Origin of the sequence: Myxococcus sp. MxC21-1 (assembly GCF_032612255.1) — a bacterium.
Classification (GTDB): domain Bacteria; phylum Myxococcota; class Myxococcia; order Myxococcales; family Myxococcaceae; genus Myxococcus; species Myxococcus virescens.
The window spans coordinates 4,869,973-4,927,643 of sequence record NZ_CP123278.1 but is presented as its reverse complement, the minus strand read 5'-3'; the positions used below and the strand labels follow the sequence as shown (position 1 = coordinate 4,927,643).

Here is a 57,671-nt window from a genome sequence, read left to right as displayed (position 1 = left end):
GGTCCCCGCGGTGCCCTTCGCCAATCCCAACCACTTCTTCCACCAGGCCCGCGCGCTGGCGGAAGCGCAGGGCGGCTTCTGGGCGAACCAGTTCGAGAACCCGGCCAACGGCGACTACCATTACGAGACGACGGGGCCCGAAATCTGGGAGCAGTGCGAGGGCCGCGTGGACGTGCTGGTGGCGTCCGTGGGCAGCGGCGGGACGATGGGCGGCGTCAGCCGCTACCTGAAGGAGAAGAACCCCGCTGTGCGCGTGGTGTTGGTGGACCCGCCGGGCTCGGGCCTCTTCACCTACGTGCGCGAACGGCGCATGGAAGGGCCCGGTTCTTCCATCACCGAGGGCATTGGCATCATGCGCCTCACGGAGAACTTCCGCCGGGCCCGCGTGGATGAGGCCATGCGCCTGGGGGACCAGGAGATGGTGGAGATGCTCTATCACCTGGCGCGCGAGGACGCGCTGGTGGTGGGCACATCGGCGGCCCTCAACGTGCGTGCCGCGTGGGAGCTGGCGCGACGTCACCGGGGCGAGGGGCTGCGCATCGTCACCTTCCTGTGCGACCACGGCAGCCGCTACGCGTCGAAGGTGTTCAACCCGGAGTTCCTCGCGTCCAAGCAGCTGGAGGTCCGGCCGCTTCCAGTGGATTGACAGTGCGGGGGGCTCGGGTGGTCGTGCTGCAATTCAACACCCTGGGACTGCAATGACTCTCCCTCGAGTCTGTGACGTCTGCTGTTACAGGGCGAGTCACGCTGTGGCGTGATTTGTCATTGCCACCAGCGGCGGCGCACGCGCCGCGCTTGAAGGCGTTGAAAGGGGACTCTGGCCTGCGGGGTGCACAAGGCCGCGTTTGCAGTCTACCCGCGAGGAGTCCCCCATGAAGCAGTCCTCCAAGAAGTTTCCAGGCGTGTTGCGCGCCTGGTCTGGCGTCGTCGCCGCATCCCTGCTCGCAGGGTGTGGTGGCTCTGAATCCCTCCCTTCGGAGGAGCCGGCGTCCGCGGCGCAGGAGCAGGCCCAGACGGGCGTCGCGCCCATCCTCGATTCGATGGATGCCATCGCGCTCGACGGCGAGCTGACGTCGAAGACGCGCAGCCTCATCCGCGCGAAGCTCGCGCAGGGGCAGGTGCATCAGCAGGTTCCCGTGGTGTCGGACTCGGGGCAGGCGCTCGTGCTGAACGACCAGGGCCTCAATGGTGACGAGCAGGCCGGTGACGGCGTGTTCTCCGCCATTGGCGACGTGGACTTCGTCACCCATCGCGCCACGCAGGACCGCATTCGCGAGTTCCAGGCGCGCAATCCCCAGACGCCGCTGACGGTCGCGACCTTCGACAACCGCGTCCGCGTCTCCGAGCGCGTCCTCACGCCGCTGTCGCCCGACGTCTTCCGGCCGGGTGTCCCCATTCCCATCTTCCCCGCGGGTATCTCCCACGCGGTGAAGCCGGAGAACTCGCTCATCATCACCCACCCCAACGTGGTCAATGACCCGACGCGCACGTATGACCCGTGTACGAATGCCGGCAACCCGAATGGTGTGTGGACGTTCAACCACCTGATGCGGGAGATGGCGAGCTCGTACGTGTCGCCAGCAAACCTGACGGAGCACTGGCTGCGTCAGTGGACCGTGAACCAGAACATCAACGGCTGGACGGTGCCGGCGCGCCCGGCGATGACCGCGCGCATCCTCACGCCATGGCCGCGCTCGAGCGGCGCGCTGGAGCTGGCACGGTCGCCGTTCAAGCTGGTGGCCATCGTCAACCGCCTGGACCTGGGCGCCAGCGCGGGGCCGTCCGCCTACGCTTCTGGTAACGCGGGCGAGCTGCGCTTCGTCTTCGCCGCGGTGGATCGTTCGAGCGGGACCTGTGGCGTGCGGCCCTTCCTGGTCATCTTCGAGTACGGCGTCCCGCACGCCAGCTGTGACGCGGTCCGCACCTGGGCGCAGGGGTGGCTGAACCTGTCGGCGCCATCCATGATTCTGGGCAGCGCGGCGTACAATGCGGCGCTGACGAGCCTCACGCAGCAGGTGGTGGTGCGCAACGCCGCGCCCCGCAAGCCGAACGGCAGCGCCATCAACCAGATCCGCACCAACGAGGAGTGGCTGCGCTACCCGTGGGAGCTGCGTGAGTTTCACCTGATGGGCTCGGGTCCCTCGGTGAACCGCTTGCAGGGCCAGCCGACGGTGCTGACGCCGGGCGATTCGCACAACAACACGACGGTGCTGCGTGACTTCATCAACGCGAACACGCCCGCCATCCTGGCCAACAGCTACACCGTGCCGCCGGCGTACCCCACGTCGAGCACGCCGTTCCTCGGCGCGTTCCCGTGGATTTCGTCGCCGACGGACTCGTACTGGCGTGCGTCGGGCATCTCCGTCAACGACGCCCGTCACGTCTTCTCGCGCAACACCTGCAACGGCTGCCACGGCCGCGAAACGCGCACCGAGTTCACGCACATCGACGAGTACGGCGCGCTTTCGCCGTTCCTCGCCACGGGCATGGCCAGTCCTTCCACGGCGTTCTGGGTGCAGGACCCCGTCGTGACGTCGCTGAGCCGCCCGTTCTACGAAATCCAGATGCGCAACACGAACCTGGACAGCGTGGCGAACCAGGCCTGCCTGGCGCGCGCGTTCGACCGGCCTCTGCTCTCCGCGCACTGACGCGGGGAGGCCCGACCGGGGCGCATCGATTCAACGGTGCGCCCCAGGGAGGGGCCGAGGCCGCTACATGAGCGGCGTCGGGAGGATGGACAGCGGCGGCGCGTCCAGGGGCGCCTCTTCGGGACGGCGCGAGTAGGCGAGCATGCTGCCGCCGTCCTCGGACTCAGCGAAGAACTGCTCGATGGGGCCGAAGAGGAAGTCCAGCTCGTCGTCCGTGCACGTGGGCAGGTAGACGCGCAGCACGCGCGGGTCGTAGTAGCGGAACACCAGCGGCTTGCCGTTGGCGTCCTTGACCTTGAGGAAGCGCCGAAGGTGCCGCCGAAGCGCGTCCGGGTGGGCCGGGCTCTGCACGAAGATGCCCCAGCTCTTGCCCCAGCCCGCGGCGAGCAGTTGCTCCGTGGCGGGCGCTCCGGGCCGCAGTTGCACCAGGTAGGGCGCCACCTCCACCAACTCCGGCGGCAGCTTCCCCGCATAGAGGCAGCTCTGCGTCAGGCCGCAGGTGAGCACCAGCCGGTGGATGTTGGGGGCCCGCGCCCCGTCCAGGATGGCGTAGAGCGCCGACGTGGGCGCTTCCTCCGTGGCCTGCCGTATCCACTGCAACAGGCCCGGGAGCTGGGGGACCGGTGCGCTCACGCCGCGGCCCGTTGCTTCTGCTTTTCACACTCCTCGCAGAACGGCACACCCGCCGCCGCGGCCTGGCGCAGGGCCTCGGCCTGCCGTGCCGGGTCGGGGAAGAGGGTGAAGACCTCCACGGGCGGGCGCGCCAGGGGAGGACCTCGGGCTCGGGCCGGGGGGCGGCAGGGCCGGTTCCGGCCACGCCCAGGCGGCGGCGCGGCGCTGCACGCGCAGGGCCACCAGCTCACGGCGCTCCAGCGCCTGCACCAGCCGGTCTCGCACGCGGGCGTCCTGCCGGGCGCGGTCCAGCGAGCTGGCGTTCCACGGAAGGATGCCGCCCAAGGCCTCGTACATCTCCAGCAAGGGCCTGCGGGCGGAGGTCAGCCAATGGTCGAGCTGCCAGGTGATGTGCTCGGCCGGGACGCACTCCCGCTCGTCGAGGGCCGTCACGGCTCGCATGACGCGCAGTTCGTATTCTTCGGCTCCAGAGCGGAGCCGCCAGGGGCCAGGGAAGCCGATTCCAGGGACGGACATGACGACCTTGTCGGGGCTTCAGGGAAGGGGCCGCGTCCAGGACGCGGAATGGACGCAGAGTGTATCCGGGGCTGGGTGAAGCTGCATCCCGGCCTGCACGAAATCTGCACGAACATTCCTTGGCAGCCGCACAAGGGGGCCATCACCGTTGCACGGGGGGCGCAGATCCTGCGCCCATGAACGCACCTCCTCCGCTGCCTCCCCGTCCGCCGCGAGCGCCCGAAGGCGCCCTTCGCCGGGCCCTGCGCTGGCTCGTGGCCCACCACGTCTTTGGCAGTCTGGCCATCGTCGTCTTCGCCACGGCCGTCATCGCCGGGCAGGTGGCGGACCGGACGGACTTCGCCAACTCGGAGCTGGCCGCCGGGGTGGAGGACCGCTGGGGCGCGCCCGTCACCCAGCCCGCGCCGTCCCTGCGCTACGTGCATAGCGGCACCATCTTCACCGAGCTGAAGCCGCTGCCCTTCGACCGCCAGCACGTCGAGGTGCAGGCGAAGATGAACTACCGCAAGCGCGGGCTGCGCTACTTCTCCGGCTTCGACTTCACCCTCAACGCCGACTACGCGGTGGTCAACCGCGAGAGCACCGACATCGACGTGGCGTTCATCTTCCCCATGGAGATGGACAAGTCGCAGGTGCTGCTGTCGGAGCTCCAGTTCCTGGTCGACGGCACGGAGTCCAGCCTGGACCTGGGCGAGTCCGGCAACCGGCTGGTGTGGACGGGCCGCATCGCCAAAGGCGCCACGTCCCGCTTCACCATCCGCTACCGCGCCCGGGGGCTGAACTCATTCGTGTACCGCCTGGATCCAGCGCTGCCCGCGCGGGACGTGCGCGTCCACGTCGCCGTCGAAGGAGGGGAGAACTACGACTACCCGTCGGGTGTGCTGGCCGCGTCGTCGGTGAACACCACGGCCGACGCGGTGACGCTGGATTGGGCCTTCCAGTCGCTGGAGTCGGGAGTGAACCTGGGCGTCATCCTCCCGTCGGAGAAGACGTTCGACGCGCTGGTGGGCACGATGGCGACCCGGGCCTGGGTGCCCTTCCTGGGGCTGCTCGCGCTGCTCGCGGCCCTGGGGTTGCGCCACCGCCGTTCGCTCGCGCTCCACGAGACGTACCTCCTGGCGTCCGTGTACGGCTTCTTCTTCGTGCTGCTGGCGTACCTGGCGGCCTTCATGAACTTCTACGCCGCCTACGCCCTCTGCGCGGTGGGCCTGGGCGCGGCGGTGGTGGTGTACGTCCGCTGGCTCTTCCCGAAGGAGCGGACGTCCGTGCTCGCCGGGCTGTGGGGCGCCACGCTGGTGGTCCCCACCGGCGCCGTCATCCTCCAGGGCTACACCGGCCTCATCTACACGCTGGAGATCCTTGCCGCGCTGCTGGGGCTGATGGTGCTCTCCACCCGCGCTGGTGTGCGGGCCTTCCTCTCCGATTTGTCACTGCCCGGTGAGCCTCCGCGCGCCGCCGTGGCTCCCGCTGCCTCCACTCCTGTCACCCCGGAAGCGAGCTGATTCCGCCATGTGGACCGTACCGCTCATCGTTGGACTCCTGCTGACCACGGCCGATGGCTCGGCCGCCAAGACTCCCTCCGGCACCGCCACCGTGCCGCTTCAGGAGCTGATTCCCCTCTACGCGCAGCGCCAGGCGGCTCCCGCTGAAGCACCTCCGATGGAGGCCCTGGTGAAGAGCCAGCTCAAGGGCCGGCTCACGGCGGATGCCCTCTTCGTGGACGGACACTTCGACGTGGAGGTGCTCGCGGACGGACGGTGGACGCAGGTGCGCCTGCTCCAACTCGACGCGGACACGTACCCGGCCACGTTGCCCTCGCTGGAGGAAGGCACCGTGGGCGTCGTCGACGGCTACCTCTGCCTGCTCACGCGGAAGGCCGGGCGCTACGTCTTCGACGTGGGCGTCTCCATCCGCTCGCCCGGAGCGGGGCCGGAGCGCCGGGCCCAGCTGCGCTTCGGGCCCCACGCGTCCCCGGTGCCGCTGGCGCTGGAGGCGGACACGTCCGTCTTCACGCTCACCGAGCCGTTGGCATCGATGGGAGGCGAGTCCCACGCCGTCTATCCCGTGCAAGGCATGCTGCGCGTGGGCTGGCGCGCGGCGGTGGCTCGGGTGGCACAAAGCCAGAAGCAGCAGGTGCGCCCGCCGCTCGAGCCGCGCATCACCGAGGCCACCGCGTCCTGGGTGTCCACGCTGGAAGGCCGAGCCACGCTGCGCGTCAGCTACGCGCTGAGCCTGGATCGCGAGCAGCCGTTGGAGCTGGTGCTCCCGGAAGGACACCGGCTGGAGCGCGTCACCCTGAATGCCATTCCCGTCCCCGTGGAGTCGGAGAACGGCACCCTGGCGTTGAAGGCCGCTCCGGCGCGGCTGGGAGAGACGAGCGGGACGCTGGAGGTGGTGCTGTCGCGAGAGCTGGGTGTGTTCCACCTCTCCGGCCGGTTGAAGCTGGCGTTGCCGCGAGTCTCCTGGCCGGTGGCGGAGCTCCGCGCACGCGCGCACTTCCCCGCGGTGTTCAACTACCGGCGCGAGGGCGGCAGCCTGGAGCAGTACGAGTCGACGGAAGCCGTGGCCGCGGAGGCGTCGGGCCTGCCCGGAAAGGCGCTGCACTTCCGCCAGTTCCTGGTGGCCGCGTCCTCGCCCACGCTGGAGCTGGGCTACTCCGTGGACATCTCCGACAGCTACTTCCGTTGAAGCCGGGGCACGGGCGCCGCCACCGCGAAGGTGGTGCCCGTGTCGGAAGGAAGCAGCTCCAACCTCGCGTGGAAGGCGCGCAGCATGGACTGGGCAATCGTCAGCCCCAGGCCCGTGCCGCCTCGCTCGCGGGCGGTGGTGAAGAAGGCGTCGAAGATGCGCGCACGGTTGGACTCGGAGATGCCCTTGCCTCGGTCCTTCACCACCACGCGCACCAGGTCCGCCTCTGGGGCCTGCTCCACCGACAGGTCCACGCGGACGGTGTCGCCACCATGCTGGCGGGCATTGGTGACGAGCTGCCACAGCACGTCGTCGATCACCTCCTGCGGGAGGCTCACCTTCAGGCCCGGGGGTGGTGCCGTCACGTGGATGTCCGTGGCACCGTCAGCGCGGGCGCGGAGGGCGAGCCCTCCAACAGCGGGCCCAGCTCCACCTGCGCGGGCGTGGCCGTCATGGAGTCCGCCCGGGCCAGCTCCAGCAGGCGCTGCACCAGTCGGGTGAGCCTGCGGGCATCCGCGTCCACGTTGGCGAGGAACCGCGCGCGCTGCTCGGGGGCCATCGCGTCGGCGCTGTCGCGCAGCAGCTCCACAGCGCCTTGGATGGAGGCCAGCGGCGTCTTGAACTCGTGCGACACGTTGGCCGCGAAGGAGCGGATGTACTGGTTCCTGTCTCGCAACGCGGTGGCCATGCCGGCCAGGGACTCGGAGAGCTCGGCCAGCTCGGCCACCACGGGGCGCGCCATGGGCTCGAAGCCCGAAGGGTCGCTCATGGCGATGGCGCGCGTCTGCTTCACCAGCGCGCGCACCGGCCGGCCCACCAGCGCGGCGGCGGCCAGGGACATCAACGCCACCGCGCCGAGCAATACGAAGCCAGTGGCGGTGAGGTTCCACCGGTCCGCATACGTCGCCTTGGCGAACGTCATGGGCGTGCGCGTCAGCACCACCGCGCCCCAGACGCGATCGCCTTCCAGCACGGGCAGCGCCACCGTGACGCGGATGCCGGTGTCACGGCTGAGCGACGCCAGTGGAGTGTCCTCGGGATCGGCGACGCGGCGGCGCAGCACGCTGACGGGTTCGCCGCGCAGGGCCCGCTGGACCTCCGTGCGGTCCGCCAGCGTCGTCCACAGCAGGGCGGGGCTGCTGCTGGCCACCACCACGCCCTCGGTGTCCACCACGCGGATGCCGGCCAGGGTCGCCGCACGCACCTGTTCGAGCAGCGGCGTCAGCTGCAGTCCGGCCGCCTGTGACAGCGGCTCCGCGGGAACGCGCGAAGGCCGAGGCGTGTCGCCCGGCGGCAGGGATGCATCCGAGGCCCTGAGTGACGGAAGGATGGGGCGCAGGCGCGTGTCGTCGGGAATGGGGAAGGGCCAGGGAGCGGTGCGCTCGCGGCCGTATGCGCCCTCTGGCACGGTGGCGCGCAGCCGCTCGCGGAAGACCTCCGCGACCACCGCGCCCTGGGCAATCAGCTCCGACTCCGTCTGGCGGATGAGCTGGTTGTCGTAGACGCGCACGAAGGCGAGCCCCGCCAGCGTGAGGGCGAACCCCGCGATGCCCACGGCGGCGAACACCAGCCACAAGCGCGGGCGCGCGCGGCGCTCAGGGAGGGCGAGCCGATAGCCAAGGCCATGCACCGTCTCGATGACGTCTCCGCCCGCGCTCGCGAACTTCTGCCGGACCCGGCGCACGTGGCTGTCGATGGTCCGGTCGCTGACCACCACGTCGTCGTAGACGCGGTTCATCAGCTCATCCCGGGTGAAGACCTTGCCAGGGACTCGGAGCAGCGTGGCCAGGAGCTGGAACTCCGTCACCGTGAGCACCACTTCCGTGTCCTGCCACCACGCGCGCCAGCGCTCCGCGTCCATGCGCAGCGGCCCTCGGGACTGCATCCGCGCGGCGGGCGCTTCGACCTCCGGGACCGGCGCGGGCCGTGCGCGCCGGAGCACCGCCTTCACGCGCGCCACGAGCTCGCGCGGGCTGAAGGGCTTGGTGAGGTAGTCATCGCCGCCCAGCTCCAGGCCCAGGATGCGGTCGACCTCGTCATCCCGCGAGGAGAGGAAGACGATGGGCAGCTCGTGCTTGCGCCGGACCTCACGGCACACGGCCAGCCCGTCCAGCTCCGGCATCATGATGTCCAGGACGATGAGCGCTGGGAGGGCGCGGTCGACCTGCGTCAGGGCGGCGCGGCCATCGGCGGCCTCATCCACCCGGAAGCCTCCCTGCTCCAGCGCGAAGCGGACGATTTCCCTCAGGTGAGGATCATCGTCGACGACCAGGACTGTGGGACGTTCGGCCACGGCTGCTCGGGAGGGGAGGGTTGCGACGACTGCCGCACTCTACACCCGCCCGGGCCAGGGAGACGGCCGGGGCGCACCCCCGGCCGTGACTACGACTACCGGCGTGAGCGCCGGCGGGGCCGCGGAATCGCAACCGCCGCGGCGAGTAGGAGAATCACTGGAATGAACACGAGCATCGTCTGCGCCGTCACCTTCGCCCCCATCAAGGAAGTGCGGCTACTATGGCGGGCCGGTCTGACGTATCGCCGAGGCAATCCTGAAAACAGGTTTTGACGGGACGGTGACAGCGCCCGGCGTCAGATCAGCTCGCGGGTGATGACCTCGGAGCGTTCCTGGTCATTCCAGGTGACCTTCCGGGTCTCCCGGCCGTTGAAGTAGATGGCCTCCCGGTCGTTGATGAGCTTCCGGATGGTGATGCGGGCGACGGACTGCCGTTCGTCCACGCCGTGGGTCAGCTCGTATCGGGCGACGTCATGGGGGAGCTCGCCCAGGCGGAGGCGGACCTCGCCCAGCATGTCCACGTAGTCCGCCAGCGCCTGCATCTGCCCCAGCGCGCGCCGCATCACCGTGCCCGTGCGCTTGCTGAGCACCCGGTCCCAGAAGAGGTAGCCCGCGCCCAGCGTGGCCGTGCTGGTGAAGAACATGAAGAAGGTGAGCGCCGGATCCAGGTACCGGTTCTGGGTGAGGCCCTGGTGCTTCGAGGCTTCCACCAGGATGTCCTTCATGGCCTCCACGGCAGTGCGGTGGGCCAGTTGCGTCCACTCCCGCGCATCCCGCTCCGCGCCCAGCAGCAGCCAGCAGAGGCCCAGGTGCAGGGCGATGAACGACAGCCGCGCCTTGTCGCGCTCGGTGCCCATGGCTTCCGTGAAGCAGCTCCGCGCGGACTTCAGCCGCTCCAGCTGTTCGTCGCGGGTGGCCTGAGGGGCACGCACGGCCTCCAGGTGGAGCCGCCCGGCCAGGAAGGGACCTTCCTGCAGCGGCCGGATGTCGCGATGCAACCCGCGAAGGAGGGTGAGCTGTGCTTCGTGAAGGCCGAGGAGTGTCTCCAGCAGCGTGACCGCGGCGGGAGCCTGAGACCTGCCGCCCGCGTGCGGTGGAATCGCCAGGACGAGATCATCCCACTTGGCCATGTGCGGACTCCGTGTGGCTGGGCGATGCAAGACGTGCGGCAAGCCCCCTCACAGCTCAGTCTGCCACAACCTCCACGCCATCGAAGAATGTGGGCCGCAGTTCATGCGAGAGCGGCATTCTTCAATGCGACGGAGCGGCTGGCTTTCAAGCTCGGTAGAAAAAGCCAGTCACTCGCTCGAAATGGCGTGAGTCTGTTTTTACTCCCCCGTGCCGAGCACCGTGTGTGGCTCAGCCCTGGCCTGGTGGAGGCGCCATGTACATGCGGAAGCGCGTCACCGGCCGGTAGCCCATGCGGGTATAGACAGGCTCGCCTTCGCTCGTGGCGTGGAGGACGGTGCGCTCGGTGCCCCAGTCCTGATGGGCCTTCGCCAGCGCATGTCGCATCACGGCCTCTGCGGCACCTTGCCGGCGGTATTGCGGCTGGGTCGCCACCAGGGCGACGTAGGCGGCGGCATCCACACGCAGCACCACCGTGCTGGCCGCGGCCTCTTCGTCGCGGCACGCCACGAAGCCCTGGCAGTCCGGGGTGTAGAGCGTGTCCTCGTCGAAGGCTTCACGGCCGAAGTGGCGGGGGACGTCGTAGACGTTGGCGTTGATGTCGGCCACGGCCTGCCGGCCCCACGTATCCGTGACGGGACGCATGGTGAACGGAGGCCGTGGGTGAATGGAGGGCGCCAGCCGGTCCGCCACCATGCCGGTGACGTCCATCTCGGCCTTGAGCCCGTACCAGGCGAGGATGGATGGCGCGTTGTCCCGCACGGAGGGGGCCAGCCAGTCGTCGCAGACGACGAAGCTCCAGCCATGTCTACCGGCGGAGAAGTAGCGCGCCGCCGAGGCCGCCGCGGCCGCCAGCGCTTGTTCCGTTTCGACGGGCGCGCGCAGGAAGGCGGAGTTCATCATCGACCAGGCGACGTGGCAGGCGGTGATGTAGACCTCGGGTCGCTCCACCACTTCACCCGACTTGCTGCCCAGGGCGAAGAGCCTCCAGGCTCCACGGTACTGCGCGTTGGACTCATCTATCTCGACGCGTGAGGGGGCGGGCATCGCGGCTCCTGGGGTGAGGGGAATCGGCGAGCATACCCGACCTCGGGAGCGTTCATCGCGCCACTGCCCGGCAGTCGCGGGTGGCGGTGGACGCGGGGCGCGTCTACGTTGAGCGCATGACGCATGCGGTTTCCGAGACGTGGACACTGCCCTGGCGGGGCCTGGGGTTGAGCAGCAACCTGAGCGTGGCGGACGTGCCGCAGCCCTACCGCTTGCTGGACGAGTCACCGGGCCTCTTCGACTACGTGGAGTACAGCGCGCCGCTCTCCTTGGAAGAGTCGAAGGCGCACGCCTCGCTGTTCCCGGAGATGTGGCGCCGTCGCCAGGACGTCCCGGTGCTCTTCCATCCCGTCCACCTCAACCTCTGGGGGCCCGCGCTGGAGCCCGTCCAGGCCTTGAAGGATTTGGACGCCCACGCGCGCGCCGTGGAGAGCCCCTGGGTGGGCAACGACGTGGGCTGGTGGCACGTGGATGGGCAGCCCTTCCCGGGCTACCTCTACTTCACGCCGCCCTTCAACGAAGCGGGCCTGGAGGCGTGCGTGTCCCACGCGCTCCATGTCCAGCAACACCTGTCCGTGCCGCTCGCGCTGGAGAACCCCGCGGTGCTCGCGCGGCGCGGGCAGTGGCATGTGCTCGACTTCATGGCCAAGTTGCACGCGCGCACCGGGGCGCCGCTGCTGCTCGACCTGGGGCACCTGCTCAGCCATCAGCTCTCCGCCGGCCTGCCGCTGCAGACGGGGCTGGACGGCTTTCCGCTCGACCAGGTCATCGAGCTGCACATCGCCGGAGGCGTGGTGACGCGCCGGGGGCCGCGCAGCTTCTACGTGGATGACCACACGCAGCCGGTGCGCGAGGAGCTGTTCGACCTGCTGGCCTCGTTGATTCCGCGCTGCCCATCGCTGCGCGCCGTCACCTTCGAGGGGGATGGCCACCCGCCCGAGGTCGCCCGGATGTCCTTGCGCCGCCTGCGCCAACTGGTGCCCGCGGGAGCGCGTCCGCCGCTGACGTGGCGCGTACCGGCGGCTGTCGCGGCCGTGCCTCCACTCACGGAGGACAGCCAGCCCTGGGCCTTGTTCGACGCGGGTTACGCCGCCGCGCCCGCGGCCTCCGTGGAGGACGAAGCGGGCACGCTGGCGGACCAGGACTTCCGCCTGGCCGTGGTCGCGGAGGTCCTGGACCGCGATTGGCCGCTCACCCGGTTGTTGCTCGCGGGCACGCGGGAGGGGCTGGCGGCCTTCACCGGCTCGAAGGAGTACCGGAAGCTCTTCGACTCCGTGGCGCGGACGCCCGGTCAGTCCTTCGCGTCCTGGGCCATGCGCCGCCTGCGCGAGTCACCGGATGAGGGGGCGTCGGCGGCGCTGACGCTGGAGATGCTGCTGCCATCGCTGTTCACGCGGCGGGTGCCCGCCCCCGCCGGGGCAGGTGGGGTTGATGGAGGACGTGCGGGTCGGGTCGCTTCCCGTGGACCTGTCCGAGCTGGTCCATTCCGCCCGAGCCGTGCGCCGGCACCTCACGGCCCGTGCGTGGGCGTGTGGCACGTTGGAGCTGTCCGGCCTGGATTCGCTGAACCAGGTGGCGCGCAGGCCCGGCCCGGGGCCCTGGTCCTTCGTCGCGCGGCGCAGGGCGGGAGGACCGGAGGTGATGTCGGTGCCCCCGGCCTTGGGTGAATTCCTGGGAATGCTCGCTGTGCGGCCCATGGCCGAGGCGGAGGTAGCCCCTGGGTTGCTGGAGGCGGCGAGGGCGCGAGGGCTGATCCGCCAGGGATAGCGGGAAGAATTGTCCGGGATTGGACCGAACCCTTGCGCTGGTCGTCCTGGTAAGATACGTCGCGCCCACATGGCGTCCCCCCTCGTCGTCGGAATCGCGGGCGGCACCGCGTCCGGCAAGACCACCGTTGCCCGCAAGGTACGCGAGGCATTGGCCGATTGCCGCGTGGCCTTCATCGATCAGGATTCATACTACCGGGACTTGAAGGACCTTCCGCTGGCGGACAGGCGTGAGGTGAACTTCGACCACCCGGATGCCTTCGACAGGGAGCTGCTGGTTCAGCACCTGCAAGCGCTGAAGTCCGGGCAGCCCATCCAGAAGCCCGTCTACGACTTCGTCACTTCGTCGCGCACGCCGCAGACGAAGAACGTGGACCCCGGCGACATCATCCTCATCGAGGGCATCCTGGTGCTCCACATGAAGGAGGTCCGGGATGAGATGGACGTGAAGATCTACGTCGACGCGGACGACGACCTTCGCATCCTCCGGCGCCTCACCCGCGACATCAAGGACCGCGGCCGCGACTTCGACCACGTGGTGAGCCAGTACCTGCGCCACGTGCGGCCCATGCACATGGGCTTCGTGGAGCCGTCCAAGCACTTCGCGGACATCATCATCCCGCACGGCGGCAACAACGAGATTGCCATTGGCATGCTGGTGGGCGCGCTTCGCGGCAAGCTCTCTGGCGCCGTGAATCGGGACTAGTCAGCACCGCCGCAGGAAGTCGCTCAGCGGGCCATGGAGCCGCTCCGCGTCCTGGAGCAGTGCCGCGTGGTCCCCGGGCCCCGGCAGCTCAAGGAAACGGGCGCTCACGCCCGCCGCGCTCAGCAGGTGGTAGGTGTCACGCACCCGGTTCATCGGGGCCATGGCATCCGACGTCCCCGTCACCAGGAGCACCCGCGCACGGATTCGCGAGAAGCCGTCCGACACGTCGCTGCCCGCGTACGCCGAGCACAGCGACGCCCAGGACACCGCGTCGAAGGCGTCCGCGAAGGCGTCCGCTTCCGCCTCCAGCGCGGCGCGGGCCGCTTCGGGGGCCGGGTACGCGGAGGCCAGGAACTCACGCCCGCAGAGCAGCTTCAGGAAGTCCAGACGCAGCTTGCGCATCGTCTTTCGCGGCGGCGCGTCCAGCGCGTAGAGGCCATCCCGGTAGTCCGGGTCCGCGCGCAGCACCTGCCAGGACAGGCCCAGCTTCTCGCGCACGCCTTCGGGCAGCGCGCGCGCCGCGCCGATGGCCACCACGCCCTCGGCCAGGTCGGGGAACAGCGACGCCAGTCGCAGCGCCACATGGGCGCCCAGGCCCACGCCCACCAGTGCGCGCACCTTCGTCAGCCCCTGTGCGCGCAGCGTGGCCGATACGGCGCGCGCCATGTCCTGCACCGTGAGCGGTGGCAGCTCGAGCCCCCAGCGTTCCCCCGACGCGGGATTCACCGTCGCGGGCGACGTGCTGCCGAAAGGGCTGCCGAGCAACCCGGGAGAGAAGACGGGGGTGATGGCGGGGTCCAACGCGAGGTTCGTCCCCACCAGGGCGCGTCCCCAGCCGGAGGGCTGGTATGCCGAGTCCTCCGGCGGGCCCAACGCGAGGTGCGAATGCGCGAGGTCGTGCAGCAACACCACCGCTTTGCCGTCTGATGGTTCTCCGTAGGCCGCCCAGGCCACCTGGGGATTGCCCAGCAGCTCTCCTTCCTCCAATGGAAGGGGCGTGGTGAACAGGTGGGTCCCGGTGGCCTGGATCACGTTGGGGATTTTTCATATCACTGCCGGGACAAAGGCACAGGAGACTGCCGCGTGAAGCGCTACTTCGGAGTCATCGTCATCGTCGCGGGTGTGCTGCTGGCCGCCGTCATGAGCTATCGCAGCGCGAGCGGTCGCGCGCTGGAGGCTCAGCGGGATGCGGATCAGCAACGGATTCACGCGGAGTACCTCGAACGCGTGGGCTGGATGCGCGCCAACCCGGACGAGGCCAGCTACCGTGATGAGTTGAAGCCCTTCTTCAAGAACTACTTCGAGCAGGTGGACGCGCACCTGACGCGTTTCAAGGGGAACACGAAGTTCGACGACTACCTCCTGGAGCTGGAGAAGCGCGAGGAGAGTGGCGCGAAGGATGACCGCGCGAAGGACCGCAAGGCCTTCTACGAGTACACGCGCAAGACGTTCGACAGCATGCGTGAGGGCCGTTACCGCCCGGTGTGGACGGCCACGGACAAGGGCATGCGCCTGGACATCATCTCCTCCGACGTGGTGATGGTGTTGGGCAAGCCGCAGATCCGCCTGCAGTTGGCGGTGTGGGGCGCGCAGCGCGTGCTCAAGGATGACGGCAAGGCGCTGAAGATGATGACCAGCGCTACGTTCGACACGGTGTGGAAGCTCACGGACGCGAAGGGGAAGCTGTTGGGCGAGATGCGCGGCGCCGACCCGTCCATGAAGATTGACCACCCGGAGCGCTTTGTCCGGGCGTTCCCCCCGCAGATGGTGCTGGGCCATTACGACCTGGACCTGATCCCGAACGAGGTGGCGAAGGTGGAGATGACCATCAACCTCTCCTCCAGCGCGGCATCGGGCGGCACCGCGACGTCCACCTATGTGTGGAAGCTGGACGTGCCCTCGGAATGGAAGCTCGGCGCTGGCGAGTCCTGGGAGGGCGCCACCCAGGAAGAGCGGCCCGAGGAGGAGATCGACCCGTCGAAGGCCGCGGCCAACTAGGCCTTCGCGGGGGTTACTCCACCACCGTGAAGTGAGAGCCGAGCCGGTACGCGGACAGCGTGCCGGCGTCGTCCAGGAAGTAGAGGTTGAGGCGCACGTCGGCCTGGAGCGCGACGAGCCCCACGCCGGCCTGGACCTCCGCGAGCACCTGCCCGCCGCGGGGGTCCACGGCACGGACGCGCTCCCCCGGCACCAGCGTGATGTCGCGCGCGGTATGGGCGGGGAGCGCGCTGATGAGCGGCTCGCCCGCGGCGCCCACGCGCCAGTCCACCGTGCCGGATGTGGCCACCCGGGTGGCGGCGCCCGAGGCGCTCGTCACCACGACCGCGCGGGGGAGGGACGCCAACGCAAAGGGGCCAGGGCCCAGGTTGAGCGGGCGCTCCCAGAGGCGCCGGCCCTTCGCGTCCAGGCAGAGCAGCATGCCTTCGCGCTCGCGCTCTCCGGCGATGAACACCCGCGAGCCCACGGGCAACGGCGCGGACAGGTGGGACAGGTCCGGCTCATACGTCCACACGGATTCGCCGGTGTGCGCGTCCGCGAGCAGCACGGCCCAGTGCGAGCCGCGGCCCAGCATGGCCAGGAAGCGCCGGCCCCAGGCCACCGGGGGCCCGTGGAAGGGCATGGGCGCGCGCATGCGGTAGCGGACCTGCCCGTCCTCCAGGTCGAGCCCATAGAGGTAGCCCGAGTCCGTGCCCACCAGCGCGCGGTGTCCCTGGGTGGCCAGCCAGCTGCGCTGGGTGCGCGGCGGCGCCGTGCGCCAGACCTCGCGGCCCGTGGCCTCCGCGAAGGCCACGACGGTGCGGTCCTCGGACAAGGTGAGCAGCAGGCCGTCCTTGCGCAGCAGCAGCGGGCCCAGCGGGATTCCGTCGTGGTCATGCAGCCAGCGCGCGCCACCGCCCCGGCCCGTGAAGCCGTAGACGCGCGCGATGTCCGCCGCCACCGCGTGGCCATCCGCCGACGCGGCCACGCCCAACGCCGCGGCGCGCTTCCACAGCAGTTCTCCGTCCTTTCGGGAGAACGCGGAGGCCAGTGCGGCGCGCAGTACACCGGTCCGTGCCGGCCCAGCAGCAGCCGCGATTCCTCCGCGTCCGGCAGGCCGCGCTTCTCCCACAGCTTCGCGAAGCGCAGCCGGCGCAAGCGGCCGGGGACCTTCAACGGCCGTGACGTGCCCTGGCCCGTGGCCCGGGCCTTCTTCTCGCGGGCCGCGCCCTTGGCCTCGGGGGGCTGTACGGGGCCTCGCAGGTGCGAAAGGCCCTCGCGGCAGCGCTCCGCCAGCTCCATCCGGTACGGGTTGGCCACCAGCGCGTGGTCCGCTTCCGCGAAGGCCGCGGCCAGGGACTCGCCCAGGTGGAAGAGGGCGGCGGCGAGCACCGTGCCCGTGAGCGGGAAGGGCGTCCCGGTGCGTCCCGCCTTCGCCTGGCCCGACTTCAGGTCGACCAGGAGCGAAGGCTTCGCGCCCGCGGGGGCCAGCTCGAAGCGGCTTTCGCCCAGCTCCACCGTGCGCGCCAGCTCCACCGCCAGTCGCGACAGCTCCAGCGCCGTCAGGAACGGCGGGCCGGGGACGCGCCGGCCTCGGGCTTGCCGGGCAGCGACAGCCAGACCTCGCCCGCGGCCAGCAGGGGCGCAAGCAGTCCGGCCGTTCCCCGCGCGGCGCCACGGCTCATGGGAGCCCCGGCGTCCCGGAGTTCGAAGCCGAAGCCTGGGACTTCCGTGGGCTCCACGCGCCGGGTGGCGGGCCGGGCCGGCGCCTCGTCAGGAGGACGGGCGGGCCGGTTCAGGCCTTTCAGCGGCTCCTTGAGGGCCTGCCCCACGGTGGTGGCGAGCGCCTTGGGCCCAGCCCGGGTGACGTCGGCGAGGAATCGCTCGCCGGCCTCCCGGACCGCCTCCACCAGTTCCTCCAGCTCCACCCGGACGGGAGGGCGCATCAGCCGGGCAGGGCGGGAGAGGTTGGCCACCAGCAGCTCCACGTCCGGCCCCATGCGGCGGAGCACCAGCTCCAGGTGGGCCTCGGGCAGGGAGACCTGGGCCAGTTTCTGACGTCCACCCGCGAGCGCCGCAACAGAGCGCACCAGGGAGGGGACGACTTCTGCTAGAGACTCCTCCACGGCCCCGGACAGAAGGTCCACCCCGTCCAATTCCAGTGCGATGGAATCGAGCGGGGAAGCCGCGGGTTCGCGTTTCCAGCGCTGTCCGATGCGTATGCGGGTCATCTTGCGTTCGTTGACAAGCCAGTTTAGCGATGGCTAGCATCCGCCGCCTATACGGACCTACATTTTTGTAACCGTTCGGAATTCCTGGGGAATACTCGATGACATTCTACGAGGCCGCGCTCCGCATCCTGGAGAGCGAAGGTCGTCCCCTCCACTTCCTTGAAATTACCGAGAAGTCCATCCAGCAGAGCCTGCTCTCCCACGTGGGCAAGACGCCTGAGGTGACGATGCTGTCGCGCCTCGCAGCCATGGCGCGCCGCACGCGGGATCGCAAGGTACTTGTGACGGCGAAGGATACCTTCGCGCTGGTTGACTGGTCGATTCCCGAGGACGTCGAGGCACTGGCTCAAACCGGCGTGGTGGAGCCGCATCCCGAAGAAGAACTGCCGCCGCTGCGTCCGCCGGAGCGCCACCCGGAGCCGCGCACGGACAACGTGCGGGTCGCGGGCCGTGGCAGCGACCGCAAGCGCCGCCGCGACGAGGACGAGGAGCGTGGCGGTCGCCGCAAGCGCTTCCCGCCGCTGCCCGAGGTGGTGTTCGAGATTCTCAGCGAGTCGGACATCGGGCTGCGCACCGAGCAGATCATCGAGCGCGCCCGGGTCAAGGAGCTGTGCGCCGAGGACACCACGGTGGAGGCGGTGCTCACCGCGCTGCTGGAGGACAACCAGCGTCGCATCGACGCGGGCCGCCGGCCGCAGTACGCCTTCAGCAAGGACTCTGGAGAGGTGTCGCTGGAGCGCGCTGGCGCCCCGAGCGAGGCCCCGCCGCTGGAGCTCCAGGCCGCGTTCGCGCAGGCGCTGGGCATTCCGCTGGAGGCTGGCCGTCCTGTGCTGGGCAAGCCGGCTGCCGCGGGCGAGGCCCTGCGGATGCCGCGCTGGTGTCCACGCTGCGCGCCGCGCTCAAGGACGCGCGCCGCTCCGTGGCGCGTGGGCTGCGCAAGCGCCTGGGCGAGCTGGACGTCGGTACGTTCGAGAAGTCCGTCGTGAAGATGATGCACGGCCTGGGCTTCCGCGAGCTGAAGGTGGCCAAGCGGTCCAAGGAAGGGCCCTTGCTCACGGCGCGCAAGCGCGAGGGCAGCGTGGAGCTGCGCTACGCGGTGCGCATGCTGAAGGGCACCCCCGGCATCGACCGCAAGTCGGTGCAGGAGCTGCGGCGTGACCTGGGCCACTATTCGGCGCAGGTGGGCCTGTTGGTGAGCGCGGGTGACGTGCGCGGTGATGCGCGCACCGAGGCGCAGGCCAATGGTTCGCTGGTGATGCTCTGGTGCGGCGACGCGCTGGGCGAGAAGTTCCTGGAAGCGGAGACGGCCGTCTCCGTCACGCAGGTCGCGCTGTACGAGGTCGACGAGAAGTTCTTCGAGGCCGCGAAGCTGGATGCCGAGGAGGCCCAGAAGCGCCGCGAGGAGCGTCAGCGCGAGAAGCAGGCCCGGGAGGGTGAGGAGCCCACCGAGGCCGCGGCGCCGGCGGAGCGCGAGCGTCCGCGTGAGAAGCGCCGCCGTGAGCGTGAGTCGCGCGAGGCCCGTGAGGCTCGTGAAGCCGAGGCCACCGCGGGGGCTTCCACGGAGGAGGCTTCGGCTGCTCCCGCTGGGGATGCGCGTGAAGCCGCTCCAATTCCGGCCGCGCCGGTCCTGCAGGGCCGCGAGGATGAAGAGGAGGGCGACGACGAGGACGGGGAGGATGACGACCTCGAGGCCGCCAGCGCTTTCGTGGGTGGCGCGCGTCCCGATGGAACTCCCGCGGAGGCCGGTGCCGAAGGGGCACAGGGTGACCGCAAGCGCCGCCGCCGTCGTCGCCGGGGCCGTCGCGGCCGTGGCAGCCGCGCGGGTGAGGCCGGTGCCACCGGAGCTCCTGGTGAGGCGGGGGCTGCAGGAGAGGCCGCCGCCGCGGGTGAGGCGGGCGCTTCGGTCGCGGGTGAGGCAGGCGCCTCGGTCGCGGGTGAGGCGGGTGCCTCCGTTGCCGGGGCTGTTGGTGCCGCCGCTGACGAGGCCGGAGCCCCGGCTGCGGGCGCTGGCGGAGAGACGGCTGCCGGGGGCGTCGCTGACGAGACGACTCCTGTCGATGCCACCGGTGTGTCGACTGCCGGAACCGGTGTGACGGTGGGCGAGTCTCCTGCTGCCAACGGTGCTGGCGAGGCACCTCCCGTCTCCGAGCCGGTCGATGCAAGCGCTGACCGTGGCGAGGGCTCGGCTGCTGCCCCAGGTGCCGCGTCGGGCGAAGCGATTGCCTCGGCGGGTGGTGGTGCCGTTTCCGAGGCAGCCTCCGGCGAAGCAGTATCCGCGTCCGTGGGCGTCGCCACGCAGGCAGACGTGCCCGGGACGGTTCCTTCCGATGGGACGTCATCGGCTGCTCCGACTTCGGGGCAGACGCAGGCGGGCGTGCCGGACGGCTCGGCGGGCGAAGTGGCCCCTGGCGCCGCGACGACGACGTCTTCTGGAGTCGTGGAGGGCGCGCAGGTCAGCGAGCCTGCTTCCTCTCCCACCGACGATGAGCCGTCCGCTGACTCGTCCGTGCCCCCCAAGGGGCCGTCCGGGGAGCGCGATAGCTGACGCGGCACTCCAGGAGGTGAGGGATTGGTCGGCGCCGTCGCTCTCCAGGTGTTACCCTGGGGAGCGATGAAGCCGGTCCTGTTGCTCGCCTCCTGCGTCGTCCTGCTGCTCGGTGCCTGCCGGTGGCAGTCGCCGCGCTACCCGGTGGCGCCGGTGGAACTCTCCGGAGCCACCCTGCGGGACAACGCCCTGCTGGGCCTGGCTCCCGAGGGCGTGGCCACGCTCTTCACCGCCGCCCTGAAAGACTCCGGCCGTTTCGAGCAGAAAGGCGCGGATGCGCCGCGTGAGGAGCGGCCCTGGCGCATGACGCTGGACGTGCCCTTCACCCGCGAAGTGCTGAAGGACGGTGACCCGCGCAGCTTCGCCGAAGTGGGTGCCAACCTGGTTCTGGAGCGCTTCGGTGGGAGTCTGCCCCAGCGCTACGAACTGGTCGGGCTCGGAGAGGCGCCCGTCGAGGAGGACTCGCCCGCGGGACGGCAGATGGCCATGCGCACGGCGCTGGCCAACGTCCTGCGCCAGGTGACTGAGTCCGCCGTCATGCAGCTGACGGCGCTGGACCGCTCCGATGAAGCGCTGGTGCTGGACCTCAAGGCCACGGACTCTCGGGTGCGGGAGTTCAGCCTGCGCACGCTGGCGGAACGGCAGCACCCGGCGGCCGCGCCGCTGCTCATCGACCGGCTCAAGGAAGCGACCGACGCGGAGACGGTGCGCAGGACGATGGGCTCGCTCGTGGAGATGAAGGCGCGAGTCGCCGTGCCCGTGCTCATCGATTTGGCGCGTGGCCGTGACCTGGGCTTCGTGCAGGAGATTGTCTTCGCGGTGGGCGAAATCGGTGGCCCAGAGGCGGAGGCCTATCTCTACACGATGGCGCAGGGGCACGATGCGCCCGCCGTCCAGGCCGCCGCGCAACAGGCGCTGGACACGCTCTACGCATCACGTAAGCACTCACCTGCGGAGGCGCGTGGCCCCGGCCGCGCGGACTGACATCGACATGAAGCGTTCATTCGGCATGGGCGGGGCCGCGGTGCTGGCGGCCCTGGTGCTGGGCACGGGCTGTTCCAAGAACGTCGACGCGGCGGCGGGCGCGAGCGCCAGCACCGATGACGTGTCCGCGTACTACCCGCTCGCGGTGGGCAACAGCTGGACCTACCGGCTCAACGGCCGCGACGACAAGCAAGTCACCGTGGAGATTCTCAAGGAAGAGGCTGGCGTCTTCCATGACAGCCAGGGCGGTCAGCTCTCGCTGGACGGCTACGGCTTGAGAGATCCCAAGCGCTACCTGCTGCGCGGTCCGGTGAGGACCGGGCACTCGTGGACGAACGTGGTGTCCGTGTCCTCCACGGAGCGCTACCACATCGTCCAGGCGGGGGACTCCTGTGAGACGCCCGCGGGCACCTTCCCGCGCTGTGTCCAGGTGGAGGGCCGCAACCGGGCAGACGCCAAGACCACGTTGGTGAACACGATGACGTTCGCGCCTGGCGTCGGCATGGTGCGCATCGAAATGGCCGTGGAGACCAACGGCCAGCTGGTGCCGCAGACCTCCCTGGAGCTGACGGCCTGGCAGCTCCGGGACGGCGTGGCGCCGCCTTCGGGCTGATGCTGATACGGTGGAGACTCTCCACGAGGTGCCGCTGTGGCCGCCAATGCGAACGAGCAGACCCAGGAAGAGCTCATCCTGAGCTTCCTGTCGGAAAGCGGGGGCGATTACACCTCCGGTGAGGCGCTCTCCAGCAAGCTGGGCCTGTCACGCACGGCGGTGTGGAAGCACGTGGAGGCCCTGCGCGCGAAGGGGTACCGCATCGAGGCGGTGTCCGCGCGAGGCTACCGGCTGGTGGAGGTGCCGGACCGGCTCACCTCGCTCGAGGTGGGCCCGCTGCTGGACACCCGCGACCTGGGCCGCACCATCCACCACCACGAATCGCTGCCTTCCACCAACGAGAAGGCCTTCCGCCTGGCCCAGGATGGCGCCGGCATGGTGAGGTCGTGGTGGCCGAGCAGCAGACCGCGGGAAAGGGGCGCCGGGGCCGCACCTGGGTGTCCCCGCCGGGCCTCAACCTCTACTTCTCCGCCATCCTCCGTCCGGGCCTGCCGCCCCAGCGCGCGCCGGAGCTGACGTTGGTGGCGGCCGTGGCGCTGGCGGAGTCGCTGCGCGACGCGGGCGTGGAGGCCGCCATCAAGTGGCCCAACGACGTCCACATCGACGGCCTCAAGGTCGCGGGAATCCTCACCGAGTTGTCCGCCGAACCCGAGCGCGTGCACTTCGTCATCGTGGGCGTGGGGGTCAATCTCAACTCCCAGGCCGAACACTTCCCGGAGGAGCTGCGGGCCACCGCCACGTCGTTGTCGCTGGCCCTGGGGCAGCCGGTACACCGGGCCCGCTTCGCTGCGTCGCTCTGGACGCGGCTGGAGGAGTGGCTGGACCTCTACCTGGACACGGGCTTCGACGCGGTGCGTGCCCGCTGGAAGGCGCTGTCCTCCACGCTGGGGCAGGACGTGCTGGTGCGCACCGACCGGCAGGAGCTGCGGGGACGGGCCGAGGACATCGACCCATCCGGGGCGCTGCTGGTCCGGACGGCGGAGGGCTCGCTCGAACGCGTGTTGGCGGGCGACGTGGAGCAGCTGCGCCCACGGCGGTAGAGTGCGCGGTGTGATGCTCCTGGCCATCGACGTCGGCAATACCAACACCGTGCTCGGAGTGTTCGAGGGCCGGCGCCTGCTCGACCACTGGCGCGTGGAGACCAGCACGCGCCGCACCTCGGATGAGTACGGCATCCTGGTCCGGCAGCTCTTCACCCATCGCGGCATCGACCCGATGAAGGTGACAGCGGTCGTCGTCTCCAGCGTGGTGCCGCCGCTCCAGTCCAACCTGGAGAAGATGAGCGAGCGGTACTTCCGCATCCGTCCCATGTTCATCGGGCCCGGCGTGAAGACGGGCATGCCCATCCTCTACGACAACCCCCGGGAGGTGGGCGCGGACCGCATCGTCAACGCGGTGTCCGCCTACGAGAGGCATCACGCCGGCGTGGTGGTCGTGGACTTCGGCACCGCGACGACGTTCGACGCGGTGTCGCCGAAGGGAGAGTACCTGGGGGGCTGCATCTGCCCCGGCATCAACATCTCCATGGAGGCGCTGTTCCAGAATGCCTCCAAGTTGCCGCGCGTGGAGTTCGCGCGGCCGCCACATGTCATCGGGCGCAACACCGTGCACTCCATGCAGGCCGGGCTCGTCTACGGCTACGTGGGCATGGTCGACGGCATCTGCGCCCGCATGCAGGCCGAACTGGGCTTTCCGGTGAAGGTCGTCGCCACCGGAGGGCTCGCGTCGCTGGTGGCCAGCGAGTCCAAGGCCATCCACCAGGTGGATGAGTTCCTCACGCTCGAGGGCCTGCGCATCATCTACGGAAGGAATCACGCGTCATGACCACTGCCGCTCCCAACGCCGTCCCGGCGCCGCCGCCGGGCTGTCCCTTCGATGCGGAGTTCCTGCCGCCCAACCTGCGCAAGCACGTGGACCCCGCGGCGCCGGTGCCGCTGCGGATGATGGCGGCGAAGTCGCTCATTCCGCTCAGCCCCTCCGACATGGTGGGCGCGCTCTACATGCTCACGTTCGACCCGGACGCGAACGTGCGCGAGACGGCCGCGAAGACGGCCGCGGGGCTGCCGGACAGGATCCTGGGCTCCGCGCTGCGTGACGAAGAGGTGCAGCCGCCGGTGCTCGGCTACCTCCTGGGGCTCGTGAAGGGCAACGAGGCCTACGCGGAGATGCTGGTCCTCAACGCCAGCACGCCGGACGACGCGGTGGCGGACGTGGCGAAGGACTGCAGCCCGAAGCTGGCGGAGATCATCGGGCAGAACCAGCTCCGTCTGCTGCGCCACGAGGACATCCTCCGGAACCTCTGCGCCAACGCGAGCGCGCCGGTGTCGCTCATCGACAACGTCTGCGACTTCGCGGTGCGCAGCGGCCTGACGCTGGTGGACGTGCCGCAGATGAAGGCCGCGCGCGTGCGCGTCTTCGGCCCCGAGGCCGCGGAGGCGCCGCCGCCGCAGGGCCCCACCGCGGAGGAGGTGCTCCAGGAGTTCCAGGAGGCCGCGGACGAGTCCGCCGCGCCCATGGAAGAGGGCAAGCGCCTGACGCTGGCCCAGCGCGTGATGCGCATGTCCATTGCGGAGAAGATCAAGCTGGCCACGCTGGGCAACAAGGAAGCCCGCACCGCGCTCATCCGCGAGACGAACAAGCTGGTGGCGGTGGCCGTCATCCGCAGCCCGCGCATCACCGACGGTGAGGTGCTTTCGTGCGCCGCCAACCGCGCGATGATGGATGACGTGCTGCGCGTCATCTACAACAACCGCGAGTGGACGAAGAACCACAAGGTGAAGATGGCGCTGGTGAAGAACCCCAAGGTTCCGCTCACCGTCACCATGAAGTTCCTCAACTCGTTCCGCGACGCCGAGCTGAAGGACCTCAGCCGCGACAAGAACGTGCCCGCGGCCGTGCAGGGCTTCGCGAAGAAGCTGCACGAGAAGAAGACGACCCCGAAGAAGCAGGGGTAGGGGGCTGGCGGTGCCCCGGGCACGGGTGGCCCGGGGAGCGCGGCCCGTGCGACTAGGCCGCGGCTTCGCTGGCGTCGTCCGCCACCGAGGACGCGGGCTCGTCCAGGAGCTGCTGCGCGATGACGAGCGCCTTCTTCGTCTTCTCGCGCAGCTTCTCCTCGTTCTTGATGCGCGCGTAGAGGCGCGTTACGCGCTCCTCGTTGCGGGCCGTGGCGGCCTCCAGCTCGGCGATGCGGCCGCGCAGTTCGTCGGCCTCCGCGCTGGCGCGGCTGCTCTGCTCGGACAGCTCCACCTGGGCCTGGCCCAACTGGACGCGCAGGTCCTCGGCCTCATGCTGCGCGGCCTGGACGTCCGCCTCCAGCTGCCCCGCGCGAGCGCGCAGATCCTCCAGCTCCGCGGCGTAGGCATGCGCCTGGGCCTGGTGCTGATCCAGCTCCGTCTGCAGCGCGGTGAGCTGCGCGGACGCGCCCCGGGCCTCTTCCTTGGCCGCGGCCAACTGCTGGTCCACGCGCTTGCGGTCCGCGGCGAGCGACTCCGCCCGGGCGGTCAGCGTCTTGAGCTGGGCGTCGCGCTGGGCGAGCTCGGACTCGGCGGTGCTGGCCTTCTGCTCCAGCTCCAGGCTCTGGTCCTTGAGCTCGATGATCTCCTGGTCCTTCTGATTCAGCTCCGTCTTGAGGCGGAGGATCTCCTTGTCCTTTTTGTTGGCCGCGTCGCGGAGGGCGAAGGTGTCCTTGTCGTTCTTCCCCGAGGACGCCCGGGCCGCCTCCAGCTCCGTGGCCTGGCTCTCCAGCTGCGCCTCCAGGTCGCGCACGCGCTCCTCGGCGTGGGACGCCGCGCCACGCGAGTCATCGAGCTCGGCCTGCAGTTCGGCCACCTTCGCGCGCAGGCTGCGCAGCTCCGCGGCGTCGGCCGCGGGCGCCACCGCGACGGGCGGCGGGGCAGGGCGGACCGGCGCGGTGGGACGGGGCACCGGGGGCGGCGCGACGGCGCGGGGCGGCTCGGGCGGAGGCGCGGCCACGGGGGCCGGAGCGATGAAGCCGATCACCGTCTTCTCGTCGGAGGCGTCATCCAGCCCCTCGAGCGGATCCTCCGAGTCGGTGCCCAGCGAGTCGAGCGTGGAGAAGTCCTCCTCCACGCCTTCCACCACCGCCTCGGGCGGCGCGACGACGACTTCTTCCTCGAAGGACGGCGTCTCCTCGGGCGCGGACAGGTCGCCGAAGGCGGCGTCCAGGTCCAGCTCCTCGCCCGTGACGGAAGGCTCCTCCGCGGTCTCCACAGAGATCTCCTCGCCGAAGTCCGCCGTCATCGGCTCGTCGCCGAGCGCGTCCAGCGTGAGGCTCTCGTCGACGACGTCCTCGGTGGCGGGCAGCTCGGGGAAGCCGATCAGCGCACCCGCGCGCTCCACCAGCTGATCCGCGTCCACCGGCTTGGCGACGTACTCGTCGGCGTGGGCCTTCAGCTTGCGGTGCTGCGCGAAGCCGTCCGGGTTGCCGATGATGACGATGGGGACGTTCTTGAGGTCATCGTCCTTCTTCAGCTTGCCGCAGATGAGGTAGCCGTTCTGTCCCGCGGACAGGTCCACCGCGAGCACCACGAGGTCCGGTCGGTCCCTGCGGATCTGCTCCACACTGCCCTTGCCGTCGGTCGTCTCGTCGACCGTGAAGCCCCGGCCCTCCAGGGCCGAGCGCAGGGTGGCGGAGAGCGCGGTGTCGCTTTCGACGATCAGGATTTTCTTCGACATGGAGGGACGGCCCGTCCTGGTGTGCGGCGCGCACAAACGCCCTACCGGCCGCGACGCGCAAGGTGATGATGTGCGTCGAGGCTATCGGCCATGCGCGGGAGCGTCAATGTTCGGACCGGGCGGAATTCCGGCTGCCCGAGGAGCGGGCGAGCGCCGTCACACAGCCGACGTTTCCGTCACTGAGGGTACGTCACCGGCTCGACGGAGATGGGAGGCCAGGAGTGCGGCGTGCGCGGCGCGGGCGGGAGCGAATACAGCGGCTCGTCGGCCTCCGGCGCGGACTTGCGCGCGAGCTTCTCACCGCTGTCGCGCTCGGCGAGCATCCGGCGGATGTCGCTTTCGTCCATGTCCGTCACCATCTCGTAGACGATTTCATCGTCGCGCCAGGTGACGACGTTGAAGCCCTGCGCGGAGTCCACTTCCACGGCTTGCAGGGCCTGGAACTTCGGGATGACGACTTCGTTGTCGCCAGGGAGCACGAAGACGCCCAAGCGGCGGCTCGGCTCACCTTCGTTGTCTGGAAGGGTCTCGTAGCTGATGTACGCGACTTCGCGGCCGTTGAGGATGGAGATGCGCCCGCCCAGCGGCTTCGCCTTGGGGATCTGCGGGACGGTGATTCGCGGATCCACCTTGTCCTTGAACCACTCCTCGACCTGCTCCGGCGTGTTGGAGGCAATCTCGAAGGGGAGCGCCTTGCTCTTGCTGTGGCGCTGCACCGCTTCCGTCCTGGCCGCGCTCAGCCGCTGTTCGGCGTGGAACGCGGCCCAGCCGCCGCCCACCGTCACCACCACCAACGCCATGGCCCCGGCGCGCAGCCAGACGCCGAATTGGACGCGGCGCTGCTCCTGCTGGAGGCCCACCTGGATGCCGGCCCGGAGCGACGCGGGAGCCCGCATGCCCGAAACGGAGTGGCGCGCGGCTCGCCGCAGCGCCTGCTGCATCTGCTTCTCTTCCTCCGCGCGGCGCCGGCAATCAGCGCACCCGGAGAGGTGGGTTTCGAGGTCCACTCGTTCCTCGGGCTGGAATTCGCCGTCGAGGTACGGATAGAGCAGCCGATCGAGGTCCTGGCAGTTCATGGCGCGCGCTAGGAACGGGTTTCTACCCTGTCTTCTTCCTGTGGCGATACTCTTCCAGGTCCGCGGGGGCGTTCACCGGCTCCCCGTCGTGCCGGAATACGCCCTGGCCCTCGGCGTACTCACGCAGGTTCTTCTGCAGGAGCTTGCGTCCGCGGAACAGGCGGCTCATGACCGTGCCCACGGGGCACTCGAGAATCTCCGCGATCTCCTTGTAGGAGAACTCCTGGAGGTCCGCGAGGATGACCACCAGCCGGAAGTCGATGGGCAGCGCGTCAATGGCCCGCAGCACGTCGTCCGACAGGAGCCGGTCGAAGAAGTACTGCTCGGGGTTGGCCGCGAAGTCCGTCGCGTCCCGGCTCACGAAGCGCTCGTGGACGGCCTCGCGCTCCACGCCTTCGACCACCGTGCGCTCCTTCACCTTCCGCCGGTAGCGGTTGATGAAGGTGTTGGTGAGAATCTTGAAGAGCCAGGCCTTGATGTTCGTCCCGCGCTCGAACTTGTCGAAGAAGCGGTACGCCCGCATGCAGGTGTCCTGCACCAGGTCCTCGGCGTCGCGCTCGTTCTTCGTCAGGCGCAGCGCCGCCGAATAGAGCGGGTCCAGATGGGCGAGCGCCAGCTCTTCGAATTCCTGCTTCGTCCGGTTGGGTTGCCTGAAATCCAACATGTCCCGCCTTCCAAGGGCCCGAAACAAAAGGGGAATGAGTTGTCGCTTACCCGCCAAATGTATGCACGGGAACAACCAGGGCAACAACGGCATCCCACGACACCCGCCCGGACGCCCGCTTCGGGAATACACGACGCCGGCCAGGGAAACATATTCCCTAGCAGAGATAACGAGCGGGGAGGCCGGATGTCGCCATCCGAACCTCCCCGCCAGGGACTGCGTCGTTTACCTGCTTACCGGGCCTACTTGCCGGCGAGCGCGTCCGCGATGGGCATGTAGGGGTAGCCCATGTCCTTCGCGACGGCCTCGTAGGTGACGTGGCCGTTGTAGGTGTTCATCGCACGCGCGAGGGCGCGGTCCTCCTTCACGGCCGCCGCCAGGCCCAGGTTGGCGATCCGGAGCGAATAGGGGCGGGTGACGTTGGTGAGGGCGTAGGTGGACGTCTGCGGCACGGCGCCGGGCATGTTGGCGACGCAGTAGTGGACGACGCCGTGGACCTCGAACGTGGGGTTGTCGTGGGTGGTGGGCTTGCACGTCTCGATGCAGCCACCCTGGTCCACCGCCACGTCGACCACCACGGAGCCCGGGCTCATCTCCGAGATGAGGGCCTCGGAGACGAGCTTCGGGGCCTTGCGACCGGGGATGAGCACCGCGCCCACGACGAGGTCGGCCTCGCGCACGGAGCGGGAGATGCTCTCCGAGTCGGAGGCCAGCACGCCGACGCGGCCGAGGAACACGTCATCCAGGTAGGTGAGGCGCTCCATGTTGACGTCGATGAGGGTGACCTCGGCGCCCATGCCCACCGCCACCTTGGCGGCGCACAGGCCCACCACGCCGCCGCCGATGACGGTGACGCGGCCCCGGCGCACGCCGGGCACGCCGCCCAGGAGGATGCCCTTGCCGCCGTGGGCCCGCTCCAGGCACTTGGCGCCCACCTGGATGGCCATCTTTCCGGCCACCTCGCTCATGGGCTTGAGCAGCGGCAGGCTGCCGTCGTCCGGCTGAAGCGTTTCATAGGCCACGGCCGCGGCCTTCTTCTGGAGCAGCGTCTTGGTCAGCTCCGGGTCCACGCCGGCCAGGTGGAAGTACGTATAGATGATCTGGCCGGGCTGGATGCGCGCGTACTCGGGCGCGATGGGCTCCTTGACCTTGATGATCATCTCCGAGCGCTTCCAGACCTCGTCCGCGGTGGAGACGATCTGTGCGCCGACGCGCTGGTACTCCGAATCGGGGATGCCGGAGCCAACGCCGGCGTTCGTCTCGATCAGGACCGTGTGACCCGCGGCGATGAGGGCGGCGGCGCCAGCCGGCACCATGCCGACGCGGTACTCGCGGGTTTTGATCTCCTTGGGAACTCCGACGATCACGACTGCCTCCGAGAGGGGGACGTAAAAAAGCGCGCGGACCCTAACGAGGGCCCAAGGGGGAATCAAGGCGCGGGCAGACAGCCCGGCATGAGCGCCATTTGCGTCAAACACCTCTGAAGACATGACGCGAGGCGTTGGATGCGATGCGTGATGAAGCGTGCGCCGCTCGTGTTAGTTAGCAGGGACATGACGTCTGCTCCGAAGCTCCTATTCGCGGACCCCAAGGGACGGGTGATGGAACATCCGTACCTGCTCGCCACGCTGCGCAGCGGCGAAGAGCTCGTTCCTCCGCAGGACAAGCCCATTCCGCTGCCGTCCTCCGGGCGGCTCGTCCACCTGCCAGGGCGCCTCCCGGTGGGCCTGCATCCGGAGACGGGGGAGCTGGAGCTCGTCCGGGAGATGAAGGTGGGGGACAAGACGTTTGTCCCCAACGCAGTGGGCGCGCTGCTGCCCCCCGGCTACACGCGCACCTTCCTCCCCGGCGAGGTGAAGGGCAGCGGCCCCGTGCTGCCGCAGTGGGCGTACACCGCCGCGGCCTGGGTGGGTGAGGGGCCGGTGGCGTGGGCCATCCATACCGACCGTCGCTCCCACTGGGACCCGGAGCGGTTCTCCACGCCGGACATGAAGGACCTGGTGGCGAAGCACATGGCGCGCTTCCCGGACAACCGGGTGCTGAAGCAGCTCAAGACGTGCGCGATGCTCTATCGGTGCTTCACGTCGCAGAACACCTTCTACGTGCGTGACGAGGCCGCCATCCCCGCGTCCGTCATGTGCAACGCGCGCTGCGTGGGCTGCATCTCCGACCAGCCGGCGGACGGCCCACCGGCGTCGCACGAGCGCATGGATGACGGGCCCACGGGCGAGGAGATGGGCCAGATTGGCCTCTTCCACCTGGAGCACGCGCCGGGCCGCACCATGGTGAGCTTTGGCCAGGGCTGTGAGGGCGAGCCGCTCACGCGCTGGAAGCAGATTGCCGAGGCCATCCGCTACATGCGGGCGCGCACGCAGGCGGGCTCCATCAACATCAACACCAACGCCAGCCTCACGCGCGGTCTGGAGGCCCTCTTCGACGCGGGGCTGGACGCCATCCGCGTGTCGCTCAACTCGGCGGTGAAGGACCTCTACGAGGCCTACTACAAGCCGGTGAAGTACGGCTGGGAGGACGTGGAGGCCTCCATCGCCCTGGCGCGTGAGCGCGGCGCGTACCTGGCGCTGAACCTGCTGCTGTTCCCCGGCGTCACCGACCGCGAGGGCGAGGTGCGGGCGCTGGAGCGGCTGGTGAAGAAGTACCGCGTGGACCAGGTTCAGACGCGCTCGCTGTGCATCGACCCGTTGCAGTACCTGGAAGTGGCGCGCGAGCGCGGCGCGGGCGGAGAGCCGGTGGGCATCCGCACGCTGCTTCAGCGGCTGAAGGCGGCACGCCCGGGGCTCATCGTGGGCAACTTCGCGCGCGGGCTGGAAGAGCGCGAGAACGCAGCCGGGGTCCGGTAGCGCCTGGGGGGACGGGGAGGGCGTTCCTTCCCCTGTCAGATTGGAGGCCCGGTGGGCGCTCCGTCCTCGGGAGGCAGGTGGCGCGGCCTCGGGGGCACACGCCAGGAGGGGCCGCGACGCGGCCCCTGGGGACTACTCGTTACCGGTGGGCATCAGCTCCTTGGCCACCAGGTTGCCCATCACCGCGTCCTTGGGGATGTAGCCGTCGGCGCCCGCCTCACGGCAGATGCGCTGCAACTCCTCGACGTTCTCACCCGAGCACAGCAGCACCTTGATGCCCTTGAAGAGGCTGTTGCTCTTGATGAAGCGGCAGAACTGCTCGCCGTTCACGTTGGGCATGCGCACGTCCAGCAGCACCAGGTCCGGACGCGTCTGCTTCTTGAGGATGATCTTCGTGGCCTTGTCGGCGGTGTCCGCGACGTGGACCTCGAAGCCCTTGGTCACCAGGTCCGCTTCGATGATGCGGGCCGTCATCTCGCTGTCATCCACGATGAGGATGCGCGGCTTGCGCCCGCCCGTGGTGGGCGCGGGTTTGAGGCCGCCCGTCGCCGCGGGGACAGGGGCCGCGGGAGCCGGCGGGGTGGGCGCCGCCGCGGGGGCCGCGGCCGGGGCGGGCACGGCGGTGGGGATGCCCAGGGCGGGGGGCCAATGAGACCCATGACCCCGCCGAGCACGGCTTCGAGCCCACCGCTCTTCAGGATGTAGCCGTCCGCCCCCGAAGCCTTCGTCTTTCCGTCCAGCTCCGCCTCGGAGATGTCGGAATAGAGGACCAGCTTCGCGGTGACCTTCTTCTGCCGGCGGAGGTACTCCACGACGTCGTCGCCGAACATCTCCGGCATGTTGACGTCCATGAGGATGAGCGAGAACGGCCCCTCGGCGAGCTTCTGCTCGAGGCTGGCAAGGTCCTGCGCGCCGCTCGCCTGGTAGCCGGCGGCGGTGAGCGCCCGGACGGTGAGCTCCACCAGCATCGGGCTGTCATCAATGACCAGTACGCGCGACATCGTCCTCCTCAAGGGCTTCGCGGTAGAACCCTACACCTTTGGTGCAGCGCGGACCATCGAAACGGCGACCAGGCGGGCTGGTCGTCAGGTCCTCTTGACCGCTATTCATCGCCTCCGGATACTTTGGCGCCTTGACCACGACCTCGACTCCCCTCCAGCGAGCACTCCGGATGGCTCCGGACCGCGCCTTGGCCGCCCAGGCCCGGCCGGAGCAGGAGTTCTTCTGCTTCCGCGTGGGCGACCTCCGCCTGGGCGTGCCCAGTGAGAACGTGCTCGAAGTGCTTCGGGCCGGTCTGCTCACGCCCTTGCCCCGGACCCCGTCCTTCATCATGGGCGTCACCGGCCACCGGGGCGAGGTGCTCCCGGTGCTGGACCTGCTGCGCTTCCTCTCCAAGGGAGAGGCCCGCATCGGCCCGCGCACCCGCCTGTTCGTCGGCGTCACGGGCAGCTACGTGGCCGGCGTCGTCGCGGACACGGTGCTGGGGCTGCGCCGCATTCCCGTGGCGGACATCCTCCCACCGCCCCTGGGCGGCGACGCCGCGGCCGAGCACCTGCTGGGCGTGGTACAGGCCAGCGGCAACCAGGAAGCCATCAACCTCCTCAACTTCTCCAAGCTGCTCCAGACGGCACGGCAGCGGGCGGTGGCGCGGTGAACGACGACGCCTTCCATGAGAAGGAGGAAGAGGTGGACCTCCTCTTCTTCGACATCGGCGCCACGCTCTACGGCACGGATGCGTCCCAGGTGCTGCGCATCGACCGCGCGCTGCCGGAGGACCTCACGCTGGCGGAGCTGGGCCTGCCCCTCCGGGGCAACCGCGCCATCGTCTTCGACACCCCGGAGGGTGAAGCCCACCTCAAGGTGGACGCCGTGCACGGCGTGCGCTCCATCCCCGTCAATTCCTTGCGCCGGATGCCTCCCACGGCCGGCGCCGCAGCCTACGCAGTCGGTGTGTGCCTGGAAGAGGCCCGCACCGTGTTGCTCATCGATCTGGTCGAAACCGCAAGGACTCAAGGAAGGCACTGAGACACATGTCCCTGGACACCCCCAACGAGAAGCCCGCTGGCAAGGCTCGCGCCCGGAAGGCCCCCGCCTCCAAGGCCGGCGCCACGAACGCGGCGTCGACCTCTTCCTCCACCAAGGCCATCACCGACACGCTGCTGACGGTGCTGTCCGGCAACCTGCAGGCCCGTGTGCCCAAGGAGCTGGTCGGTGAGTCCGGCGCGGAGCTGGCGCACCTGCTCAACCAGGTGCTGGACCAGTTCGCGGCCTCCGAGCACCGCAAGCACGTGGCGGCGCAGGAAATCGATCAGGCGCTGGACGCGCTCATCGGCCTGGTGCGCGAGGGCGACCTGTCCCGGTGGAACACCACCACCGAAGACCCGCAGCTCGGGCCCCTGCTGGAGGGCTTCGGCAAGGTCATCGAGACGCTGCGCACCTTCGTGCGGGAGATCAACGAGGCGGCGTTGAGGCTGTCCTCGTCCGCCAACCAGGTGCTGGCGGCCTCCACGCAGCATGAGACGTCCTCCACGGAGCAGGCGGCGGCCATCCACGAGACGACCGCCACCATGGAGGAGCTGAAGCACGCGTCGGCGCAGATCGCCGAGAACGCGGGCAGCGTGGCGCGCGTGGCGGAAGAGACGCTGGGCGCGGCGCGCGCGGGCCGGGGCGCCATTGGCGAGTTCATCCAGGCCATGCAGCAGATCCGCAGCGACGGCGTCGCGGTGGCGGACTCCATCGCGAAGCTGTCCAAGCGCGTGGAGCGCATCGGCACGGTGGTGGAGGTCATCGACGAGATCGCGGACCGCTCCGACCTGCTGGCGCTGAACGCGGCGCTGGAAGGCAGCCGCGCGGGTGAGGCCGGCAAGGGCTTCTCCATCGTCGCGGCGGAGATGCGGCGTCTGGCGGAGAACGTCCTGGACTCCACCAAGGAGATCAAGAACCTCATCACCGAGATTCGCGAGGCCACGGCCGCCGCGGCCGGCGCCGCCGAGGCGTCCAAGTCCGCCACGGAGTCCGGTGAGAAGCTGGGCGCGGTGGCGGCGCAGGCGGTGGAAGGCATCCTCGCCGGCGTCCAGGAGACGAGCGACGCGGCCCGCGTCATCAACCTCGCCACGCAGCAGCAGCGCACGGCCACCGAGCAGGTGGTGGCCTCCATGGCGGAGATCGAGGACGTGACGCGCCAGACGACGCAGGCCTCGAAGCAGGCCACGGGCGCGGCCGCGGAGCTGACGCAGTTGGCCGGACGGCTGGCCGAGCTCATCAAGCGGTTCAAGGCCGACTAGCGCTTCCTGGAAGGGGAGGGGCGTACGCCGGCCATGGACACCGAGGCTCTCAAGAAATCCCTCCTGAAGAAGTTCCAGGAGGTCACCGCCGACCGCCTCCAGAAGATTCAGCTGGGGGTATTGGACCTGGAGAAGGAGACCGCGGACCAGGCCGCGGAGGACGTCGCGCGCGAGCTGCACACGATGAAGGGCGAGGCCCGCATGTTGGGTCTAGCCGCCATCGGGCAACTGGCGCACGCCGCCGAGGACGTCCTGCGCGCAGAGCGCGAGGGCAAGACGGCCACCGAGGTGGCCACCGACGTCCTGCTCAGGGCGTGCGACGTCCTCTCCGATCTCAACGAAGACCTGTCCGGCGCCAACACGGGCAACCCGGCCAGCGAGGAGATGGTCCGCATGCTCGCGGAAGTCTCCGGACAGACGCCGCCCGCCATCGCAGGAGCACGGCCCGTGGCGCCGCCTCCCGCACCGCCGCCGGCCCCTGTCGCCGCGCCCGTGGTGGCACCGGCGGCCGTCGCCGCGCCGCCCGCGCCGGTGCAGGCTCCGGTGGCACCGCCCCCGCCGCAGGCCCCCGTGGCCGAGCCGGGAGCGCACGCCGCTGCATCCGCGCCTCACCCGGCCGCCGCGCATGGCCGTGACGAGGAGGCCCCGAGCGCCGCGAAGTCCGCGGTGGCCGACCGGAGCATCCGCGTCAACGTGGAGGTGCTCGACGCGCTGGGGTTGCTCGCGGGCGACCTGCTGGTGGAGAGCGCCCGCGGCCGGCTGCGCAGCTCGGAGACGGAGGCGTTGTTCGAGCGCTTCAGCCGCCTGGGGGACCGCTTCCTCCGGCTGGCGGAAGAAATCGACATCTCGAACGAGCTGCGTGAGCAGCTGGACCGCGTGGAGAGCGACCTCCACATGCTGCGCGACGACGCGTTCCGCTTCGTGCGCCGCAACGATGACGGCATCAACACGCTGCACGGCAACCTGGCGAAGATGGCGGACCACGTGGCCGAGGCCCGGCTGGTGCCGCTGTCCACCGTGTTCGACGCCTTCCCGCGCGCCGTTCGCGAGATGTCGCGCACGCAGGGCAAGGAAGTGGACCTGGTCATCGAGAACGCCGACATTGGCGTGGACCGGTCCATGCTGGGCGACGTGCGCGACGCGCTGGTGCACCTGCTGCGCAACTCGGTGGACCACGGCGTGGAGTCCCCGGACACGCGCCAGCAGCTGGGCAAGCCGCTCAACGGCCGCATCCGCATCCGCGTGCGCGTGGACGGCGACATGCTCCACATCGAGGTGGAGGACGACGGCCGCGGCATCGACCCGGAGCGGCTGCGTCAGGCGGCCATCTCCAAGCGCCTCATCAACGCGGTGCAGGCCGCTGCGCTGTCGGAGCGCGAGGCCATCGAGCTCATCTTCCGCCCCGGCTTCTCCACCCGCGACCAGGTCAGCGAGCTGTCTGGCCGTGGCGTGGGCATGGACGTGGTGAAGCGCAAGGTGGAGACGCTGGGCGGCTCGGTGGGCGTGAGCAGCCGCATTGGCCGTGGCTCCACCATCACCCTGCGCCTGCCGCAGTCGCTGGCGTTGATGAAGGTGCTGCTGGTGCGCCTGGGGGACGACGTCTACGGCATGCCCGCTGCGGACGTGGAAGCCGTCATGCGCGTCAAGCCGGATGACCGGCTGGAGATCTTCGGCACGTTGGCCGTGCGGCACCGTGGCAAGCCCACGGCGCTGGTGGCGTTGGGGCCGCTGTTGGGCCTCAACGGCGGCAATCGCTTCGACAAGCCCCCGCGGTGGTGGTGCGTCACGGCGAGGACCACGCGGCGCTGGTGGTGGACGGCTTCGTGGACGAGCGCGAAGTGGCCGTGAAGCCTTGCGGCGGCGAGTTCCTCAAGGCCGCGCCCTTCATCGCCGGCACCGCGGCGCTGGAGGACGGGCGCATCGCCGTGCTGCTCCATGTCCCGGACATCATGGCGGAGGTGCGCCGGATGGCCCGCCCCGTCACCCAGGCCCCCGCCGCCAAGCGCCTCCGGGTGCTGCTGGTGGACGACTCGCCCATTGCCCGCGCCACGGAAGGGGCGCTGGTGAAGGCGCTGGGGCACTCGGTGGAGGAAGCCCAGGACGGCGAAGAGGCCTACGTGAAGGTGCAGAACAACACCTACGACCTCATCCTCACGGACGTGCAGATGCCCAAGTTGGACGGGTTCTCGCTGGCGCGGCGGCTCAAGTCGACGCCCGCGGTGGCTCGCATTCCGGTCATCATCCTGTCGTCGCTCGCCTCGCCCGAGGACAAGCGGCGCGGGTTGGATGCCGGTGCGGACGCGTACCTCGTCAAGGGCGAGCTGGGCGTGGAGGTTCTCGCGCAGGCCATCGACCGGCTGACCTGAGGAGCCAGGCTTGGGCGGTGGCGCGGCAGTCGCAGGTATGGCGTTTCGGGTGCTCATGGTGGGCAAGGGGCTGCGTGCGCTCGCGGCCCGGGGCCTGTTCGATGGGGAATCCCTGGTGCCCGTGGGGCCGGCGGAGGTGGACTTCGCCGGCGCCCTGGTGGCCGTGCAGCGGCACTTCCCGGACGTGGTGCTGGTGGACCTGAGCGCGCTGGACGCGCTGCCCGCCATCGAGCACGTCATGGTGGAGCGGCCCGTGCCGGTGCTGGCGTTGCACCCCGGCGTGTTGTCCGGCCAGGAGGCCTTCCAGGCGATGGTGGCGGGCGCGCTGGACGTGCTGGAGCGTCCGGCGAACCCCGGGCCCGAGTTCTGGGCGCACGTGTCACGCAAGCTGGTGCTGCTGGCGCAGGTGAAGGCGGTGCGGCAGGTGCAGACGCGGCCGCCACCGCAAGCGGCGCGTGAGGCGAAGCCGCCTCCTCCGTATCCGCTGGTAGCCATCGCCGCGTCCCTGGGCGGACCCAAGGCGGTGGCGCAGGTGCTGCGGATGATTCCGCGCGCCTTCCCGGCGCCCATCGCCTACTGCCAGCACATCAGCGACGGCTTCACGGAAGGGCTGGCGCACTGGCTGGCCAATGAAACGGCGCTGCGTGTGCTGGAGGCCGAACATGACGTGCTCATGGTGCCCGGCACGGTGTACATCGCTCCGTCGGGCAGTCACCTCTTGGTCAGACCCGAGGGCAGGTTGGAGCTGGACGCGGGCCCCGCGCTTCGCGGTTTCCGGCCGTCCTGTGACATGCTGCTGACTTCCGCGGGTGAGTCGTTTGGCCCGCGCTGCATCGGGGTCATCCTGACGGGCATGGGGCGCGATGGGGCGCGAGGGTTGAAGGAGATTCGAGAGCGCGGCGGTCGGACCATTGCCCAGGACGAGGCGTCGAGCGTCGTCTGGGGCATGCCGCGCGAGGCGGTGTTGATGGGCGCGGCGCACGAAGTGCTGCCACTGAGCCGGATTGGCGCGGCGCTGATGCAGTGGGTGGATGTGTGTTGACGGCGAGCCAGAAAGTCTTGCAGCAACTCGCCGCGCTGCTGCTGGAGCGCGCGGGACTGAAAATCACGCCGGATGGCTTCCACAGCCTCCGGTTGGCGCTGTCCGCGCGGATGCCCGTGCTGGGACTGGAAGAGCCCGAGCACTACATCCAGCGCCTGACGGGCGCCGGTGGCGAAGAGGAGCTGCGCTCGCTGTTGCCGCTGGTGACGGTGGGGCACACGGAGTTCTTCCGCGACGCGAAGCAGTTCCGCGCGCTGGAGAAGAGCGTGCTGCCGGAACTGGTGTCCCGTTCGCGGCGCGAGATGCGCAAGGTGTCCATCTGGTCCGCGGGCTGCGCGACGGGTGAGGAGCCCTACAGCCTGGCCATGGTGCTGGCGGAGCTGGGCGCGCTGTCGCTGGAGGTGGACCTGTGGGCCACCGACCTCAACCTGGCCGCGGTGGAGGCCGCGAAGCAGGGGCGCTTCACCTCGCGTCGGGCCATCAGCATCAACCAGACGCGGCTGACGCGCTTTTTCAAGCCCGTGGAAGAGGGCTATGAGGCGCTGCCCGCGCTGCGTGAGTACATCCGCTTCGATGGACAGAACCTGGCCGTTCCCGTCTTCGACAAGGTGGCCCTGTCGTCGCTGGACCTCATCCTCTGCCGCAACGTCATCATCTACTTCGACCTGCCCACCATCCGCGGATTGATGGATCGCTTTCTCGCCGCGCTGCGGCCGGGCGGGTTGTTGTTCCTGGGGTACTCGGAGAGCCTCTTCAAGGTCTACGACCGCTTCGAGATGATCGAAGTCGATGGGGCGTTCGTGTACCGCCGCCCGCTGAACGACAAGAGCATGCGGGCGCCGCCGCTGCGCATCACCCCGTATCCTGGCGAGCCCGAGGTCGCCGCGCGCAGGCCCGTGCCCGCGGACGCGTTCACCGCGGACCTGCGCAAGCGGATGCTGCCCGAGGACGTCCCGTTGACGACGCGGCTGCCCGCGGTGTCCGCGTCCTCGGTGGCGGCGCATGGCTCGCCCAGCGTGACGCTGCCGGCGCTGGGGGCCTCTTCCAGTCCGCGTTCCGTGGTGCCTGGGCGGCTGCCCGCGGTGTCGCCCCACTCTCCGCTGCCGGCCATCGCCGCGCCGCTACCTTCCAGTGTCGCGCGCTCGCGTGTCACCGCGGAGCTGCCCACGGTGGGGAGCGGGGACTCCGCCCGTCCGCGCATCACCACCGAGCTTCCGGCCGTGGCCACCACGCCCCGCGCGCCCACCGTGGAGGTGCCCGCCTGGCCCACGCTGCTGCCTCCGGCGGAGCGGCTGGCCATGGCGGTGCGGAAGATGGCGCAGGGGGATTTCTCGGCGGCCATCGCTGGCGTGCAGCGGCTGCTCGCGGACGAGCCCAGTGACCTGGATGGGCTGCTGACGCTGGGCAACCTGTTCTCGCTCACCGGCCGCATCCCCGAGGCGCGCGAGGCCTTCGCGCAGGCCATCCAGCGCGAGCCGCTGTGCGTGGAGGCTCGGGTGTTCGGCGGGGTCGCAGCGTTGCAAGCAGGGGAGTTGAGCGAGGCGCGCTCCGAGCTGGGCAAGGCCCTGTTCCTGGAGCCCACCCTGGCCATTGGCCACTACCTGCTGGCGCAGGTGCACGAGCGCACGCAGGACCATGAGGCGGCCCGCCGCAGCTACCGCAACGCCATTGCCCAGCTTCGCTTCCCGCAGCGTCCCCTCGCGGGGCACTACCCGGAGATGCCGGACTCGGCGGATGCCATCTCTCGCGCGGCGCGTTACGCCCTGGCCGCGTTGGAGGAACAGCCCCTGCGCTGAGGCAGGGGCCGCGTCCCGTGCTTCACGTCAGTCCAGGCTGCTCTTCACCTGGTCCAGGCTCTTGTTCGGGTCGAGCACGGAGCCGAACTTCTTCTGCAGGTAGCTCTTGGCCTGGCCGCGCAGCAGCATGCCAGGGTCGGTGCCCTCACCCTCGACGGCCTTGTCGGTGATGACGAACGAGGCATCCATCTGGATGCCCATCACCTTGCCGACGATTTTCGCGCCTTCCCCCTGCCAGTCCGCCTTCACGCCGTACTTGCCGCCCCAGTACTGGAGCAGCTGATCGACGCGCTGCTTGACCTCCTCCTTGGGGAGGGAGTGGGGGATATCGAACTTCATCATTCCCATGGCTGGCTCCTGATCTCGGTGTCCCGCTTCGTGCGTTTATCCGTGCCCGAGCGGGAATGGAACCGCCGTGTCACTTTTGGGCGCGCGGATGTCAACAGGCTTGCTCACGGGCCTGCCGTCTTGCGGACGCGCTTGAGCTTCACCGGTGGGTCTTCCGGGCGGCCCCAGCGCTCCAGGTAGGGGGCCAGATTGTACTTGGCCGCCGTGCGCAGGGAGCTCATGGGCCGCACCTTGCCCAGCACCGGCCGCTCCTGGAAGGGGCGGTCATGCAGTCCCAGCACCCACATGAAGTTGGCGACGCTCGCGGGGTCCCTGCCATCCACCGCGTACTTGTCGTTGAGGAACGCGATGCGTCGCAGCGCTTCCTGGGGGGAGGGAGTCCACTCCAGGATTTTCTTCCCCCACAGCATGCGCAGGTAGTTGTGGATGCGGCCACGCTCCACCAACTCGCGCTGGGCCGCGTTCCACAAGCCGTCCGCGGTCCGCGCTGTCTCCAATTGCTTTAAAGAATAGCGGTGCTCGCGCGCGTCCTTCTGGTGGCGGGTGAGCGTCTCCTTTGCCCACGGAGGCAGGGAGGCCACGGAGAGCTGCTGCGGCCCCGGCGTGTGGAAGCAGTAGTTGAAGCCCAGCTCACGGCGGACGAGCAGTTCCTCCAGGAAGCCCTGCACGGAAGCATCCTGCGCGCCGCGTGCGCGGATGGCGGCGCGCGCGGCCTCTCCCGCGAAGAGGTTGCCCCAGTGGAAGAAGGGGGACAGGTTGGACTGCCGCGCCAGGCCCGGGTCGTTGCGGCCTTCGTCATAGCCCTCCAACCGTTGGTGCACGAAGGCCTGGAGCGCCTCGAGGCCCGCCTTTCGTCCTCCGCGCTCCTGGATGGGCGCCACCGAATGGTCGAAGTCGAAGGCGTCCAGGGACTCGCGGGCCTCGCGAGCGTCCGACGTGGCGAAGTCCGGCTCCAGCTTGCGTCCGGCCGCGGCGGCCTTCACCGCGCGGTTGGGCACGGCGCGGTCCAGGTACTCCGGCCACAGCTTCTTCAGCTTGGGCCGCAAGGTATAGGCGCCAATCTGCCGCGTGGCGATGCGCTGCATGGGCACCACGCAGGACGCATCCACGGCGAACAGCGGCACGTCCAGGGCCTTGGCGGCGCCACGCAGGTGGCCCGGAATGATGTACGTGGGGAACAGGTCCGACACGATGGCGGCGGCGCGCCGGCCGAGCTGGGCCAGCCGGGGACGGTGTTCCTTCGAGGTCCGGGGCAGCTCCAGCCAGTAGGGCAGCCCGCGCGCGGCGCAGCCGATGGCCATGTCCATCATCCCCTCCAGGGCCCAGGCGTGGAGCCTGTCGGAGGCATGGGGGTAGTCCGGACGGATGGCCTGGTAGACGACGACGGGCAGGCGCAGGTGGTTGCCCAGACCGATGGCGGCATCCAGCGCGTGGTTCTGCTCGGCGCGATGGTTGACCATGCACCAGTAGAGGACGAAGTCGCGGCAGCCGGAAGGAAGGGGGAGGTCCTTCACCACCTGCACGCGCGCCGAATCGACGCCGAGTTCGGACCACGAGAAGCCTTCAGGCATGGGGCCTCACTGATACGCGAGCCGCATTCGCGTCGCGGAGGAAAAGAAGTGCGTGGCTGTGAACGAGGGGACAGGGAGGGTCGGACGGCGCTCCAATTTCCGGCACCCGAGGACAGGTTGTGGTTTTCTGCCGTCCGGCCGGACCGAAGGAGTCCTTGCGTGTCATCATTGAGAAGCTGGAGCTATCTCCCCATCACCGCCCTCGCTCTCGCGCTGGTCATTCCGGAGCCCGCGAAGGCGCAGGCTGGCGGAACCTATCCATCCCCGGGGTCTGCGCAGCCGCCGTCTGCCCCCGCGGGTTATGCGGCCCCTCCGCAGCCCACGTATCGCCAGACGGCGCCGCAGCAGCCCGCGGACCCGTATGCGCAGCCGCCGCAGACGCAGACGCAGCAACCTGCGGACCCATACGCGCAGCCGCCGGCGTCCGCGCAGCCCGCGGACCCGTATGCGCAGCCGCCGCAGCCGCCGCAGCCGGTGGACCCGTATGCGCAGCCGCAGCCGCAGCAGCCGTCAGCGGATCCATATGCGCAACCGCCACAGTCCACGCAGCCCGCGGACCCGTACGCGCAGCCGCCGCAGCCGGTGGACCCGTATGCGCAGCCGCAGACGCAGCAGAGCTACCCCCGGCGCAGAACGCCTATCCCCCTTCGGATGCGCAGGACCCGGCTCGCTACCCGGGTGACACCGCGACGGCGAGCGACGCGCCCACGCTGCCTCCGGATCCGGACTCGCTGCGGACGAAGCCGCAGTCGCCGCTGACGCCGGACGACCGGGCCACGGCGAAGCGGGGCGTGCCTCCCATCGAGGACACCGGGGTGATGCTGGACGGCAGGCCGCGCCAGGGGCCGTTCCTCTCCGGTCCGGGCAGCTTCACCTTCATCGTGCACCACACGACGCTGGGCGCGCTGGGTGGCTTCTTCACGCAGGCGTTCGCCAGCGACTTCAACTTCGACAAGAGCTCGCGTGAGGCGATGCTGGCGGGCACGCTCATCGGCGCGGGCCTGGGCTTCGGTGCCTCGTCGTGGTGGCAGTTCAACAACTGGGTGGACCGCCCCATGGCCACCTTCGGCATCGCCAACTCGGTGGTGGGCGGCATGTTCACCGCGGGCCTGATGGACCTCTTCACGCAGGACGCGGGCGTCCTGACGTGGTCCGCCTTCCTGGGCGCGGAGTTGGGCGCGTGGCTCACGGCGGGCATTGGCGGCGGCCAGCTTCCGCTCAATGACGGCTTGCTGATTTCGTCCGGTGCGGGCTGGGGCGCGGCCTACGCGGCGCTGCTGTTGGCCATCATCCACTTCTCCGGGACACCCGTGTCCGGCAAGACGTGGCGGGACACGCTGCTGCTGGCGCCGGGCATCGGCGCGGGCGCGCTGGCGCTGGCCACCATGCGTTACAACCCGACGCCGTCCCAAATCGTCCGAGCCAACATCTTCGGCGGCGGCGTGGGCGCGGTGGTGCTGCTCCTCTCCGGCGTGGTGCTGGGTGGATTCGATCAGTCCACGCCGTACGTCCTGTCGTTCCTCGGTTCGGCGGGGGCCATCACCACGGTGAGCCTGCTGTGGGAAGAGAGCGTGGACCGCTCCGCCCTGAAGATGGCTGGCCGCTCAGGGAAGGACCGGCCGTACACGAACGTCTGGTGGTAGACGCGGCCTAGGGCAACCAGGCGCGCGCCATGGCACGGCGGGGCAGGAGGCACCACCTTCCCCCCGACATGGCGCGCGTCAATCCATTTTCGGCCCTTCTTGGCTCGCTGGATTCCTCGCTGGAGCCCAGCGGCTACGTGCCGCGTGGCAATGCGGTGCCCCAGCCGTCACACGTTCGCCCCCTCCTGGAGGCGGCCAATCCCACGGCGGAGCTGCGGCGCCTGCGGGACTCGGGCGCGCTGCTGCGGGACACACGCCCCGCGATGTACCTGGTGGAGGTGCAGGGACCCGCTGGCAAGCTCGGCGGCCCGCCGGTGCGATTCCTCCTGTGTGCCCTGAATCCGGATGCGGGCGCCTCGCTGGAGCATGACCCTTACCGGCCCAGGGCCTGGGAAGCGGAGCCCGCTGTCACGCTGACCGCGGATGACCATGGCGTGCTGCGCGGACTGCTCGCAGAGGCTTCTGCGCGCGCCATCGTCGTGTGGGAAGGGCGCTACGGACAGAACACCCTGTCGCTGCGGCGCATCGAGCCTTCCCCCGTGTCGAAGCGGCTCCAGGCCGTGCTGGATGAAGCGCCCATGCGGCCGTTGGCGGCGCTGGACGAGCGCGGCCCGACGCTGGCGGCCGTCGTTCCCCTGTCCGACCCGGGGCTGGAGTTGCTGCCCATCCACCGCGCGCTCAAGGGCGTGGAGACCTTCAAGGAGGAGACGTTCCTCACGCTGGTGACGGCGTACGCGCGCGTCTACGAACTGGATGAGCCCCTGAATACGCCGCGCGGTCTGGCGGTGGCGCGAGAGCGACTGGCCACGCTCATCACCGGGCACCACGCGGTGCTGTTGGTGTTGCCGGGAGGGCGAGGCCGCATCCTCCGGTTCCGTCAGGGGTTGGACCTGGCGCACCTGAAGGGGGCGCCGCGCAATCCCACGCTGCGGAGCCTGGACCTGGCGCTGCTGAACGCGCTGGTGCTGCGGACCGTGCTGGGCATCAAGGACCCGGAGGCGCCGGGGCATTCGCAGGTGTACCCGGTGCAGGGCCTGGAGTCGCTGGTGCAGGGTGTGGAGTCAGGGATGTTCCAGGCGGGCTTCGCCCTCAATCCGCCGCCGCTGTGGGAGGTACGCGCGGTGATGGAGGCACAGGCGACGCTGCCACCCAGCACGCTGCGCGTCGAACCGTTGCCGCCGGCGGGGCTGCTCTACCTGGACCGGGAAGGCTGACCCGTTGGCGTGAGGGTCCTGCGCCAAACTCCGCCGGAGGACCTGCCCCGGCGTGTTCCGCTCGAGCTCCAGCCCGGGGCCGGAGAGACGCTGGACTCGATTTGTGGCGGGGGCGCGGGTGCTGCAACGCCGTTAGGGATACCGCTTCACGTTGGCCCCACTGCTGCTGGCGCACTTCGCCATGGACGAAGGCGCGGCGCAGCGGGGCCGGCTGATGGACCTGGGCACAGGGTGCGGAATCATCCCCCTGGTGCTCGCGCGCAAGCTGGGACGCAAGGACATCACCGCACTGGAGGTTCAGGCGCGCCTGTTCTCCCTGGCCGAGCGGAACGTGTACCTCAACCGCTGTGAGCGCGAAGTGCCCCTGGTGCATGGGGACCTGCGCAGGGTAGGGGTGCAGTTGGCGGCGGGCAGCTTCGTGCACGTGCTGCGCAATCCGCCGTACCGGACGCGGGCATCGGGGCGAAGCAGCGTGTCCACGGAGAAGGCGATTGCGCGGCACGAGCTGGCGTGTGAGCTCCAGGACGTGGTGCGCGCGGCGGACCACTTACTGGTGCCGCGTGGAGCGCTGTTCATGGTGTACCCGGCGTCACGCTTGGTGAGCTGACGTCTGTGTTGCGGCTCCATCGGATGGAGCCGCGCACCGCGCGGAGGGTGCATCCGCTGGCGGACCGGCCCGCGAAGCTGGTGCTGCTTCATGCCGTCGAGGCGGGCAGGGCGGACCTGACGGTACTGCCGCCCCTGGTGCTTCATGGGGATGACGAGCACGCGTTCACGGACGAGGCAAACGCGATTCTGATGTGAATGAAAGGGCCAGCGCCGCTTCTGGCACGAGTACCTCTACGAGGTCATCCAGATGCTGGACCCCGCGTCGTACGATGGCGACCCGGAGGCCTGCTGGCTGCTCGAGGCGGCGCGGCGCAAGCTGCCCATCGTCGTCCCGGGTTACGAGGACTCGACGTTCGGCAACATCTTCGCGTCCTTCGTGAAGGCGGGTGAGTGCAACGCGAGCATCGTCAAGTCCGGCATCGAGTGCATGGCGGACTTCTATGACCGCTACGAGGAGGTCTCCATGGGCCAGGGCTTGGGCTTCTTCCAGATTGGCGGCGGCATCGCCGGTGACTTCCCATCTGCGTCGTCCCGTTCATCAAGTACGACCTGCAGAAGCCCGTGAAGCCGTGGGCGTGCTTCTCCCAGATCAGCGACTCGACGACGTCCTACGGCTCGTACTCGGGCGCGACGCCCAACGAGAAGATCACGTGGGACAAGCTGACCGAGATGACGCCGATGTTCGTCATCGAGTCGGACGCCACCATCGTCGTCCCGCTGATGCTCCGCGCCCTGCTCGAGTGCCAGGGCAACCCGAGGGCGGCGAGCGCCCTCATCGCGAAGCACCGGGGCTCGCAGGCGGTTGCTGGGGCCGATGTGGGAGGGGGGCCGGTGCCGCCTCTCCCCGTCGCCGAGGGGGGCAGGGTTTCAATTCGTCCCAGAAACCCTCTCGACTTCATAGAAACGAGCAACTTCCGCATGGGGGGAGGCGATAACTCTCAACGGAGCCCACATGCGCCCTATCAAATCGCCGACCCAATTCGTTTCCTCGCTCGAGACCCGACTGAAGGAGGCCACCCGCGGTGGCAAGCAGGTGGGAGCGCCCACCCTCCAGAAGGCGCTCAAGGGCGCGGATGCCAGCTCGCTCACCCCTCACCAGCACGAGCAGCTGCGCGATGTCTTCGAGAAGGTGAAGCTGACGCCCAAGGCCCGCGAGCTGGCGGACCGCTTCGTCGGATCCCCGCAGGGGCATGAGAAGACGCTGCCCAAGTTCTTCGACGGCCGGGTGAAGGCCAAGGCGGATGAGCCGTCGCTGCCTGGCTTCGATGGCCCGCTCACCCCTCCGAACATCAAGGCCCCGGAGGGACTCGAGAAGGCGCTGCCCAAGTTCTTCGACGGCCGGGTGAAGGTCAAGGCGGACGAGCCGTCGCTGCCCGACGTCGGCGGCCCGTTCACGCCGCCGAACAACGGTGGGCTCGTGAAGGTGAAGATGGACGAGCCGACGCTGCCCGACATCGGCGGCCCGCTCACGCCGCCGAACAACGGTGGGCTCGTGAAGGTGAAGATGGATGAGCCGACGCTGCCCGACATCAGCGGTCCGTTCACGCCTCCGAACAACGGTGGGCTCGTGAAGGTGAAGATGGACGAGCCGACGCTGCCCGACATCGGCGGTCCGTTCACGCCGCCGAACAACGGTGGGCTCGTGAAGGTGAAGATGGACGAGCCGACGCTGCCCGACATCGGCGGTCCGTTCACGCCGCCGAACAACGGTGGGCTCGTGAAGGTCATGGCCGACGACCCCTTCCGGGGCAACAGCTGACCTGACGCCCCGGACGTCAGCCGCCGCTCATGGCTCCTCGGAAGAAGGTCGTTCTCATCGGCTCGCGCACGGACGACGCCACCCGGTATGTGGCTGAAGCCGTGGAGCGTCGTCGGGCGAGCGCCATCATCGTGGAGACGGAGCGGGTGCCCGACACCGTCACCTTCGACTGGGAGGACGGTGTCGTGCACTGGGAGAAGGAGTGTCTCAGCGACCTGCGCTCCTTCTACGTCAAGAACCTGCGGCTCTCACTCCCCGTTCCAGAGGCCGAGGCCCTGACCGAGCGCAACTTCCCGCGCTGGCAGGAGCAATACCTTGCCGAGCGGGAGCGCCAGTCCTTCCTCCACTCGGTGGTGCGCGCCCTCCATCGGCGCGGCTGCTCCTTCGTCAATCCCATGGAGGCCGTGGAGCTGCACTACCTCAAGCTCCACCAGCTCGCGCTCCTCGCGCGCCACAAGGTCCCCGTCCCTTCGAGCCTGGCCACCCACTCACCGGACGCGGTGCGCGCGTTCTTCGCCCGCCACCGGAACGTCGTCTACAAGCCGCTGGGCGGCGGCGCGATGGTGCGCAAGCTGAGCGAGGCCGACCTCACCGACGAGCGGCTCACCCTGCTCGGAAACTGTCCCGTCCTCTTCCAGGAACAGATTCAGGGCGACGAGTTCCGCGCCTACGTCCTCGCGGGCGAGCCCGTGGCCGCCTTCCAGATTCCCACCGAGGGCGTGGTCGACGCGCGGCAGAACCTGGATAAGGTCAGACCCGCTCGACTGCCTCGCGCGGCCTGGGACCTCTGCGTCCGTGGCGCCAAGGCATTGGGAATGGTCTTCACCGCCGTGGACCTGCGCCGCACTCCCGAGGGCGCCTTCGTGGCCCTCGAGTTCAATCCCACCCCCGCCATCTCCTTTTTCGATGACCCGCGCGATGGCAAAGTCATCACCCGACTCGCCAGCTACCTCGTCGCCCAGGCCTGAGCGCCCCAGCGGCTTCTTCATCCCGGACTTCGCCGAGGGCATCTTCGGTGCCGTCCGCGCGGTGCCGCGGCATCTCGACGCGGCCAGGCCCTGGACGCGGCTCGCCGTGGCATCCGAGGCCCTGCGCGCCACCATCCTCCGCGAGTTCTCGGAGGGCGGTCGCGTGCTCCACGTCTGCCTCCAGGACGCGCTGCTGCCCGAGCGCGCCGAGGCCCTCCACGCCGCCCTCCGTCAGGCCCTCTTCCGGCGCCATCACCACGGCCCCTATCCCCTGCACGTGGCGCCGCTCGACTCGCGCCAGCCCCCCTCCACGCTGATCGACTTCTGCGCTTGGCTGCGCAGTGACGAGGCCGCTGCCTTCTTCGCGGACCTCGTGGGCTGGCCCCGACCCCTCCAGACCCGTCAGGTCCAGGTCTCCCGAATGGAGGTGGGGGAGTCCTTCCCTCCACATCACGACACGCAGGAGGAAGGGCTCGCGGTGGTGTTCAACTTCACGCGCCCCTGGGACGAGCGCTTCGGCGGTGTCCTCGCCTTCCCGCATCCCGAAGGCGCGTGGGACAGCATCCGCGTGCCGCCCCTCTTCAACTCGGTCTTCGTCTTCCGCGCCGTGGGCGCGCTCCACCGAGTGACTGAGTGGCTGCCCGCCGCTCAGGGCCACCAGCGCTACTCCATCACCGCGTTCATGCTCGAGCGGCCGTGAGTCACGCGCTGCCCGCGCTCCAGCGCGGCGAGCCAGCCGCGTCGTCGCGTCGGCGCTCTCATCTCCGGGCCGCCGGGGCCCGAGGGCCGGCGCGAAGGGCGGCCTCCTGACGCCAGTGCCCCATGGCCTGCGCCTTGGACGAGCCCCGCGACAGACCCGCGCGGCCTCCGCACGCGGGTCGGTGTCCTCTGCCAGCGGCCTGGACAGCATGGAGAGGGACGCCAGCGGGCACGGCTGTCGGGTACCGCCTCTCGGGACCCACCTCCAATACCGCCGCGGAAGACGGCGACGTGTGGTGCTCGACGCGCAGGGGAGGGGCTCCCGCTGGCAGGAGCCTCCTCGTGAGCTGGAGAGTGAGCTGTCTGCGCTTGCCCCAGCGCCACGGACAGCGTGGTCACGCTGCCTGAACGACCTGCTCCAGCGCCGGACACTGGAGCAGGACGCAATCGTCCACTCAGGCGATGAGCTCGGAGAGCACGCCCTTGGTCAGCGACGGGTCGCCGAAGTCGTCCAGGTTCCCGCCGGCCGCGTTCCTCAGCCCCACGGCGGTGCCAATCGTGTTCAGCATCCGGTTGTGGTTGGGATTGCCGCCGCCCGACGCCTCGACGTAGACGCCCTGCTTGAAGAAGCCATTGCAGCTCCCCGCCAGGACGAAGGGCACATTGCGCGCCGAGTGAGCCGGCCCGTTGCCCAGGTCGTTGTACCAGACAGCCACGCCGTGCTCGATGAGTCGCTTTCCGTCCGGCATCTGGTAGGCCACCAGCCGGTCCAGGAGGTGATTGAAGGCGCTCGCGAACTGCACGTCCACGTGGTGGTGCAGCAGGTCCGAACCCGTGATGATGCCGCCGCTGGAGTCGTGCGACGAGCGACGGTGGGACACGTAATGGAAGTTCTCCATCAACTGCCCCGTGTCCGGGTTGCGGTAGCGCGTGTCGCCGTCGTTGCCATTGCCCACCTGGATGACGGCCGCGCGGTTGGTGCCGCACGCCATCGCCATCACGGCGATGTCCATGTGCAGCCTGGCGGTGGCGAGCACCTCGGTGCCGTCCGTGCTGTCATAGCCGGGCGACTGCTGCTGGAGGATGAGCTCCTGGTCCGCGCGCATGCGGCAGCTCAGGGCGACCTCCAGGTCCCGGACGTTGGACAGGTGCAGGTCCAAGCGCTCATGGTCGGACGCGCTCAGCTCGGGACGCTGCTGGAGCGCCTGGAGCTGGGCCTTCACCAGGTCGTTCACGCTGCGCTGCCGGACGAGGAGCTGCTCGCGAGCCTCGGGAGTCAGTCCTCCCGGGCCGCCAATCATCGTCTGGTACGCATTCCACGGGTCATGCAGCGCGGCCCGGCGCACGTTGCTGCTCCGGTAGGAGAGGCAGGGCCCCCCGAGCCAGCCGCCACGCCGGCCCGCGTAGAAGACGAGCGAGTCACGCTGCTGCGGATTGAGCTCGCGGCCGATGCGGTGGTCGATGGACTCGCCCGCGGACTCGGAGCCGCCGCCCGCGCCCTCCACCACGGGGCCCTGCGCCGTCAGCCCCTGCATGGCGCCGCGGGCGTGGCCGTCCCCGTAGTTGTAGTCCTTCATGTTGACGTTGCGCACCAGCAGCAGGTGCGCGCGGTGGTCATCGAGCACGCCCACGGCCCGCCCGGCCATGCTCTCCGCGGTGAGCGCACCCAGGGTGCGCGGCCAGAAGCGCTCCGGCTCCGCGCCGAGCTCCGACGTCGTCTGGGCCGAGGCGACGCCGTTGGCCTGCCGGAAGAAGATGGCGTACGGCAGCACCCCCGAGTCCGCCGCGCGGGCGGTCCTCGGCATCAGCCCCTCGAGAAACGGCAGGCTCAGCATCGTCCCGCCAAGGCCCTTCAACACCATCCGGCGACTCAGCTTCATGGCAGCTCCTCCGGGTGGCGATTCACGAAGCCCTCGCTGGTGACGACCTCCACGACGAGGTCGACGATGGACAGGTTGCCCGCCTTCGACAGCTTTCCGAGCCGCTCCACCAGCGGCACATCCTCGTGGGCGGACGGGCGCCCGTGGAGGTACTCCACCCAGTGCTTCGCGTAGCACGCATGCACCGTCTCATTGGCCGCGAGTGCGTCCGCCAGGTCGAGCGCGTCGCGCACCGACACCGTCTCTCCGTTGATGTTGGGAGACGCGCTGGCGTCCACCGGATGTCCGTTGTCCGTGGTGCGGTAGCCGCCGATGGCGTCGAAGTTCTCGAAGGGGAAGCCGAGCGGGTTGATGAGGTTCGAGTGGCAGCTGGCGCACGCAGTCCCTGGCGCTTCGGTGTGCGAGGCGACGACCTCGCGATTGGTGCGGCCCTGGGGGGCGGGGAGCGGCGGGATGTTGGCCGGCGGCGCGCCAATCTTCCGGCAGATGATGCGCTCGGACACGAAGACGCCGCGGTGGATGGGGTCCGGGTCCACCGACGTCGCGTGCGAGGCCAGGAAGCCCACCTGGGTGAGCACGCCCTTGCGCTCGCGCGAGTCCAGCGTCACGGGGACGAAGTCGGCGGTGAACGTGCCACTCAGCCCGTAGACGCGCGCCAGCTCGTCGTTGACGAAGGTGGCCGGCGAGGTGAGCAGGTCGCTGTAGCCGCCCTTGCGGGAGAAGACGACGTCCTGGACGAAAAGGGTCGTCTCCCGGGCCGCGTACTCCCCGAGGCGCTCGGACACCTGCGGGTAGCGCGTGAGGGAGGGCCGGATGGCGGCATAGCGGGGCACGTCGAAGAGGGTGCGGTGGAAGGCCTCCACCACCTTGTTCGAGCGCGCGTCCTGGAGCATGCGCCGTGCCTGTGTGGCGACGCCCTCGCGGGAGTGCAGGGTGCCCTCGCTCGCGGCGGCGAACAGGGTGTCGTCCGGCATGGCGCTCCAGAGGCCGTAGCTCAGCCGCGAAGCCACTTCGTAGTCGTCGAGCGGCACCCGGTCCTGCACGGCCTGCGTGCTGCGCTCCACGCGGTAGAGGAAGTGGGGCGACTGAAGGAAGGCTTCAATCACCAGCCGGATGCCACCCTCGAAGGCCGACATGTCCGCGTAGGCCTGGGGCCCCTTGCGGTACAGCCCGAGGTAGCTCTCCACCTCTTCGGACGTCAGCGGGCGCCGATGCGCGCGCAGGCCGAAGGACTCCACGAAGGCGCGGGCGCGCTCCTCGTCGGTGGCGGCCGACGGAGGCAAGAGGCGCGCGAGCTTCGTCGCGTCCGTCGTCACCTGGCCGGCGAGTTCAGCGGCGGCGCGCTGGTAGGCGCCCCAGAGGGCCTCGTCGACGGAGAGGGCGCGCGCATCGTTGTCGAAGAGGAAGCCGCTCTGGGCGGGGTCCGCGCGGAAGGTGCCCGCCAGCGTGGTGGGCGGTGCGTCCAGCCTGAGCAGCTCCTGCACGCTGTTCGTCCACTGCACGTGCGTCAGGCGCGCCATTCGCACGGACGGGGCTGGCTTCTCGATGGCGGTGGGCGGGGGTGTACCGGGGCCGGGCCCTCCACCGGGGCCCTCCGGGTTGGAGATGGTTCCTTCGCAGCCAGCAGCCCCGCTCAAGACCAGCCCGAGCACCACCGGGCGCCACCACCGTCCCCGCTCCGCTGGCTCTCGTGACAACCGTTGTGACCGCATCCTCGGCACGAGCGCCTCCATCATTGGGAGACATACCAATCAGATGGATGATGCGTTCCTGTCAATGTAGCCGCGACTCGCACGCGCATCGGTCGAATGGCCCGATGACACGGATACTGAAAAACTCGTGTCACGCGTGCATACGCGTTGCATCTTTCATGTGGGCCTCGCGGAAAGTGAGGAGGAGGCGCCACATGCGTGGGGGACAGACCCCCTCAATGCGGTGGTGTTACAGACTGAGGTACACGCCGAGCTGACCGCTGAAGTACAGGTCCTTGGCGCCGCCGGCGAAGACCGGGGCTCCCTCCGCGGCGTCGGCGGTGAAGGAGTAGCTCCGCAGCTCTCCGCCCAGCCGCAGACCCCAAATGCGCGTCAGGGCGAACTCCACGGCGAGTTCGCCATCGAGTCCGGAGCCGCTCAGCTTCGGGAGGTAGTCGTCCGAGGACAGCTCGCCGCCGCTCAGCACGTGCTGGTAGCCCACGCGCGCGGCGATGGCCCATCGCTCGGTGAGCGCCTTGCGCAGGCCCAGCTCCACGTGCGCGAAGCGGTAGTCCACGTCGGGCAGGGCGAAGGTGCTCTCCGGCGGGAGCTCCACCGCGAAGGAGTGGGTGCCGTACAGCGCGCCCACCGAGACCTCCAGCCACGGCAGCGGCAGGCGGAGGCGCAGGCCTCCCTCCAGGAGCTGCGCGGTGGTGCCGTACTCGGAGCCATCCGGAAGCCGCGTGGACAGCCCGAGGGCGCGTGTGCCCCGCGCCACGATACCCAGGTTGTGCACCATCCCATCCGTGAAGTGGGAGAGCGGGAAGTAGCTCACCGAGAGGCTCGCCGCCGCGGCGCTGTTGAGGCTGTATTCGGGCAGCGCGTTGGCGTTGCTGCCCGAGAAGTTGAAGCGGCGGAACAGCCCCTGTCCGGACAGCAGCGCCTCCAGGATGGGGCCGTCCAGGTCGCGAGAGCCGGCGGCCTTCGGCTCGGGCTCCACTGGCGGCTCCTCCTTCGTCACGGTGGGCGGAGGAGGCTTCACGACCGCCGGGCGCGGTGCCTCCGCGATGGGGGCCGGGGGCGCGACCTCCGGCTCGGAGACAGGCGTCGGAGGCGTGACGGCGGCAGGTGGGAGGCTCTGCTCCGGGCCCGCCTTCAGGGCCGCGCCCAGCTTGGGCTCGAGTTCGCGCCGCACGTCGGGGAAGGCGCGGTTCGTGCGGACGTCCCAGCGCTCCTCCGCGAGGAGGGTGCCGTCCTTGCCGGAGTAGGCGCGGACCTCCACGTCCCAGCGCTTCGTCCCCTTCACCGAGGCGAGGATCAGCACGTCCGCGCCGAGCTTCTTCGCCAGCGCCCGCCGCTGCGCATCCGTCTTCGGACCGCCGCGGATGCGCTTCACCTGGGCATCCACCTTCTTCGCGGGCAGCACCTCTCGCCCGCGTCCCTTCTTGCCCAGTTCCTGCGTCAGCACCCTGCGCAGCGCATCCGCCTGGCGGCCCTCCGGGCGCAGCACCGCGACTCGGGTCTTCTGCGCTTGCGTATTCTTCGCCTGCGCGGCCTCGGCCGGGCGGTAAGACACGACCAGCGCCAGCACCAGCAACACCCATCCCGCGATGCGGCTCACAGGGCCACCTCCTTGGAGCGAACAGACGAGGTGGTAGCGGCCGGGAGGGCAGGGACGAAGGGGCGGGAACACATGGGGGCTCGGCTTCCAGTGTCTAGACGGGGGGCTGCCTCGCCCCAAGCAATTGAGGGGCCAACATCCCGGAGCTTGGAGCTTATCTTGGTAGGCGCGCGTGGAACCAGGTGATGATGCCCACTGCGAGGTAAAGCATTCCCGGGGTCCAGCGGCTCGTCATGCGAATCATTCACGTCATGACGCGTGTTCTGACGCAGGCTCGCGACGCCTTCGCTCCTGGCGCACATCCTCTGCGACAAGTTCTGCGACGGCCTGCCGTTCCATCGCCAGGAGTGTTAGACCCGCCGCATGGGACTCTTGACCTTCAGCATCAACGTCACCCTGGACGGCTGCGTTGACCACCAGGAGGGAATCGCCGACGACGAGACACACGCCTTCTTCACTCGCCTCATGGACGAGTGCGGGGCGATGCTGTGGGGCCGCGTCACCTACGAGATGATGGAGAGCTTCTGGCCGGCGGTCGCCCGCGGCGACGAGGAGGCGCCGCCGGCGATGCGCGAGTGGGCGGTCAAGCTGGAGGCCAAGCCGAAGTATGTGGCGTCGTCGACGCGAAAGGACTTCCCGTGGACCAACAGCCACCACATCGCCGGCGACCTGCGCACGGGCGTGCAGAAGCTCAAGGACGCGACCCCGGCCGGCGTGCTCCTCGGTAGCGGCAAGCTCGCGACCGAGCTGGACCGGCTGGATCTGATCGACGAGTACAAGTTCCTCGTCCACCCCAGGATCGCCGGCCACGGCCCGACCCTGTACCAGAGCGGGCTGCCCAGCACGCGACGGCTCGAGCTGGTCTCGGCGAAGCCGCTCCGCAGCGGCGCGGTCGCCATGCACTACCGGCGCGCGCGCTGACTCAGATCAGAGCAGCCCCATTGCGCCCAGCTCGCGGGCCAGCGCGTCGTCGGGAGCCGAGCTTGGGCCGTTCATCTCCTCCTCGCGAACGCCCGCCCCGATGATCAACAGCTCGGCCCCGTCAGCGGCCCTCCTCGGCCCCTCCGCTCCAGTCCTCACCCTCAACAGGGCCTCTATCCCGCCGATACGTTGACGCCCCCGGGACGGTGTGTCCCGGAGGTGCCAACACTCCTTGCGCGACGTCAGCCGCCGCGCGCCCCGTTACTCGGGAATCCCACCGAAGGCGCCCGACTCGAAGTCGTCGATGGCCTGGATGATCTCCCGGTGGTTGTTCATCACGAACGGCCCGGTGTGGGCGATGGGCTCGTGGATGGGCTCGCCCGCGAGGACGATGAAGTGCGTGTCCTCATCGGCCCGGAGGGTGAGGGTCTCCCCGTCGTTGGCGAACACCGCGAGCTCACCGCTCCGGATGCTCTCCGCGTCCACCGTCACGCGGCCGTTGGCGACGAGCACCAGGGCGTTGTGGTTCGAGGGCAGCGACAGGTGGAAGTCCTCGCCCGCGCGCACCTTCACGTCGAGCATGGAGATGGGCGTGAAGGTCCTGGCGGGACCCTTCGCGTCACCGTAGCTCCCGGCGATGATGCGCACCCGGCTGTGCTCCGTGGCCTCCCCGCCTCCTTGAACGGGGACCACCGGAATCTGCTCCTTCGTGATGGGCTGGTAGCCCGGAGCGGACATCTTGTGCTGGCGAGGCAGGTTCACCCAGAGTTGGAGCATGTGGAACGTGCCCCCGCGCCGGGAGAAGTCGTGCTCGTGGTACTCCTCGTGGAGGATGCCGGACGCCGCCGTCATCCACTGCACGTCCCCGGGACCGATGACGCCGGAGTTGCCTGCGTTGTCGCGGTGCGCGACGTGACCCTCGAACGCGAGCGTCACCGTCTCGAAGCCACGGTGCGGATGCCAGCCGACGCCCCGCTGGCCCTTCGCCAGCGCGGGGTAGTCATGGGGCGGATGGTAGTCGAGCAGCAGGAACGGACTGGTCCGCTCCTGGCGCAGGCCGCCGCTCGGCACGAGGGTGTGGACGCGGAAGCCGTCACCCACCCAGTGCAGCTCGCCGCCACCATGGACACTCTCCAGGGTGCGGGGGCGGGAAGTGGCTCGAGGAGAAGTGGGAACGCTGACTTGGGTCGTGGTGCTCATGGTTCCAAACCTAAGAGCCGAGCCCCGTCTGTAAATCGCTCCAGGTCGTGATGCTTTTCATCACGTCGTGTGATGGTCCGCGCCCCCGAGCGCGAGCTGGCACAGCGAGGTGATCCGGTTCGAGGCCCACGTCGCCACCGGGCCCAGCGGCGTGCCCTTGCGGCGCACCAGGGCGAGCGGGCGCTGGGGTGGGGGACCGCCCTCCCAGGCCGCCAGGCGCAGCGCCACCAGCCGTCCTGCGGCGAGGTCGTCGCGGACGAGGTGCTCGGGCTCGAGGCCCCAGCCGATGCCGCCGACGAGGAGTGAGTGCTTGGTCATCAGGTCCGCGACACGCCAGAGGCGCGAGCCGATGACGCCCCGGTCCGCCGTGCCCGTCTTGCCCTCCGGCAGCCGCTCGCTCAGGACGATTTGGATGGCGGAGGTGAGGTGCGCCTCCGTGAGGACGCCCTTCACCGCCGCGAGCGGATGCGAGGGCGCGGCGACGGGAATCATCTTGAGGAGCGCGATGGGGCGCTGCTCCAGGCCAGTGAGGTCCAGGTCCGCGCCGGCGATGCCCAGCGTCGCGCGCCGCTCGCGCACGCGCTCCGTCACCGCGGACAGCAGCTCCACCTCCAGCGCCAGCTCCACACCCGGGTGCGTGCGCGCCAGCTCCCGCACGAAGTCCAGCAGTGCGTCGGTGGGGAACATGGCGTCCACCACCAGCGACAGCTTCGTCTCCTCGCCGCTCTTGAGCCGGCCCACCACCGCCTGGAACGCGGCGATGTCCTCGTGGAGCCGCTGCGCCGCCGCGACGACGGCTTCTCCCTTCGCCGTCAGACGCGGGACGCGCCCGCTCCGGTCGAAGAGCCGCAGGCCGAGCTGCTTCTCCAGCCGCTGCATGGCTTGACTGACGGCGGGCTGCCCCTGGCCGAGCTTCCGGGCCGCCGCGGAGAAGCTGCCCTCCTCGGCCACCGCGCGGAGCGTGCGGAGTTGGTCAATGGTGACGCTTTCGAGCACCGCGCGACTGCATCACATCGGCGGCGATGATGCACGCGGGCGTCCTCGCGCTCTTCGGCAGCGAATGGCGAACTCCTCTTCTCAGGGGCTTCAGGCGCTCGATGAGGGAACGTCGGGAGCTGGGCCGCGCCTGTCACGAATTCGGTAACATGCACCCCATTTCGCAATCGGAGCATTCATGAACCACCCCATCGCCGCTGCCTGCTCACTGATGCTGCTTGGCGCAGCGCCCGGCACGCTGAAGGCGAACCACGATGCCGCGAGTCCCACGCGGGGAGGCTCGTCCAGGAGCGTCGCCCGCTTCGGCGGAAGCATCACCGAAGCGGAGCAATCGCATGTTGTGCTCAAGCGCGGACGCTCAGGATTGAAGGGACTCATCGCGGCGCGGAAGGACATCCGCGGTCCCGCCGTCCAGGTACGTGGCGATGCCTTTCCTCATTCCCGGCTCCGCACGCAGGTGCTTGCGGAGCACGTCGGACTCCAAGTGGACGCCGACTTACACCGCTATCGTTTGCACAGCCCGTCTGGGATGTCGGTCAGGCAGTCGTTGTTCTTCCAGGTATTCGCGGTCCCCGCCGTTTCATCTCCGGTGGACGCATCGTGCGCATCAACGCCGGCGGGGTCGAGGACACCATTGTCCCTCATGCGGTTGTTCCTGACCTGATTACCGCTCGGGAGTGGGCCTCCCGGCTCGCAGAGCCCCAGGCGGATACCATCACGTCCATTTTCATTGGCCTTGTTGTTCCTGATTCTGTTTCCGGTGGAGTTGCCGCAGAGCAAGATGCCGTCGCCCTGGCCGCTGCCCATGTTTCTCTTGCTGACATTCTGATCGATGTCGTTGTTGCTGGAGTCCGCGAGGAAGATGCCAATGCCATTGGCACGGACCGTGTTCTTGTCGAAGTCGCTGCCGCTCGTCCCGTTGGCGAAGATGCTGAAGGTATTGTTGAAGATGGTGTTGTTCTCAACCTCCGCGTCGGAGGTGAAGAAGACGCCAA

At 69.6% G+C, this 57,671-nt stretch carries 45 protein-coding genes and 6 pseudogenes (2 of these 51 only partly in view); 30 read left to right on the top strand and 21 right to left on the bottom strand.

The genetic code is table 11. The features are described from left to right. Together QEG98_RS21945 and QEG98_RS21940 are read left to right on the top strand one after the other, a co-directional pair. Positions 1-646, top strand: partial view of a cysteine synthase A gene (locus QEG98_RS21945; RefSeq protein WP_316562698.1) — the 3' portion only. 347 nt of this gene lie to the left of the window's left edge; 646 of the gene's 993 nt are visible here — the last part of the coding sequence; the start codon falls outside the window, past its left edge; the stop codon is at positions 644-646. Between the two features lie 226 nt (positions 647-872). Continuing rightward, complete coding sequence (locus QEG98_RS21940) at positions 873-2,648, top strand: choice-of-anchor X domain-containing protein (protein WP_316562697.1); 1,776 nt, start codon at positions 873-875, stop codon at positions 2,646-2,648. Positions 2,649-2,711: 63 nt separating this feature from the next. On the opposite strand, the gene QEG98_RS21935 is transcribed toward QEG98_RS21940, so the two are convergent. Further along, the gene (locus tag QEG98_RS21935) at positions 2,712-3,281 is read right to left on the bottom strand and encodes a DUF4123 domain-containing protein (protein ID WP_316562696.1); all 570 of its coding nucleotides are present in this window, start codon (positions 3,279-3,281) and stop codon (positions 2,712-2,714) included. A 24-nt stretch (positions 3,282-3,305) separates the two neighbouring features. Beyond that, complete coding sequence (locus QEG98_RS21930; protein WP_316562695.1) at positions 3,306-3,722, bottom strand: hypothetical protein; 417 nt, start codon at positions 3,720-3,722, stop codon at positions 3,306-3,308. Positions 3,723-3,973: 251 nt separating this feature from the next. Here QEG98_RS21930 and QEG98_RS21925 point away from each other — a divergent pair, with 251 nt between their 5' ends. Continuing rightward, on the top strand, positions 3,974-5,299 hold the full coding sequence (locus QEG98_RS21925) for a hypothetical protein (protein ID WP_316562694.1): 1,326 nt from the start codon (positions 3,974-3,976) through the stop codon (positions 5,297-5,299). A gap of 7 nt (positions 5,300-5,306) precedes the next feature. Then, a complete protein-coding gene (locus QEG98_RS21920; RefSeq protein ID WP_316562693.1) occupies positions 5,307-6,485 on the top strand; it encodes a hypothetical protein in 1,179 nt (392 codons plus the stop codon). Here QEG98_RS21920 and QEG98_RS21915 read toward each other — a convergent pair. From QEG98_RS21915 to QEG98_RS21900, 4 genes are all read right to left on the bottom strand, one after another. Next, positions 6,473-6,850 (bottom strand): ATP-binding protein, encoded by a 378-nt coding sequence (locus QEG98_RS21915; protein ID WP_316562692.1) that lies wholly within the window; start codon positions 6,848-6,850, stop codon positions 6,473-6,475. The two genes, QEG98_RS21920 and QEG98_RS21915, sit on opposite strands and share 13 nt — an antisense overlap. Beyond that, a complete protein-coding gene (locus QEG98_RS21910; protein WP_316562691.1) occupies positions 6,847-8,778 on the bottom strand; it encodes a response regulator in 1,932 nt (643 codons plus the stop codon). The genes QEG98_RS21915 and QEG98_RS21910 overlap by 4 nt, the downstream gene beginning before the upstream one ends. 296 nt (positions 8,779-9,074) lie before the next feature. Next, positions 9,075-9,908: a hypothetical protein gene (locus tag QEG98_RS21905; RefSeq protein ID WP_316562690.1), complete on the bottom strand. Its 834-nt coding sequence runs from the start codon at positions 9,906-9,908 to the stop codon at positions 9,075-9,077. Between the two features lie 229 nt (positions 9,909-10,137). Then, positions 10,138-10,953, bottom strand: a complete 816-nt coding sequence (locus tag QEG98_RS21900) for a GNAT family N-acetyltransferase (protein ID WP_316562689.1) — start codon at positions 10,951-10,953, stop codon at positions 10,138-10,140. 116 nt (positions 10,954-11,069) lie between these two features. On the opposite strand from QEG98_RS21900, the gene QEG98_RS21895 reads away from it, so the two are divergent. Both QEG98_RS21895 and udk read left to right on the top strand, forming a co-directional pair. After that, positions 11,070-12,620, top strand: coding sequence for a DUF692 family multinuclear iron-containing protein (locus tag QEG98_RS21895; protein WP_316562688.1), 1,551 nt, complete (start codon positions 11,070-11,072; stop codon positions 12,618-12,620). Between the two features lie 169 nt (positions 12,621-12,789). Beyond that, positions 12,790-13,425, top strand: coding sequence for a uridine kinase (udk, locus tag QEG98_RS21890; RefSeq protein ID WP_141257086.1), 636 nt, complete (start codon positions 12,790-12,792; stop codon positions 13,423-13,425). On the opposite strand, the gene QEG98_RS21885 is transcribed toward udk, so the two are convergent. After that, entirely contained in the window at positions 13,426-14,457 is a 1,032-nt protein-coding gene (locus QEG98_RS21885; RefSeq protein WP_316562687.1) for an alpha/beta fold hydrolase, read from the bottom strand. A gap of 51 nt (positions 14,458-14,508) precedes the next feature. On the opposite strand from QEG98_RS21885, the gene QEG98_RS21880 reads away from it, so the two are divergent. Beyond that, a complete protein-coding gene (locus QEG98_RS21880) occupies positions 14,509-15,423 on the top strand; it encodes a hypothetical protein (protein WP_316562686.1) in 915 nt (304 codons plus the stop codon). A 13-nt stretch (positions 15,424-15,436) separates the two neighbouring features. On the opposite strand, the pseudogene QEG98_RS21875 reads toward QEG98_RS21880, so the two are convergent. Then, positions 15,437-17,633 (bottom strand): annotated as a pseudogene (locus QEG98_RS21875) (PQQ-binding-like beta-propeller repeat protein). A gap of 98 nt (positions 17,634-17,731) precedes the next feature. On the opposite strand from QEG98_RS21875, the pseudogene QEG98_RS21865 reads away from it, so the two are divergent. From QEG98_RS21865 to QEG98_RS21840, 6 genes and pseudogenes are all read left to right on the top strand, one after another. Continuing rightward, positions 17,732-20,178: pseudogene (locus QEG98_RS21865) on the top strand (HTH domain-containing protein). 66 nt (positions 20,179-20,244) lie between these two features. Beyond that, the gene (locus QEG98_RS21860; protein WP_090490592.1) at positions 20,245-21,162 is read left to right on the top strand and encodes a HEAT repeat domain-containing protein; all 918 of its coding nucleotides are present in this window, start codon (positions 20,245-20,247) and stop codon (positions 21,160-21,162) included. Beyond that, complete coding sequence (locus tag QEG98_RS21855) at positions 21,140-21,775, top strand: hypothetical protein (protein ID WP_316562683.1); 636 nt, start codon at positions 21,140-21,142, stop codon at positions 21,773-21,775. Before QEG98_RS21860 ends, QEG98_RS21855 begins: the two co-directional genes overlap by 23 nt. Before the next feature lie 36 nt (positions 21,776-21,811). Continuing rightward, positions 21,812-22,815 (top strand): annotated as a pseudogene (locus QEG98_RS21850) (biotin--[acetyl-CoA-carboxylase] ligase). Positions 22,816-22,828: 13 nt separating this feature from the next. Further along, complete coding sequence (locus QEG98_RS21845) at positions 22,829-23,599, top strand: type III pantothenate kinase (protein WP_090490589.1); 771 nt, start codon at positions 22,829-22,831, stop codon at positions 23,597-23,599. Continuing rightward, positions 23,596-24,729: a hypothetical protein gene (locus QEG98_RS21840; RefSeq protein WP_316562682.1), complete on the top strand. Its 1,134-nt coding sequence runs from the start codon at positions 23,596-23,598 to the stop codon at positions 24,727-24,729. Before QEG98_RS21845 ends, QEG98_RS21840 begins: the two co-directional genes overlap by 4 nt. A gap of 52 nt (positions 24,730-24,781) precedes the next feature. Here QEG98_RS21840 and QEG98_RS21835 read toward each other — a convergent pair whose 3' ends face one another. The 4 genes from QEG98_RS21835 to ald form a co-directional block, all read right to left on the bottom strand. Further along, positions 24,782-26,470 (bottom strand): response regulator, encoded by a 1,689-nt coding sequence (locus QEG98_RS21835; protein ID WP_316562681.1) that lies wholly within the window; start codon positions 26,468-26,470, stop codon positions 24,782-24,784. A 176-nt stretch (positions 26,471-26,646) separates the two neighbouring features. Further along, a complete protein-coding gene (locus tag QEG98_RS21830) occupies positions 26,647-27,546 on the bottom strand; it encodes an anti-sigma factor family protein (RefSeq protein WP_316562680.1) in 900 nt (299 codons plus the stop codon). Positions 27,547-27,568: 22 nt separating this feature from the next. Next, positions 27,569-28,210: a sigma-70 family RNA polymerase sigma factor gene (locus tag QEG98_RS21825; protein ID WP_011554150.1), complete on the bottom strand. Its 642-nt coding sequence runs from the start codon at positions 28,208-28,210 to the stop codon at positions 27,569-27,571. A 242-nt stretch (positions 28,211-28,452) separates the two neighbouring features. After that, entirely contained in the window at positions 28,453-29,577 is a 1,125-nt protein-coding gene (ald, locus tag QEG98_RS21820) for an alanine dehydrogenase (RefSeq protein ID WP_090490585.1), read from the bottom strand. Between the two features lie 186 nt (positions 29,578-29,763). On the opposite strand from ald, the gene QEG98_RS21815 reads away from it, so the two are divergent. Further along, the gene (locus QEG98_RS21815) at positions 29,764-31,068 is read left to right on the top strand and encodes a radical SAM protein (protein ID WP_316562679.1); all 1,305 of its coding nucleotides are present in this window, start codon (positions 29,764-29,766) and stop codon (positions 31,066-31,068) included. Between the two features lie 132 nt (positions 31,069-31,200). Here the strand turns inward: QEG98_RS21815 and QEG98_RS21810 are convergent. Continuing rightward, positions 31,201-32,069, bottom strand: a pseudogene (locus QEG98_RS21810) (response regulator). A 170-nt stretch (positions 32,070-32,239) separates the two neighbouring features. On the opposite strand from QEG98_RS21810, the gene QEG98_RS21805 reads away from it, so the two are divergent. The 6 genes and pseudogenes from QEG98_RS21805 to QEG98_RS21780 all read left to right on the top strand — a co-directional run bounded on the left by QEG98_RS21805 (position 32,240) and on the right by QEG98_RS21780 (position 39,556). After that, entirely contained in the window at positions 32,240-32,722 is a 483-nt protein-coding gene (locus QEG98_RS21805; protein ID WP_011554146.1) for a chemotaxis protein CheW, read from the top strand. Further along, on the top strand, positions 32,719-33,093 hold the full coding sequence (locus tag QEG98_RS21800; protein ID WP_316562678.1) for a Frizzy aggregation protein FrzB: 375 nt from the start codon (positions 32,719-32,721) through the stop codon (positions 33,091-33,093). The genes QEG98_RS21805 and QEG98_RS21800 overlap by 4 nt, the downstream gene beginning before the upstream one ends. Positions 33,094-33,098: 5 nt before the next feature. Further along, entirely contained in the window at positions 33,099-34,352 is a 1,254-nt protein-coding gene (locus QEG98_RS21795; RefSeq protein ID WP_090490581.1) for a methyl-accepting chemotaxis protein, read from the top strand. 33 nt (positions 34,353-34,385) lie between these two features. After that, positions 34,386-36,718, top strand: a pseudogene (locus QEG98_RS21790) (hybrid sensor histidine kinase/response regulator). 37 nt (positions 36,719-36,755) lie between these two features. Beyond that, positions 36,756-37,760 (top strand): chemotaxis protein CheB, encoded by a 1,005-nt coding sequence (locus tag QEG98_RS21785; protein WP_316562677.1) that lies wholly within the window; start codon positions 36,756-36,758, stop codon positions 37,758-37,760. Next, the gene (locus QEG98_RS21780; RefSeq protein ID WP_316562676.1) at positions 37,754-39,556 is read left to right on the top strand and encodes a CheR family methyltransferase; all 1,803 of its coding nucleotides are present in this window, start codon (positions 37,754-37,756) and stop codon (positions 39,554-39,556) included. The genes QEG98_RS21785 and QEG98_RS21780 overlap by 7 nt, the downstream gene beginning before the upstream one ends. A 27-nt stretch (positions 39,557-39,583) precedes the next feature. Here the strand turns inward: QEG98_RS21780 and QEG98_RS21775 are convergent, their stop codons facing one another. Both QEG98_RS21775 and QEG98_RS21770 read right to left on the bottom strand, forming a co-directional pair. Continuing rightward, complete coding sequence (locus tag QEG98_RS21775; RefSeq protein WP_090490577.1) at positions 39,584-39,904, bottom strand: polyhydroxyalkanoic acid system family protein; 321 nt, start codon at positions 39,902-39,904, stop codon at positions 39,584-39,586. Between the two features lie 104 nt (positions 39,905-40,008). Then, on the bottom strand, positions 40,009-41,475 hold the full coding sequence (locus QEG98_RS21770; protein WP_316562675.1) for a deoxyribodipyrimidine photo-lyase: 1,467 nt from the start codon (positions 41,473-41,475) through the stop codon (positions 40,009-40,011). A 791-nt stretch (positions 41,476-42,266) separates the two neighbouring features. Here QEG98_RS21770 and QEG98_RS21765 point away from each other — a divergent pair. The 8 genes and pseudogenes from QEG98_RS21765 to QEG98_RS21730 all read left to right on the top strand — a co-directional run bounded on the left by QEG98_RS21765 (position 42,267) and on the right by QEG98_RS21730 (position 48,368). After that, the gene (locus QEG98_RS21765; protein WP_316562674.1) at positions 42,267-43,118 is read left to right on the top strand and encodes a hypothetical protein; all 852 of its coding nucleotides are present in this window, start codon (positions 42,267-42,269) and stop codon (positions 43,116-43,118) included. A 68-nt stretch (positions 43,119-43,186) separates the two neighbouring features. Continuing rightward, positions 43,187-44,332 carry a DUF1015 family protein gene (locus QEG98_RS21760; RefSeq protein ID WP_316562673.1) on the top strand — a complete coding sequence of 382 codons (1,146 nt, stop codon included), beginning with the start codon at positions 43,187-43,189 and terminating at the stop codon, positions 44,330-44,332. A 151-nt stretch (positions 44,333-44,483) separates the two neighbouring features. Further along, positions 44,484-44,939, top strand: coding sequence for a tRNA1(Val) (adenine(37)-N6)-methyltransferase (locus QEG98_RS21755; protein WP_316562672.1), 456 nt, complete (start codon positions 44,484-44,486; stop codon positions 44,937-44,939). A gap of 5 nt (positions 44,940-44,944) precedes the next feature. Further along, positions 44,945-45,136 (top strand): hypothetical protein, encoded by a 192-nt coding sequence (locus tag QEG98_RS21750; protein ID WP_316562671.1) that lies wholly within the window; start codon positions 44,945-44,947, stop codon positions 45,134-45,136. A 4-nt stretch (positions 45,137-45,140) separates the two neighbouring features. After that, positions 45,141-45,733: pseudogene (locus QEG98_RS21745) on the top strand (deoxyhypusine synthase family protein); the annotation flags it as partial. Between the two features lie 160 nt (positions 45,734-45,893). Continuing rightward, complete coding sequence (locus QEG98_RS21740) at positions 45,894-46,700, top strand: hypothetical protein (RefSeq protein ID WP_316562670.1); 807 nt, start codon at positions 45,894-45,896, stop codon at positions 46,698-46,700. A 29-nt stretch (positions 46,701-46,729) separates the two neighbouring features. Then, complete coding sequence (locus QEG98_RS21735; protein ID WP_316562669.1) at positions 46,730-47,668, top strand: hypothetical protein; 939 nt, start codon at positions 46,730-46,732, stop codon at positions 47,666-47,668. Beyond that, the gene (locus tag QEG98_RS21730) at positions 47,619-48,368 is read left to right on the top strand and encodes a 2OG-Fe(II) oxygenase (RefSeq protein WP_316562668.1); all 750 of its coding nucleotides are present in this window, start codon (positions 47,619-47,621) and stop codon (positions 48,366-48,368) included. The genes QEG98_RS21735 and QEG98_RS21730 overlap by 50 nt, the downstream gene beginning before the upstream one ends. 454 nt (positions 48,369-48,822) lie before the next feature. Here QEG98_RS21730 and QEG98_RS21725 read toward each other — a convergent pair whose 3' ends face one another. From QEG98_RS21725 to QEG98_RS21715, 3 genes are all read right to left on the bottom strand, one after another. Further along, on the bottom strand, positions 48,823-50,247 hold the full coding sequence (locus tag QEG98_RS21725; RefSeq protein WP_316562667.1) for a DUF1552 domain-containing protein: 1,425 nt from the start codon (positions 50,245-50,247) through the stop codon (positions 48,823-48,825). Next, complete coding sequence (locus tag QEG98_RS21720) at positions 50,244-51,959, bottom strand: DUF1592 domain-containing protein (RefSeq protein WP_316562666.1); 1,716 nt, start codon at positions 51,957-51,959, stop codon at positions 50,244-50,246. Before QEG98_RS21720 ends, QEG98_RS21725 begins: the two co-directional genes overlap by 4 nt. A gap of 229 nt (positions 51,960-52,188) precedes the next feature. After that, the gene (locus QEG98_RS21715; RefSeq protein ID WP_316562665.1) at positions 52,189-53,559 is read right to left on the bottom strand and encodes a hypothetical protein; all 1,371 of its coding nucleotides are present in this window, start codon (positions 53,557-53,559) and stop codon (positions 52,189-52,191) included. A 291-nt stretch (positions 53,560-53,850) separates the two neighbouring features. On the opposite strand from QEG98_RS21715, the gene QEG98_RS42040 reads away from it, so the two are divergent. Both QEG98_RS42040 and QEG98_RS21710 read left to right on the top strand, forming a co-directional pair. After that, positions 53,851-53,913, top strand: coding sequence for a hypothetical protein (locus QEG98_RS42040; RefSeq protein WP_143043144.1), 63 nt, complete (start codon positions 53,851-53,853; stop codon positions 53,911-53,913). A gap of 9 nt (positions 53,914-53,922) precedes the next feature. After that, a complete protein-coding gene (locus tag QEG98_RS21710) occupies positions 53,923-54,480 on the top strand; it encodes a dihydrofolate reductase family protein (RefSeq protein WP_316562664.1) in 558 nt (185 codons plus the stop codon). A 261-nt stretch (positions 54,481-54,741) separates the two neighbouring features. On the opposite strand, the gene QEG98_RS21705 is transcribed toward QEG98_RS21710, so the two are convergent. From QEG98_RS21705 to QEG98_RS21695, 3 genes are all read right to left on the bottom strand, one after another. Further along, positions 54,742-55,680 carry a pirin family protein gene (locus QEG98_RS21705; RefSeq protein WP_316562663.1) on the bottom strand — a complete coding sequence of 313 codons (939 nt, stop codon included), beginning with the start codon at positions 55,678-55,680 and terminating at the stop codon, positions 54,742-54,744. 60 nt (positions 55,681-55,740) lie between these two features. Continuing rightward, complete coding sequence (locus QEG98_RS21700) at positions 55,741-56,676, bottom strand: LysR family transcriptional regulator (RefSeq protein WP_316562662.1); 936 nt, start codon at positions 56,674-56,676, stop codon at positions 55,741-55,743. Between the two features lie 504 nt (positions 56,677-57,180). Next, positions 57,181-57,671, bottom strand: partial view of a nitrous oxide reductase family maturation protein NosD gene (locus QEG98_RS21695; RefSeq protein WP_316562661.1) — the 3' portion only. Its footprint extends 454 nt past the window's final position; only the last 491 of its 945 coding nucleotides appear in the window; its start codon lies off the right edge, out of view — the gene reads right to left on this strand; it ends in the stop codon at positions 57,181-57,183.

Coding starts and splice junctions, on each gene's coding strand:
- QEG98_RS21905 (WP_316562690.1), bottom strand. CDS start 9,908: ATGGCCAAGTGGGATGATCTCGTCCTGGCGATTCCACCGCACGCGGGC.
- QEG98_RS21705 (WP_316562663.1), bottom strand. CDS start 55,680: ATGAGCACCACGACCCAAGTCAGCGTTCCCACTTCTCCTCGAGCCACT.
- QEG98_RS21770 (WP_316562675.1), bottom strand. CDS start 41,475: ATGCCTGAAGGCTTCTCGTGGTCCGAACTCGGCGTCGATTCGGCGCGC.
- QEG98_RS21740 (WP_316562670.1), top strand. CDS start 45,894: ATGCGCCCTATCAAATCGCCGACCCAATTCGTTTCCTCGCTCGAGACC.
- QEG98_RS21900 (WP_316562689.1), bottom strand. CDS start 10,953: ATGCCCGCCCCCTCACGCGTCGAGATAGATGAGTCCAACGCGCAGTAC.
- QEG98_RS21925 (WP_316562694.1), top strand. CDS start 3,974: ATGAACGCACCTCCTCCGCTGCCTCCCCGTCCGCCGCGAGCGCCCGAA.
- QEG98_RS21795 (WP_090490581.1), top strand. CDS start 33,099: ATGTCCCTGGACACCCCCAACGAGAAGCCCGCTGGCAAGGCTCGCGCC.
- QEG98_RS21805 (WP_011554146.1), top strand. CDS start 32,240: ATGGCTCCGGACCGCGCCTTGGCCGCCCAGGCCCGGCCGGAGCAGGAG.
- QEG98_RS21710 (WP_316562664.1), top strand. CDS start 53,923: ATGGGACTCTTGACCTTCAGCATCAACGTCACCCTGGACGGCTGCGTT.
- QEG98_RS21845 (WP_090490589.1), top strand. CDS start 22,829: ATGCTCCTGGCCATCGACGTCGGCAATACCAACACCGTGCTCGGAGTG.
- QEG98_RS21895 (WP_316562688.1), top strand. CDS start 11,070: ATGACGCATGCGGTTTCCGAGACGTGGACACTGCCCTGGCGGGGCCTG.
- QEG98_RS21725 (WP_316562667.1), bottom strand. CDS start 50,247: ATGAAGCTGAGTCGCCGGATGGTGTTGAAGGGCCTTGGCGGGACGATG.
- QEG98_RS21840 (WP_316562682.1), top strand. CDS start 23,596: ATGACCACTGCCGCTCCCAACGCCGTCCCGGCGCCGCCGCCGGGCTGT.
- QEG98_RS21730 (WP_316562668.1), top strand. CDS start 47,619: ATGGCAAAGTCATCACCCGACTCGCCAGCTACCTCGTCGCCCAGGCCT.
- QEG98_RS21940 (WP_316562697.1), top strand. CDS start 873: ATGAAGCAGTCCTCCAAGAAGTTTCCAGGCGTGTTGCGCGCCTGGTCT.
- QEG98_RS21760 (WP_316562673.1), top strand. CDS start 43,187: ATGGCGCGCGTCAATCCATTTTCGGCCCTTCTTGGCTCGCTGGATTCC.
- QEG98_RS21815 (WP_316562679.1), top strand. CDS start 29,764: ATGACGTCTGCTCCGAAGCTCCTATTCGCGGACCCCAAGGGACGGGTG.
- QEG98_RS21930 (WP_316562695.1), bottom strand. CDS start 3,722: ATGCGAGCCGTGACGGCCCTCGACGAGCGGGAGTGCGTCCCGGCCGAG.
- QEG98_RS21785 (WP_316562677.1), top strand. CDS start 36,756: ATGGCGTTTCGGGTGCTCATGGTGGGCAAGGGGCTGCGTGCGCTCGCG.
- QEG98_RS21825 (WP_011554150.1), bottom strand. CDS start 28,210: ATGTTGGATTTCAGGCAACCCAACCGGACGAAGCAGGAATTCGAAGAG.
- QEG98_RS21830 (WP_316562680.1), bottom strand. CDS start 27,546: ATGAACTGCCAGGACCTCGATCGGCTGCTCTATCCGTACCTCGACGGC.
- QEG98_RS21775 (WP_090490577.1), bottom strand. CDS start 39,904: ATGGGAATGATGAAGTTCGATATCCCCCACTCCCTCCCCAAGGAGGAG.
- QEG98_RS21735 (WP_316562669.1), top strand. CDS start 46,730: ATGGCTCCTCGGAAGAAGGTCGTTCTCATCGGCTCGCGCACGGACGAC.
- QEG98_RS21835 (WP_316562681.1), bottom strand. CDS start 26,470: ATGTCGAAGAAAATCCTGATCGTCGAAAGCGACACCGCGCTCTCCGCC.
- QEG98_RS21920 (WP_316562693.1), top strand. CDS start 5,307: ATGTGGACCGTACCGCTCATCGTTGGACTCCTGCTGACCACGGCCGAT.
- QEG98_RS21860 (WP_090490592.1), top strand. CDS start 20,245: ATGAAGCCGGTCCTGTTGCTCGCCTCCTGCGTCGTCCTGCTGCTCGGT.
- QEG98_RS21720 (WP_316562666.1), bottom strand. CDS start 51,959: ATGCGGTCACAACGGTTGTCACGAGAGCCAGCGGAGCGGGGACGGTGG.
- udk (WP_141257086.1), top strand. CDS start 12,790: ATGGCGTCCCCCCTCGTCGTCGGAATCGCGGGCGGCACCGCGTCCGGC.